Here is a 57,671-nt window from a genome sequence, read left to right on the forward strand (position 1 = left end):
TGCTCCTGCCAGACGGTCGGCGCGGGGGCGGGCGCCGATCCCGCGCGTTCGGCGGCGGGCCGGGCGCCGGTCAGCCGCCGGGCCCAGGCGCCGAGGCCGCCCCGGCGCGCGGCCTTGGGCGCGGCGCCGGAGCCGTCCTGGTCCGGTTCGCCGGGGCGGCCGGCGGGGGCGAACTGCTGCCCGCCGTGGGTCCGCTCGGCACCCGGCTCGTACTGCTCCTGGGGACTGCCGGGATACGGGGTGCCGCGCAGGGGGGTGCCCCGGCGCGCCGGGCTGTCGTACGCGGCGGGCAGCTCCTCCTCGGGCCGTGGGGCGCCGTACGCGGCGGCATACGGGTCCGTGGCGGGCGGTGCCGCGGTGCCGCGGCCGGGTGCCGGGACGCGCGGCGCGTCCTGGTCGGGGGCGGCGGACCTGGCGCCCGGGACGGCGGGGCGCGGTCCGCCACCGGCCTCCGGGGCGCCCGCGTCCTGCTGGGAGACGCGCAACTGGCCCTCGCCGTCGGGAGCGCACGCCAGGGCCGGATCGGGCTGGGCGGGCGCGGCCTGCAGGCGCAGCGCGGACTCGCCGATGCGCAGCAGCGCGCCGGGCGGCAGCGGCACCGGGCGCTCGCCGACCTCGGTGTCCCCGACGGCCGTGCCGTTGGTCGAGTGGAGGTCGGCGACCAGCACCGAGCCGTCCGGCTCGACCGTCACCGCGCAGTGCAGCCGGGAGACGTCCGGGTCGTCGAGGGGCACGTCGGCCTGGGCCGAGCGGCCGACGCGGATGGCGCCGCCCTGGCCGTGCAGGAGGTGGACCCCGCCGGCGTCGGGCCCGGAGACGACCCGCAGCCGGGGCGCGCCGTGCGGCAGGCCGTGCGCGGGGGCGGGGCCGGGGGCGCCCAGCGAGAGCACCGCGCCGTCGATCAGCGGGGGCTCGCCGATCGCCGCGCGCTGCGGGTCCAGGCGCTCGGTGCCCGCGTACAGCACGACGGGGCCGCCCGCGCCGCCGGGGGCACCGCCGCCCTTGCCGCTGCTGCCGCTGCCGGTACCGCCGATGTCCGCTCCGGACCCGGCCACGGCCGTCGCGAGGCCGCTCGCGACCGCGGCGAGCGCCGTCCCGGCGGGGGCCGTGACGAGGACGTCGCAGGCCCGCGTGGGGTGGCCGCTGCGCGGCCCGAGGACGGTCAGCCGGATCTGCATCGCCGTCAACGGTCCCTTCCGCCCGGACCGTTCGGCGGGGGCCCGTGTCCTCCCCCACCGCACCCGGGCACTTCGGCACGTACAAGTCCCAGCGCGCGGGGCTCAGGCGCTCCCGCGCCGCACGCGCGCGACGGAGACCCCGCACCCCCACCGCTTCCGTGCTGGATGCATCCTCGCACCTGCCGCTGACAACACGCCCGCCGACCAGCCATCAGTGATCTTGATTGGTCGGTCCCGGACGGAAAACCGCCTGATCGCGTCCGGTGAACGTCCAATTTTCGATCATCGACGCTCACTGTTCGGCCTGACGTGGACACCGATCCGCGCTCACCGGCAACCATCTGTCCTGAATGCGCGTCTTCCCCCCAAGCCCCGCCCGATCGTCCCGGCGTCCGGCCGGTACGGCGGCACTACAGTGGGGCGACGGGCCGCTGCGACCCACCGGCCCGGCAAGGATCGATCACGACCAGGGAGCGCGCGTGCGGCCGGTAGGCAGCAAGTACCTGCTTGAGGAGCCGCTGGGACGCGGCGCCACGGGCACCGTCTGGCGTGCGCGCCAGAGGGAGACGGCGGGCGCCGAGGCCTCGGTGGCCGGCGAGCCGGGCGAGACGGTCGCGATCAAGGTGCTCAAGGAGGAGCTGGCCCACGACGCGGACGTGGTGATGCGCTTCCTGCGGGAGCGCTCGGTCCTGCTGCGGCTGACCCACCCGAACATCGTCCGCACCCGGGACCTGGTCGTCGAGGGCGATCTGCTCGCCCTGGTCATGGACCTCGTCGACGGCCCGGACCTGCACCGCCACCTGCGCGACAACGGCCCCTTCAGCCCCGTCGCGGCGGCCCTGCTCACCGCCCAGATCGCCGACGCGCTGGCCGCCAGCCACGCCGACGGCGTGGTGCACCGCGACCTGAAGCCCGCCAACGTCCTGCTCAAGGGGACCGGCGAGGGCGACACCGCCGAGCTGCACCCGATGCTCACCGACTTCGGCATCGCCCGCCTCGCGGACTCGCCCGGCCTGACCCGCACCCACGAGTTCGTCGGCACCCCCGCCTACGTGGCGCCCGAATCCGCCGAGGGCCGCCCGCAGACCTCCGCCGTGGACGTCTACGGCGCCGGCATCCTGCTGTACGAGCTGGTCACCGGCCGCCCGCCGTTCGGCGGCGCCAGCGCGCTCGAAGTCCTGCACCGCCACCTCAGCGAGGAGCCGCGCCGCCCCAGCACCGTCCCCGAGCCGCTGTGGACGGTCATCGAGCGCTGCCTGCGCAAGGAGCCGGGCGAGCGGCCGAGCGCCGAGAACCTGGCCCGCGCGCTGCGCACCGTCGCCGCGGGCGTCGGCGTGCACGCCACCCCCGCGCAGGCCGAGGCCGCGCTCGGCGTCGCCGCGCTGCTCGCGCCGGACCCGTCGCCCGCCGCGGTGCCCGGCACCGGAGCGGACGGCTCCGGCGACGCCGACCCGACCCAGGTGCTGCCGTCCACCGGCGGCTACGACCCCGCCGCGGCGACCAGCGTGCTGCCGTCCACCGGCGGCCGGAGCGGCCCGGACGCCGACCCGACGCAGGTGCTCGCCTCCGGCCCCGGCGGCCAGGGCCCGGACCACGGCAACGGCCAGGGCGGCGCCGACCCGACCCGCGCGATGCCTCCCGTGCCGCCCGGCCCGCCCGGCGGTCAGCAGCCCGAGGGGCCGCACCCGTGGGAGTCCCAGATGCGGGCCGCCCGGGACCGCAACGAGCAGACCCAGTACCTGGACCCGGGCGAGGACCCGCTGCGCCGACGTCCGCAGCGGCAGCCCGCGCAGCCGCCGCAGCGCCCCCAGCAGCCGCGGTACCAGGAGCCGTACCAGCAGCAGGCGCCCGCCCCGTACCAGGCGCCGCAGCACCAGCCGCAGCAGGCGCAGCGCCGCCGGCAGCCGCCGCCCCGGAGCTACGAGCCGGAGCCGCCCCGGAGCTACGAGCCGGAGCCGCCCCGGCGCTACGAGCCGGAGCCGCCCCGGCGCTACGAGCCGGAGCCGCCCCGGCGCTACGAGCCGGAGCCGCCCCGGGAGCGGGAGCCCCGGCCGCGCCGCGAACCCAGGCAGCGCAGCGCCAACCCGATGCGCATCCCGGGGCTGGGCTGCCTGAAGGGCTGCCTGTTCGTGCTGCTGATCCTGTTCGTCGGCGGCTGGGCGGTCTGGGAGTTCTCCCCGCTCCAGGAGTGGATCGGCACGACCAAGGGCTACTTCGAGCAGATCGGCGACGTCATCGGCAGCATCCGGGACTTCGTCCAGGGCATCGGCAACTGGGTCAAGTGACGGCGGGGCGCCGGGCCGGATGACGGCTCCGGCGCGCTCCGGGCGGCACTGTGCCCCTCTGCGGCACGCGACCGAGGAGATTTGTCGACTTCCAACGGGCGATTTCCCCCACAGAAGGGGTGCCCCGGGCGATCCTGGGCACGAAACCCCCTGGTACCCGCGTAGCTTTGACGCCACCTTCAGCCCCCTGAGGACGCTCAGCGGGCCCGACACGTCGGAGCAGTCTTGGCACGGAAGATCGGCAGCCGGTACACCGCCCACCAGATCCTTGGTCGCGGCAGCGCCGGCACGGTATGGCTCGGTGACGGACCCGAGGGGGCCGTCGCCATCAAGCTGCTGCGCGAGGACCTCGCCGCCGACCAGGAGCTGGTCGGCCGCTTCGTGCAGGAGCGCGCGGCGCTGCTCGGTCTGGAGCACCCGCACGTCGTCGGCGTGCGCGACCTGGTGGTCGACGGCAACGACCTCGCCCTGGTCATGGACCTCGTCCGGGGCACGGACCTGCGCACGCGCCTGGAGCGCGAGCGCCGGCTCGCCCCGGAGGCCGCCGTCGCCATCGTCGCCGACGTGGCCGACGGCCTCGCCGCCGCCCACAAGGCGGGCATCGTGCACCGCGACGTCAAGCCGGAGAACGTCCTGCTGGACATGCAGGGCCCGCTCGGCCCCGGCGGCGCCCACCCCGCGCTGCTCACCGACTTCGGCATCGCCCGCCTGGTCGACGCGCCGCTGCACACCCGCGCCACCAAGGTGATCGGCACCCCCGACTACCTCGCCCCCGAGATCATCGAGGGCCTGCCGCCGCGCGCGTCCGTCGACGTGTACGCGCTCGCCACGGTCCTGTACGAGCTGCTGGCCGGCTTCACGCCGTTCGGCGGCGGCCACCCCGGCGCGGTGCTGCGCCGCCACGTCACCGAGGCCGTGGCGCCGCTGCCCGGCATCCCGGACGAACTGTGGCAGCTGCTCCTCCAGTGCCTGGCCAAGGCGCCCGCCTCCCGGCTGCGCGCCCCCGAGCTGGCCGCCCGGCTGCGCGAGATCCTGCCGGGCCTGGCGGGCCACCCGCCGCTGGACATCGACGAGCCGGACGACGAAACGTCCCCGCCGCCCGGACCGGAGTCCGAGGAGGCCACCGGCCCGTACGCGTCCGGCGCCGCCGGGACCGGCGCCGGCCCGCACGAGGAGGCCCTCTACCCGCCGGCCGCCCCGGGCGGCTCCCGGCCGCGCGGCGCCGTACCGCTCGTGCACGGCTCCGCCGCCCCCGACTCGAACCGCGAGACGCACACGAGCATGCGCGTCCCCGGCCCGGACGAGCTGGCCGGCGGCGCCCACGGCACGGCCCGCGCCCCGCGCGCCGCGGGTGAGGCCAGGCCCGGGTCGGCCCGGCACCGCGAGGCGGTGCGCCGCCGCCGGGTCAAGCTGGGCCTGGCCGCCGCCGCGGTGGTGGCCGCGGCCGGGCTCGGCGGCTGGTTCGCCTCCCAGCACGGCGACTCCGGCGACGCCCGGCCCGGCGTCCAGCACTCCGGCACGGCGACCCCGCGGCCCGCGCGGTAGGCCGGGCCCCCGCCGCCCGGCCCCGGCCCGTACGCCTGCCGCCGCACCCCGTCCCGCCTGCGATCACGCGCCCGCGTACCGGAAGCGGCGCCAGGGTCGGGACATGGATGCGGCGGCAGCCGTTAGGCTGGGGTGCGTGGCAGTCGTCGATGTATCCGAAGAGCTGAAGTCCCTCTCCTCGACCATGGGGTCGATCGAGGCCGTCCTGGACCTCGACAAGATGAGGGCCGATATCGCTGCGCTTGAGGAGCAGGCCGCGGCGCCGTCCCTGTGGGACGACCCGGAGAGCGCGCAGAAGATCACCAGCCGGCTGTCCTACCTCCAGGGCCAGCTGCGCCGGGCCGAGGAGCTGCGCGGCCGGGTCGACGATCTCGGGGTGCTCTTCGAGCTCGCCGAGGCCGAGGGCGACGACGAGGCCCGCGCCGAGGCGGAGAGCGAGCTGACCGACGTCCGCAAGGCGGTCGACGAGCTGGAGGTCCGTACCCTCCTGTCGGGCGAGTACGACTCCCGCGAGGCCGTCGTCAACATCCGCGCCGAGGCCGGCGGGGTGGACGCCGCCGACTTCGCCGAGAAGCTCCAGCGCATGTACCTGCGCTGGGCCGAGCGGCACGGCTACAAGACCGAGCTGTACGAGACCTCGTACGCCGAAGAGGCTGGCATCAAGTCGACCACCTTCGCCGTCCAGGTGCCGTACGCCTACGGCACCCTCTCCGTCGAGCAGGGCACCCACCGCCTCGTGCGCATCTCGCCCTTCGACAACCAGGGCCGCCGCCAGACGTCCTTCGCGGGCGTCGAGGTGCTGCCGGTGGTCGAGCAGACCGACCACATCGACATCGACGAGTCCGACCTGCGGGTGGACGTGTACCGCTCCTCCGGCCCCGGCGGCCAGGGCGTCAACACGACCGACTCCGCGGTGCGCCTGACGCACATTCCGACCGGCATCGTCGTCTCCTGCCAGAACGAGCGTTCGCAGATTCAGAACAAGGCGACCGCGATGAACGTCCTCCAGGCGAAGCTGCTCGAACGCCGCCGCCAGGAGGAGCAGGCCAAGATGGACGCGCTCAAGGGCGACGGCGGCAATTCCTGGGGCAACCAGATGCGTTCGTACGTCCTGCACCCGTACCAGATGGTCAAGGACCTGCGTACCGAGTTCGAGGTCGGCAATCCGCAGGCCGTGCTCGACGGTGACATCGACGGCTTCCTGGAGGCGGGCATCCGCTGGCGCAAGCAGCAGGAGCAGGGGAAGTAAACCGCGGCGAAAGCCGTGTGCCCATTCGGTGAAAACAACTGCCGCTTTTCGAGCGGCAGTTGTTTTTTGTTCCCGTGCGGCCGTGTGGCGGTTTGGTCACAGTCATACGTCCATGGACCCCGCAACTCCCCGCAATTCGGTCATCGCACCTTTATTTGACCTTGACGATGATGTGAGAACTGGGAAGGGTGGTACGCGGCATGCGTATGTCTGGGGCGTGCGTGTGAACGGGGATCTGAGTGCAACGGCCGCCGGGCGGTGCTGCGACTCGTGTACCCGGGTCGGCCGCTGCCCCACACAGCGATGCTCCATCGACGAGTACAGCTACTGGGGGTAGCAGGCACATGACGAAAAAGACGCGGCTGCGCGTTGCGCGCATTGCGGCCGCCGGGGTGATCGCGGCCGGTGCGTCGCTCACCGCGGCCGGCGCCGCCTCGGCGGTCGGCACCGGGCAGACGGCGGGCTCCGAGGGCTCGGGCGGCCTGTTCGGCGCCATCGACGGTCTCCTCACCGGTGGTGGCGAGTCCGGCGGTGAGTCCGGCGGCAGCACCGGCGGCGAGACCACCAACGGCGGCCTGATCGGCGGCGAGCAGTCCGGTGGCTCCCAGTCCGGCGGTACGCAGTCCGGTGGTACGCAGTCGGGCGGCACGGAGTCCGGCGGTACGCAGTCCGGTGGTACGCAGTCGGGCGGCACCCAGTCCGGTGGTACCCAGTCGGGCGGTACGGAGACCGGCGGCACCCAGTCGGGCGGTACCCAGTCCGGTGGCCAGTCCGGTTCGCAGACCGGTGGTTCGCAGTCCGGCGGCAGCCAGTCCGGCGGTCAGTCCGGTTCGCAGACCGGTGGTTCGCAGTCCGGTGGCCAGTCCGGTGGCCAGTCCGGTTCGCAGACCGGCGGTTCGCAGTCGGGCGGTTCGCAGACCGGCGGCAGCCAGTCCGGCGGCCAGTCGGGCGGCCACAGCGGCGGCCAGACCGGCGGCTCCGGCGGTTCGGACGACACCACCGGCGGCGGCTCCAGCGGCAGCACCGGCGGCAGCGACGACGGCACCGGCACCGGCACGGACAACGCCGGCAGCAAGCCGATCGACCAGCCGGGCGAGGGCAACGAGCAGATCGTCAACACGCCCGGCCAGCCGCAGCAGCAGGCCAAGGGTGGCGAGCTGGCGGAGACCGGTGCCTCCGGCACCACCTTCCTGCTCGTCGGCGCGGCGACGATGATCGCCGGTGGCATCGGCTTCCGCCTGATGCCGCGCCTGATCAACAAGAACGGCGGCGGCGCGGCCGCGGCCTGACACCAGGCCCCGCCCCGCACCCGGGGCAGCGCATGAGAGGGCCCGGAGCGCATACCGCGCTCCGGGCCCCTTCGGCGTTCTCACGTCATCGATGCGCCCCGTGCCCGCGCGCCGTCCCAGCCGGAGCGAGGCTCCGTACGCGGTGCGTCACCGGCCCTGCCTCACGCGGCCTGGTGCACCAGCAGGGTCAGGGCGATGAGCGCCACCAGCAGCGCCACCAGCGCCGCGGGCGTCACCTGGCCGAACAGCCCGTTCTCCGGCAGCCGTTCCCTGCTGGCCCGGCACACGGGGCAGCGGCCCTCGTTCACAGGGGCCGCGCAGTTGGCGCACACCAGCCGGTCGTACGTCATGCGACCTCCTCCTCAACCGCTGCAACGCGCGGGCGACCACGATGGTTCCCTTACCACTGTGCCAGCTCGACGGCGGAACGGCGCGCCCCGGTCGCCTTCCGGCCTTTTCGGCGACACCCGCCGGGTCCGCAGGCCCAAATGTGCTCGTTTTGTCCCCGTAGATGCCGTGAATAAACGCACCAACCCCGAACGGCGACTGCGCCTTCGCGCGAGACTCGCGTATGGTCACGCTCACCGACGGGAGCCACGACAGGGGCATCCCGTGCCGCTACCCAGGTCGACCGTGGTGCATCAGTGATCCGATTCGACAACGTCTCCAAGACCTACCCGAAGCAGAACCGCCCCGCCCTCAGGGATGTCTCCCTGGAGATCGAGCGCGGCGAGTTCGTCTTCCTGGTGGGCTCCTCGGGCTCCGGCAAGTCCACCTTCCTGCGCCTGCTCCTGCGCGAGGAGCGCGCCAGCCATGGCGCCGTGCACGTACTGGGCAAGGACCTCGCGAAGCTCTCCAACTGGAAGGTGCCGCAGATGCGGCGCCAGGTGGGCACCGTCTTCCAGGACTTCCGGCTGCTCCCCAACAAGACGGTGGGACAGAACGTCGCCTTCGCCCTCGAAGTCATCGGCAAGCCGCGCGGCCAGATCCGCAAGACGGTCCCCGAGGTCCTCGACCTCGTCGGCCTCGGCGGCAAGGAGGACCGGATGCCGGGCGAGCTGTCCGGCGGTGAGCAGCAGCGCGTCGCCATCGCGCGGGCGTTCGTCAACCGTCCGCTGCTGCTCATCGCGGACGAGCCCACCGGCAACCTCGACCCGCAGACCTCGGTCGGCATCATGAAGCTGCTGGACCGGATCAACCGGACCGGTACGACGGTGGTCATGGCCACCCACGACCAGCAGATCGTCGACCAGATGCGCAAGCGGGTCATGGAACTCGAAAAGGGCCGGCTCGTGCGCGACCAGTCGCGCGGCGTGTACGGCTACCAGCACTAAGCGTGTACGGCCCCCAGCACTGAAAGGACGCCATGCGCGCCCAGTTCGTCCTGTCGGAGATCGGCGTCGGTCTCCGCCGGAATCTCACGATGACCTTCGCGGTCATCGTCTCCGTCGCCCTCTCGCTCGGCCTGTTCGGCGCCTCGCTGCTGATGCGCGACCAGGTCAGCACGATGAAGGGCTATTGGTACGACAAGGTCAACGTCTCCATCTTCTTCTGCAACAAGAACGACACCGAGACCGGCGCCAACTGCGCCAAGGGTGCCGCCACCCAGCAGCAGAAGAACGACATCAAGGCCGAGCTGGACCGCCTGCCGATCGTGCAGAGCGTGACGCACGAGTCCAGCGACGAGGCGTTCAAGCACTACAAGGAGCAGTTCGGCGACACGCCCATCGCCGGTCTGGTCACCCCGGACCAGTTCCAGGAGTCCTTCCGGGTCAAGCTGAAGGACCCGACGAAGTACGAAGTGATCAAGTCGGCGTTCTCCGAGCGGCCGGGCGTGCAGGAGGTGCAGGACCAGCGGGACACCGTCGAGCCGCTGTTCAACCTGCTCAACGGCATGAACATCGCCGCGCTGGTGGTGATGGCGCTGATGCTGGTGGTGGCGCTGATGCTGATCGTCAACACCGTACGGGTGTCCGCGTTCAGCCGGCGGCGGGAAACCGGGATCATGCGCCTGGTAGGCGCCTCCAGCTTCTACATCCAGATGCCGTTCATCCTGGAGGCGGCCATCGCGGGCCTGCTGGGCGCGGTGTTCGCCTGCGTGCTGATCGTCGGCGGCAAGTGGGTGCTGATCAACAACTGGCTGGCCGCGCGCATCCAGGTCATCAACTTCATTGGCTGGGATTCGGTCGTGGCGGTGCTGCCGCTGGTGCTGCTGATCGGCTTGTTGATGCCGGCGCTCGCCGCGTTCTTCGCGCTCCGCAAGTACCTCAAGGTGTGACGTATGCCAAGGGCGCCGTACGGTCAACTCCCCGTACGGCGCTTCTTTCTGGCCTACACTCACCGGCATGACGGGCCCGTGTTTGTTCGTCCGGCCCCGCCGCGGCCGCCGCGGGGCGGCCCTGACGTTGGTCTTCGTGAGCGTGCTGGCCACCGGTGCCGCGGCGGGCACCTGGGAGGAGCGCGGACAGCGGACGGACGAACGGCGCATATCCGGACGCGTGGCCGCCGAGGCCGAGCGCGTCCACCGGCAGCAGCGTGCGGACCGGCACGCCGCCGGGCCGCCCGCGGCCGGTGCCGGCGCGGCGGGCGAGGCGGTCGGCCGCAGCGGTGACCGCTGGTCGACGGTGTTCTCGGCCCGCGAGTACGAGGACTTCCAGCAGGAGCTGGACGGCGCGTACGTCGGCGTGGGCCTGTGGCTGCGGCAGGCGGCGGACGGCCGCGTACTGGTCTCCCGGGTACGGCCCGGAGGACCTGCCGCGGCGGCCGGCATCCGGGCCGGCGACGAGCTGCGCGCGGTGGACGGCGTGGCCTCGCGGGGCAGCCAGGTCACCGAGGTCGTGGCGCGGCTGCGCGGCGACGCCGGGCCGGCCGCGGACGGGCCCCGGCCGGGCGCCGGGAGTGGCGTCGCGCTGGAGCTGCGGCGCGGTACGCGGCAATGGACCGAAACCCTGCGCCGGGCCCGGCTGCGCGCCCAGAACGTGGTCACCGACCGCCCCGACGGCCCGGACGGGCCCACCCGCATCAAGGTCGGCGCCTTCACCAGCGGCACCGGCGAGGAGATCCGCCGGGCGGTGCGGTCGGCCTCCCCGCGCGGTGGCGTGCTGCTGGACCTGCGCGGCAACACCGGCGGCCTGGTGCACGAGGCGGTCACCGCCGCCTCCGCCTTCCTGGACGGCGGCCTGGTCGCCACGTACGACGTCCACGGCAGCCAGCGCGCCCTGTACGCGCGGGGCGGCGGCAACACCCGGGTCCCCCTCGTGGTGCTGGTGGACGGCGGCACGATGAGCGCCGGCGAGCTGCTCGCCGGGGCGCTCCAGGACCGCGGCCGTGCGGTCCTGGTCGGCACCCCCACCTTCGGCAAGGGCTCGGTGCAGCTGCCCAGCGAACTGCCGGACGGCTCGGTGGCCGAGCTGACCGTCGGCCATTACCGCACCCCTTCGGGCCGGACGGTGGACGACCGCGGCATCACCCCCGACCTGATCGCCGAGGACGGCGCCCAGGCCCGGGCCCGTACGGTATTGAGTGGCCTCGGAGGCGGTGCTTAGTGCGAAAATGGCGCCACTATGGCTAAGGCGAACAAGAAGAAGGACAAGAAGGACGACGGGACGGGCCGCAAGCTCATCGCGCAGCACAAGAAGGCGCGGCACGACTACCTCATCCTGGACACGTACGAATGCGGGCTGGTGCTGACCGGCACGGAGGTCAAGTCGCTGCGGCAGGGCCGGGCGTCCCTGGTGGACGGCTTCGTGCAGATCGACCGCGGTGAGGCGTGGCTGCACAACGTGCACATCCCGGAGTACGCCCAGGGCACCTGGACCAACCACAGCGCGCGGCGCAAGCGCAAGCTGCTGCTGCACCGCCTGGAGATCGACAAGCTGGAGTCGAAGTCGCAGGAGACCAGCCACACGATCGTGCCGCTGTCGCTGTACTTCAAGAACGGCCGCGCGAAGGTCGAGATCGCGCTCGCCAAGGGCAAGAAGGAGTACGACAAGCGGCAGACGCTGCGTGAGCAGCAGGACCGCCGCGAGGCGCAGCGGGCGATCTCGGCGGCCAAGCGGCGCGAGCGGGCCTGACCCGGCTGCCCGGAGCCGCGGGAATACGCTGGCATCGTCGCACGTTGGTCACGTACGATGGGCAACGCACCGCACGACGGTGCGGGCACCACCTTGAAAAAACAACATGGGGATGATCGGTTTCGACAGCGGATGTCGAGGCAGGGGAAGCGAGCCGAGGAAGCGGCAATGATCTCGTAAACCCTATGTCGCAAAAAATAATCGCCAACACCAAGCGCGATTCCTTCGCCCTCGCTGCCTAAGTAGCGACCTGCGAAGTGTCAGCCCGGGGCTGTTCCCGACCCGGATCCTGGCATCAGCTAGGGAACTAAACTTCTAGGACCGGTCACGGGTCCTGGGAGGAAATCACACAGTGACTGAGCCCGTCGGAGACTTGTCCGCGAGATCTCCGGGGCCGAGAAAATCGCAGCGGACTGCGCTCGGAGAAGCCCTGTTTCCGCACCGTTGGACGCGGGTTCGATTCCCGCCATCTCCACTCGACGGAGAACCGGAGGCCCCGGCCCCCGGACCCGTCACCCCATGTGAGGCGAAGGCCCCGCTGCCCCGGCAGCGGGGCCTTCGCCGTTCCGCGTTCATGCCGGACGCCGGGCGGCCCGTACGGCGTGCGCGGTGCCGGCCGCCGCCAGCGCCAGGGCGGCGGCGCAGGCGGGCACGCCGTACTCCGCCGCGGTGCCCGCCGGCAGGTGCTGGACGGCCCAGCCGCCCGCCGCCGAGCCCGCCGCGATGCCGGTCAGCAGCGCCGTGACGGCCAGCGTCATGCCCTCGTTCAGGCGGCCCGCCGGCACCCGGGACTGGATCAGCCCCATGCCGGTGACCATGGTCGGCGCGGTGGCCATCCCGGCGAGCAGCAGGGCCGCCCCCAGGAGGAGCCCGCCGCCCGCGCCCGCGGCCGAGAAGGGCAGCCACATCAGCACGGCCATCGCGGCGACGCACCGCACGAAGCGGCGGTCCGCCGGCCCGGCCGGGCGCAGCACCCCGTACAAGAGGCCCGCCGCGCAGGAGCCCGCCGCCTGGAGGGCGAGCAGCGCGCCCGCCACGGCCCGCTGGCCGTGCGCGTCCGTGAAGCCGATCGTGACGACCTCCAGCGAGCCGAAGACCGCCCCGGTGGCGAGGAAGGTCAGCAGCAGGGGCAGCAGCGCGGTGACGAGTTGCCCGGCGCCGTGGCGGGCGGACGCGGGGGCGACCGGTGGTTCCGTACGGCGCTGGGCGGCGAACAGCAGCACCCCGGTCAGCAGCAGGACCGCGCCGGTCAGCGTGCCGGCCTCCGGGAACAGCGTGGTGCACAGGAAGGCCGCCAGCACCGGCCCGAGCATGAAGCACACCTCGTCGGCCGCCTGCTCGAAGGAGTTGGCGGTGTGCAACGCGCGCGGGTCCTCCCGCAGGAGGTGGGCCCAGCGCGCGCGGGCCATGCCGCCGGTGTTCGGTGTGGTCGCGGTACAGGCGTACGCGGCGAACAGTGTCCAGGACGGCGCGCCCAGGTGGACGCAGAGGACCAGGGCCAGTGAGCCGAGGACGGCCAGTGCCGTCGCGGGTACGGCGATCCTGGCCTGCCCGTACCGGTCGACCAGCCGTGCCGTCCACGGCCCGGCCACCGCCGTCGCCGCCAGCCCGGTCGCGGTGACCGCCCCGGCCAGCGCGTACGAGCCGCGTGACCCGGCGATCATCAGGATCGCGCTGACGCTGAACATGCCCATGGGCAGCCGGGCGAGCAGGTTGGCGGCGGTGAAGGCGCGGGCGCCGGGGACGGTGAAGATCCGTCCGTACGGGCCGGCCACGCGCCGGAGCACACCGGGGGAGCGGCGCCGCGGACGGCGGGCGGGGCGGACGGGCGGGGCGGTCACGGGCCGGGCGGCGAGGAAGAGGATCACCCGACCACGGTCGCCCCGCGGCCCGTTGCCCGTCCAACACCTGATCCGCGCGCATTCACGCACTTCCGTTGTCAATCGCGGTGAGGGGGCCGGACCCCGCACATGCCGGTGGCACGATGTGGCCGTGCCCCGAGACCTCGACCCGCGCCTGCTCCGCGCCTTCACCGCGGCCGCCGACGAACTGCACTTCACCCGTGCCGCCGCCCGGCTCTACGTCGCCCAGCAGGCGCTGAGCCGCGACATCAGGCGGCTGGAGCGGGAGTTGGGCACGGACCTGTTCGACCGGACGACGCGCCGGGTCGCCCTCACCGAGGACGGCGCCCGGCTGCTCCCGTACGCGCGCCGGGTGCTGGCCGCCCACGACGACCTGGCCGCCGCCTTCCACGCGCCCGAGGACCGCCCCCTGCTGGTCGATGTCGGCGTCCCCATCGGCACGGCGCACACCGTCCTGGAGGAGGCCCGCCGCCGGGCCCCGGACTGCGAACTCGTCGCACGCTTCCACAGCGGCCTGACCGGCGCGGCGGCCGAACTCGCCGCCGGGCGCCTGGACGTCTCCTTCGGGCGCTTCGCCGGGCTGCCCGCGGCCGTCCGGTCCCGGCTGGCCCACCAGCCCGTACGGTACGAGCCGATGGCCGTCCTGCTGGACGCCGGGCACTCCCTGGCCGCCTACCCCGCAGTCCCCCTGGCCGCGCTCGCGGGCGAGACCCTCTACGCCGGGGCCGGGAACCCGCGCACCGCCGAGTGGACCGACCTCGCGGCCCGTCTGTTCGCCGGGCGGGGCATCGCGATGGCGGAGCCGTTCCCGGAGATCGACGGGGCGGCGGAGTTCCTGCGGGTGGTCCGCAAACAGGGCTGGTCGGTGCTGGCCGGCGTGGAGTTCATCGAGGTGCCGGGGATGGTGCTGCGGCCGGTCACCGACCCGGTGCCGCTCTCGCCGATATCCCTGGTGTGGCGGCGCGGCCTGCGCCACCCGGCCCTGGACGCGCTGCGCGCGGCCTGCCGGGACCTGGCCGCCGGGCGCGGCTGGCTGCGGTGGCCGGACGGCCCGGTGTGGCTGCCCGAGGAGGACGCCGCGGTGATGGCACAGCCCGGTTGATGGCCGAATTTTTGCCGTATAAGCAACCTATAAGCGCGGGAACCCCTCCCTACCGACGGCAGGAAACACAGCCGGAGTTTTTTTGGGGGTCCCGTGCGAAAGCGCCCGCTGATCGTGGTGGTCCTGGCCGTGCTCGTCCTGGGCGGCGGCCTGGTCGCCTGCGACGAACCGCGTGTCGACGCACTGCACGCGAGCTGCACGACCAAGGACCTGACGTGGAAGGTCACGGTGCTGAAGAAGAAGGCCCGCAGCATGCACCGGGAAGGGCGGCTCTCGGCGGTCAACACCGCCGCGCGCGAATGCGTCTTCCGCGGCTATCCGGACTTCGTGGTGCACGTCGGGAAGGGCCCCGAGGCGGACGGCGTGGGGCAGGGCCGGGCGCGCCCGGTGAGCCTGCCCAGCGGGAAGGGCCTGGTGGTCGATCTGCGCTACCGGGACGCCGAGGCGGGACACCCCGATCCCGCCGACTGTCTGGTCAGCAACGGCCGCGCCGTGGTGGCGGCCCCCCGCGACAACCGCGGGACCGAGGTGCAGGTCCGGGACGAGAAGGGCCGGGAGTCCCGTATGGACGTGTGCGACGACGTCATCCGCATGGCTCCGCCGCGGGCGGCGGCCGGCTGACCGGCCAGCGGACCCGTACCGGCCGGACACCGGCGCTCAGCGCGGGACGCACAACAGCGGCTGGAAGAAGCGGGTGTCGTCCGGCTCGCCGACGGGACGGCCGTCCACCGCGACCCAGGCATGGGCCCGGAACGGCTCCGTCCGCACCCCGGTGCACCACTGCGGCCACCTGCCGTGCAGCCGGCACAACAGGACGGTGGCCACCGAGCGTTGCAGGCAGCCGTTGCCCGCGCAGCGCACGCTGACCGTGACGACGGCGTGCCGGGCGCGGGCGGCCTGCGGCTCGGTGGCGGGGCGGGCGCCGCGCCGCACGAGCTCCAGGACACGGCGGATCGTGCGCGGGGAGCGGGTCGTCAGGACGCGGGCCACGGCCACGCAGCCGAGGGCTGCACAGCGCTCCGCGAAGGACAGCCGCGCGCGGTCGCCGAGGGCGACCGGGACGCTCACGAGGTCACCAGCTTCGCCGACTTGAGCGACTCCAGCAGGGCGACGGCGTCCGCGGCCACCCGGTCGGCCGCCGAGGGATGGCGGCTGCGCAGCTCGTCGGCGGCCGACGCGCAGGTGCCGCCCGCCAGGAGGTGTTCCAGGACGAACGCGCCGGTGTTGTTCATCTGCCAGTAGCGGCCCGTACGGGCGTTGAGCAGCACCATCCCTCCGGGGGTGCGCACACTGCTGACGTGAGGGGCGAGGGCGAACGCCATCGGGCTCAGGCTCCTTCCGTGGCGGGAACGGTGGGGCGGACCGGGACGGGGGGCTGCGCCTCCTGGAGGGAGCGCAGCCAGTACTCGGCCGCCAGGGTGGGGTCGAGGGGCTGCAGGAAGTGGGAGTGCGGCTGGAGCGAGGTGAGGGCCGTGCGCAGCACCTCGGGCCGGATCAGGCCCAGCCCGGCCAGCCGGGAGTCGTCGCAGAGCGCGGACAGGGCCCGGCGGTGCCGGCGCAGGCCCGCGTAGACCTCGGCGCTGTGCTCGCCCTTGGTGCCCCGGGCCCGGACCGCATCCGGCAGGATTCCGCGCACGGCCGCGCTGAGCAGGGGCTTGTACGAGCCGACCGCGACCTGGTCCACGAGGCGGACGGTCAGCGCCGCCTCGATGACGTTGTCGTCCAGGAACGGGGCCTCGAAGGCGACGCCGTGCCGGGCGGTCAGCGCGTCCGCGCCGCGCACGATCTCCCCGGCGCGGGCGGCGGCCCGCAGCGTCTCGTGCTGGGAGCGCAGCGGCGCGAACGGCTCGGGCTGCCCGGCGGCGGCCTCGCGCACCAGGCGGCGGACCGTGGCCACCGCGTCCGGATGCGCCCACGCCGGCATGCTCGGCACGACTTCCCAGTCGGCGCCGCTGTCGCCGGTCCGGACGCCGGGCACGATCCGGTCGGCGCAGGACTCCAGCCACTGGGGGTACGGGGCGCCGCCGAACAGCGTGCGCAGCGTGTCGACGAGCGTCCAGCGGCCGAGGCGGCGGGCCGCGGACGCGCGCCGGGCCGCGGAGCGGAAGTCCGTACGGGCGAGGGAGTTCAGCGCCACCGGGCGGGGGGAGAACAGCTCGTCGCCGCCGACGCCGACCAGGTGGATCCGGGAGCCGCGCGCGGCGACGATCCGGGCCTGGTGGGCGAGCCGGGCGCTCTCCCGGATCACGGCGAGCGGGCCGGCCGGGTCGGCGTGCGCGGGGGGCGGCGGGGTGTACCAGGTGGGCGCGTCGGTGTAGGGCAGCGCCAGGTGTTCGGCCCCCTGGAGCAGGGCCGCGCCGCGGTCGCTCCACACGTTGTCGTCGTTGGACTCGTCGCGGCAGACCCAGGCCGTGGTGATCAGCCGGGTGTCGTCGCGGGCGGCGAGGAAGCACAGGCTGGTCGAGTCCATGCCGCCGGAGAGGTCGGCGCTGAGCGTCGGGTGACGGGTGCGGGCCCGCACCGCCTCGGTCAGCGCGTCCCGTACCACCTCGGCGGCGTCCTCCAGCCACAGGTCGGGCCGCGGGGGGTGCCACCAGCGCGCGGTGCCGTGCCGGCCGTCCGGGCCCAGCGTCAGGCAGTGGCCGGGCGGCAGGGCGTGCACCGCGCGCCACGCCGGGCGGCGGGCGAGCGGGAACGGCGGGAACGGGGTGAGCAGCCGCAGCGCCAGGGTGTCCGCGTCGACCGAGCCGAGGCCCGGCGCGCCGGTGGGCAGGCCGACGGCCGCCGCGTCGCGGGCCAGTGCGGCCAGGTCCTGCGGGCGGTTGCCCGCGACCGTGACGCCGTTGATGCCCGCGTGGTGGACCTGCCGGATCGTCGAGAGGCTGCCCTGGCACCGGAGCCGGGGGCCCATGGCGGCCAGCAGGAAGAAGCTGCCGGGCAGTTCGCGGACCCGGCTGTCCAGGTCGTCCAGGCAGCGCAGCCGGCGCAGCAGCCGGTCCAGGGTGCCGGCGTCGGCCGAGGTCGTGCCGAACAGCAGCAGCCGGTCCGGCCCGGCCTCGGCGGCCACCACCTCGTCATCGGCCCAGTGCCCCATGATCCAGGGGCGCCCGGAGGGGTGGCGCACCGTCCGCACGGTGGGGTCGCGCCGCAGGCACAGGCACAGCGGATCGGTCGCGGGATGGTCGGGGAAGACGACGAAATCCACGATGACTTACCACCCCTGGCGTGCGGTGCGGGCGTGTGGCGGCCGGCCGGCCCGGGGCCGGCGGGGGAGCGGGCGGGCGGGACCGGGTGCGGCGTACCGGTGCTCCGCGGGGCGGCTGGGCCCGCGGGGGCGCCGGGTGGCCGCGCGGTCACACCGGTGGGGGCGGCCCCTGCCGGGACGGACGGTGCGCGCCCGGGCAGGGACCGCCGGACTGGGGGCCGGTACGCGGCGCCCTCGGACCGGAGGTGCGGGGAGGGACGGGCGGAAGGCGTCGGCGGGCCCCGCAGGTGTCACCAGAAGGTGCTGTGGAGACCGCCCCAGCTGTCGGCCAGTTCTCCGGTGAAGCCGAGCGTGCGCTCGGCGAAGTCACCGGCCTCGGCCAGCTCCGGTGGCTCGTACGCGACCGTCTCGTTCGGTTCCGGTGCTTCCCGCATCGGTCGTCCCTTCTCGTGGCGATGCCGCAAGGCGTGAACACATAGCGTGCTCAAGCGATTACGCAGCGCTTTCGGGGAAGATGCTGCCAGCGTCCCTGCCCGCTGCCATTGCCCCTAACGAGTGATGTAGGGGGCGCACGGGGTGCATTGGCGTAACCTCCGGCGGTTGTGCGCCACCGGCGTGCGGTTGGCTCACCGCACGCTCCCGGGCGCGGTGAGAGCAAGGTTTCGCGCCGGTCACGCACCGCCACAGAGGGGAAACGCGCGCTCCCTAGCGTCGCGGTACGGCGACATCCGGGAGCTGGGAGGCGCGATGACAGCCACAGGAACGGCCGCGGGCGGACCCCCGCCCGGTACCCCCGCGCGGGGAGCGGGCCGCTGGATCGAACGGTGGGACCCGGAGGACGAGACCTTCTGGGCGGCGCACGGGCGGCGGATCGCCCGGCGCAACCTCGTGCTCTCCATCGTCTGCGAGCACATCGGGTTCTCCGTGTGGAGCCTGTGGTCGGTCCTGGTGCTGTTCCTCGGGCCGGAGTACGGGATCGACGCGGCCGGGAAGTTCTTCCTGGTGGCGGTGCCGACGCTGGTGGGAGCGGTGCTGCGGGTGCCGTACACCTTCGCGGTGGCGCGGTTCGGCGGGCGGAACTGGACGGTGATCAGTGTGGCGCTGCTGCTGGTCCCCACCGCCGCCGCGGTGTTCGCGCTGCGGCCCGGCACCCCGTACCCCGTCTTCCTGCTGGTCGCGGCGCTGGCCGGGGTCGGCGGCGGGAACTTCGCCTCGTCCATGACGAACATCAACTCCTTCTACCCGCTGCGGAAGAAGGGCTGGGCGCTCGGTCTGAACGCGGGCGGCGGCAACCTCGGCGTACCCGTCGTCCAGCTGCTCGGCCTGCTCGTCATCGCCACGGCCGGCGCGGCGCACCCGCGGCTGCTGCTCGCCGGCTACCTGCCGCTGATCGTGGCCGCCGCGGTGCTCGCCGCGCTCTTCATGGACAACCTGCGGCCGGTGCGCAACGACACCGGCGCCGCCCGGGACGCCGCCCGCGACCCGCACACCTGGATCGTCTCGCTGCTCTACCTCGGCACGTTCGGGTCCTTCATCGGCTACGGCTTCGCCTTCGGCCTGGTCCTCCAGACCCAGTTCGACCGCACGCCCCTCCAGGCGGCCTCGCTGACCTTCATCGGGCCGCTGCTCGGCTCGCTGGTGCGGCCGGTGGGCGGCCGGCTGGCGGACCGTTGGGGCGGGGCCCGGATCACCCTGGTGAACTTCGTGGCGATGGCCGCGGCGACCGGCGTGGTGATCCTGGCGTCCGCGCGGCACTCGCTGCCCGTCTTCCTCGCCGGCTTCGTCGCCCTGTTCGTGCTGTCCGGCCTCGGCAACGGGTCCACGTACAAGATGATCCCGGGCATCTTCCACGCCAAGGCGCTGGCGAAGGGGCTGACGGGGCAGGCGGCGGCGGCCCACGGGCGGCGGCTGTCCGGTGCGGCGATGGGCCTGATCGGCGCGGTCGGCGCGCTCGGCGGCCTGGGCATCAACCTCGCCTTCCGCCAGGCGTTCCAGACGGCGGGGACGGGCACGCCGGCGTTCGTGGCCTTCCTCGGCTGTTACGCGCTGTGCTCCGCGGTGACCTGGGCCGTATACCTGAGGCGTACGACGCCCGCCGGGCCGGTGCCGGCACCTGAGGCGTCCGCGCCCGCGCTCGCGGAAGTGTGACGCGTGGGGCGGCAGGTGCGCACGGCGGTCCGTAACAGCTGGGAAATACTGCGGGAGCGAGCCTGTCACCAGCGGTTGGCAGGCTCGGACCCCCACCGGTGCCCGGCGGCACCGGAGTCAGGACAAGCCAGGGACGGACCATGCACGAGGGCGAGCACGACGAGCGGCGGGACGACGCCGTACAGGACGGCGGTGCGCGGGGCGACGGCGGGCGGGACGGTGGCGCCCGGGACGAGGCGCGGCAGCACGGCGGCCCGGCGCGCGCCGGGGCGGCCGGACCAGCGGATGTACGGCCCCTGGACGGGTTCACGGTCGGGGTGACCGCCGCCCGCCGGGCCGAGGAGCTGGGCGCCCTGCTCGAACGCCGCGGCGCCCAGGTCGTGCACGCGCCCGCGCTGCGCATCGTGCCGCTGCCGGACGACGCGGAACTGCTCGCCGTCACCAAGGATCTGATCGACCGGGCGCCCGACGTGGTGATCGCGACCACCGCGATCGGCTTCCGCGGCTGGATCGAGGCCGCGGAGGGCTGGGGGCTCGGCGCGGCGCTGCTCGGCCGGCTCGGCACGGTGCGGCTGCTGGCCCGCGGCCCCAAGGTCAAGGGCGCCATCCGGGCGGCCGGGCTGGCGGAGGCGTGGTCGCCGGCGTCCGAGTCGCTGGCGGAGGTGCTGGACCGGCTCCTGGAGGACGGCGTACGCGGGCTGCGGATCGCCGTCCAGCTGCACGGCGAACCGCTGCCCGGCTTCGTCGAGTCGCTGCGGGCGGGCGGCGCCGAGGTGGTCGGCGTCCCGGTCTACCGGTGGATGCCGCCCGCCGACCTCGGCCCCGTCGACCGGCTGCTGGACGCGGCGGTCAGCCGCGGCGTGGACGCCATCACGTTCACCAGCGCGCCGGCCGCCGCCTCGCTGCTGCGCCGGGCCGAGGAGCGCGGCATGCGGGACGAGCTGCTGCACGCGCTGCGGCACGACGTGCTGCCGGCCTGTGTCGGACCGGTCACCGCGCTGCCGCTCGAAGCCCACGAGGTGACCACGTACCAGCCCGAACGCTTCCGGATCGGCCCGCTCGTCCAGCTCCTGTGCCAGGAACTGCCGCACCGCGCCCGGCCCTTGACGATCGCCGGGCGGCGGGTGGAGCTGCGCGGGCAGGCCGTCCTGGTGGACGGTGACCTGCGGCCCGTACCCCCGGCGGGCATGGCGCTGCTGCGGGCCCTGGCCCGCCGGCCCGGCTGGGTGGTCTCCCGCGCCGACCTGCTGCGCGCGCTGCCGGGTGCCGGGCGCGACGAGCATGCGGTGGAGACGGCGATGGCCCGGCTGCGCAGCGCGCTGGGAGCGCCGAAGCTCATCCAGACGGTGGTCAAGCGGGGGTACCGGCTGGCGCTGGACCCGCAGGTGGGGGCCAAGTACGGCGACGCGTGACGTACGCATGGCGGGCTCGTGGTGTACGCGTACGGCGGTACCCCGGGCCCGGCCGCCGTCACTCCGGGTTCGTCACCCGGATCTTGGACTGGCCGTGCGGCCGGGTCTCCCAGTCCTCCATGAACCGGGCCTCCAGGCCGTGCTTGCGGGCCAGCGCCAGCAGCGTCTCGGTGCGGTAGTAGAAGTCCTCGCGCAGCACCTGGTGCTCGGTGCCCTCCGTACGGTCGAAGGTGAAGTCGAAGAACCCGCCCGGCGCCAGGATGCGGCCGACGTGCCGGAAGCTCTGGTCGATGACGGACAGCGGCGAGTGGGAGAAGACGCTGTGCGCGTGCACCACGTCGAAGTGCGCGTCCGGCAGGAAGTCGAACGTCAGGTCCTGGCTGATCGTCAGGTGCGGCAGCTTGTCCTGCAGACCGTAGGTGACCAGGGTCCGCTTGGCGGCGATGAGGATGTCGGGGGAGATGTCGATGCCGTAGTAGTTGCCGCTGTCGAGGTGGGCGATGAAGCGCCAGCCCGCCCGCAGGTTGCCGCAGCCGATGTCCAGCATCCGCATGTCCGGCCGCAGGCCGTGCTCCATCAGATAGGTGAACTGCATCTCGCCCAGCGCGAGCCACCGTTCGTGGCTGCGGCTGCCGACCGCCGCCTCCGGGTTGCGGCTGGTGTCGGAGGCCATCACGGCGCGGTAGTACGCGATGTGGTCGGGGTGCTTGATGCGCAGCCAGCTGTCCCGGGCGGTGCGCTTGAGGTACGGCGCGATGCGGGCGGGGTTGTTGACCGCGTAACGGACCTTGTGGGTAAGGCTGGAGCGGTTCTTGAGCAGGGTCTTGGCCGACATGTCCCGGACTATACAACAGCTGTATACATGCGTTGTATAGGCGCTCCGCCGTGCCGTGCGCGGCGGTGCCGAGGGTTCCGGCCCCGGGCCGCGCCGGGCACTCTGATAGGGCAAGCGTTGTCTCCTGGAGAGTGACGGGCACATGGCGGCGCCTTTTGATCTGCGGTTCGACTGCGGGCGGATCTGCCTGGACCTGATGGCCACGACCGGCCGGTCCGCCGAACGCCTGGCCGGTCCCGAACACTTGGCGGCCTGGCTGGTGGGATCGGGCGTCGTCCCCGGCGGTGCCCAGCTCGGCGCCGTGGACCGCGGCTGGGTCGTGCGCTTCCGGGTGCTGCGCGAACTGCTGCACCGCGTCGTCCACGACGAACTGCGCGGCCGGGCCGCCGACGCGGACCTGCGCCTGCTCAACGCGGCGGCCGCCGCAGCGGTGCCGCCCGCCCGCGCCGTACGCGCCGACGACGGCGCCCTGGTCCGGGCGTTCGACGGCCCGCCGGACTGCGCCGGGCTGCTGGCGGCCGTCGCGCGGGACGCGATAGGGATGCTGACCGACGCGGTGGCGCGCGGCCAGCTGCGGCAGTGCGAGGGCGAGCGCTGCTCCCTGGTCTACCTGGACACCTCGCGCGGCCGGCGGCGCCGGTGGTGCTCCAGCGAGGTGTGCGGGAACCGCGAACGGGTGGCGCGGCACCGGCGGCGCGCCACCGGCCGGTCGGGCGGCGCGGCGGTGGACGGGGCACCCGTCGCGGGCATCCGCTGAGTACCGCCCGTACGCGTAACACGCCTGGGCGCGCCGGGAATTCGTCCGAGGGGCCCTGAGTCGGCACCCGTCCGTACCCGTACTGCTGGCTGAAAGGGGCGTCATCCCGCCCGGAATCCGAGATGGGGAGGCCGGCCATGCCCAGGCCCAGCCGCGGACGGCAGGACGAGGAGACCGGCGGTGCGGACGGTGCAGGCGGTGCCGACGATGACGACAGTGACACCGGCGACGCGCGTACGCACTGATACGCATGCGCAGCGAATGTCCGATCCGCGCTATCGACCCGGGAGTTGGCGTGCGCAAGGATGCCGTCGTGGCAGACAGTACGGCGCCGGACGAGGAGCTGATGCGGGCCCTCTACCAGGAGCACGCGGGCCCGCTGCTCGCCTTCGTGCTGCGCCTGGTGGCCGGCGACCGGCACCGGGCGGAGGACGTGGTGCAGGAGACCCTGCTGCGGGCCTGGCGCAACGCCGACCGGCTCCAGCACGCGACCGGCTCCATCCGCCCCTGGCTGGTGACCGTCGCCCGGCGGATCGTCATCGACGGCCACCGCAGCCGCCAGGCCCGGCCCCAGGAGGTCGACGCCGCCCCCTTGGAATCGATGCCGGCCGCCGACGAGATCGACCGGGCCCTGCGCCTGATGACGATCACCGAAGCGCTCGGCGACCTCAGCACCGCCCACCGGGAGGCCCTGATCGAGACCTATTTCAAGGGACGCACCGTCAGCGAGGCGGCCGAGGTGCTGCGCGTGCCGGCCGGGACCGTCCGGTCCCGTGTCTTCTACGCGCTGCGCTCCCTGAAGCTCTCGCTTGAAGAACGAGGAGTGACGGCGTGATGCGGCCCACCGAGCCCGTGGAACACACCGACGTCGGCGCCTACGCGCTGGGCGTCCTGGACGCCGCCGAGGCGGCCCGCTTCGAGGAGCACCTGGCCGACTGCGACCGGTGCGCCGCCGAACTCGACGGCCTGATGGGCCTGCCGCCCCTGCTCGCCGACGCCAAGGAGGCCGCGCCCGACCCGGCGGCGGTCGCCGCGGTCCCCGGACCGGGCGTCCTGGAGGGCCTGCTGGCCCAGGCCGGCGCGGCACGCCGGACCCGGCGCCGGCGCCGCCTGTGCCTGGTCGCCGCCGCCGCGGTGCTGGTCGCCGGCGGACCGCTCGCCACGTACGCGCTGACCTCGCAGGACACCGACGAGGGCGCCGGGCACCCGGCGAGTTACGCCCGCACGATGTACGAGCACGGCGAGAAGGCCGGCACGGTCGACCCGGTGACCAAGGTCGCCGCCAGCGTCTCGATGGAACGCAAGCCCTGGGGCACCCACGTCGCCCTCAAGCTGGCCAACGTCAAGGGCCCGATGACCTGCGACCTGGTCGCGGTCGGCAAGAGCGGTGCCGAGCAGACCGTGACGACCTGGGCGGTGCCCCCGGGCGGCTACGGCCTCGAGGACGGCGCCGCCAAGTGGAACAAGGAACCCCTCTACACGCACGGCGGCTCGGCCATGAACCGCTCCCACATCGACCGCTTCGAGGTCCGCACGCTGGACGGCAGGCGGCTGGCCGAGATCAAGGTCTGACGACCGGCCGCCGGCCGTCCGGAGAGATCCGGACCCCGGTCGGCACCCACCCCTCCTCGTATCGGGGCGCACCCCTGCCCGTAACCGAACGGAGCCGCTGATTCCGCCCGGGCCGCCCGCCCGTGCTGCCCGGTTTGCTCCCGTCCGGTGGCGATTTCGTCCTTTGGGCCAGGTGCGCCCGGTGCCCGGTTCGCGTACGGTTGACGGCTGCCCTACGCACAGAAGAAGGGGGCCTGGGTGGCCGCGCAGAATGCCACGCACGCGCCGGACTCCGTCGACGACGCACTGCCGGACAGCACACGCGACCGCGAGATCGCGTCCGAACAGGAGCACCTCGACCGCGTCTACCAGCGTCTTGAGGAGAAGATCCACGAGGCCGAGTTCCTCATGGACGACGCCGCCAAACGCGGCCAGGTCGGCACGCCCGGCGCACTCGCCGAGCGGGACGCCCAGGTCTTCCAGGCCGGCGCCCACCTGAACCGGCTCAACTCCGAGTACGAGGACTTCCTCTTCGGCCGGATCGACCTGCTCCTGGGCAAGGACGGCAAGAAGGGCCCGGACGGCGCGTACACCTCGGTCGAGCCCGCCGACGGCGCCGTCACCGACGGCCGCGCGGAGATCGCCGAAACGCTGCACATCGGCCGCCTCGGCGTCCTGGACGCCGACTACAGCCCGCTGGTCATCGACTGGCGCGCCCCGGCCGCCGCCCCCTTCTACCGGGCCACCCCGGTCGCCCCCGGCCGGGTCGTACGCCGCCGGGTCATCCGCTCCAAGGGCCGCCGCGTCCTGGGCGTCGAGGACGACCTGATGCGCCCGGAGATCACCGCGACGCTGAACGGCGCGGAGCTGCCCGCGGTCGGCGACGGCGCGCTGATGGCCGCGCTGGGCCGGGCCCGCAGCCACACGATGCGCGACATCGTCGCCTCCATCCAGGCCGAGCAGGACATGGTCATCCGGGCCCCCGCCGCCTCCGTCACCGAGGTCGAGGGCGGCCCCGGCACCGGCAAGACCGCGGTGGCGCTGCACCGCGCCGCCTACCTCCTCTACCAGGACCGCCGCCGCTACGCGGGCGGCATCCTCATCGTCTCCCCGACCCCGCTGCTCGTCGCGTACACCGAAGGCGTCCTGCCGTCCCTCGGCGAGGAGGGCCAGGTCGCCATCCGCGCGCTGGGCTCCCTGGTGGACGGTGCCGAGGCCACCGCCTACGATTCCCCGGCCGTGGCCCGTATCAAGGGCTCCAGCCGGATGCAGAAACTGCTGCGCAAGGCGGCGCGCGGGGCCCTGGAGATGGCCGGTGCGGCGTCCGCGGGGGCCGCCGCCTCCGCGCCGGCCGGCGGCCAGCTCGCCTTCGGCGAGGAGGACGAGGAGCCGGCGGCCCCCGTCGGCCCGCCGGACCGGCTGCGGGTGGTCGTCTTCGGCGCCCGTATCGAACTGGACTCCGAAGCGCTGCACCGCATCCGGCAGTCCGCCCTCGGCGGCACCGCGCCGGTCAACCTGCTGCGCCCGCGCGCCCGCCGCCTCATCCTGGACGCCCTCTGGAGCAAGTCCGGCGCGGCCAAGCGCTACACGGACCCCGAGCTGGCCGCCGAAGCGCGCCAGGCGTTCGACGAGGACATCACCACCGAACCGGATTTCCAGGAGTTCCTGGACGCCTGGTGGCCGGAGCTGACCCCGCGCGGCGTCCTGGCCGCCATGGCCGACGAACGCCGGCTCGGCCGCTGGGCGCGCCGGGTGCTCAACCAGCGCGAGGTGCGCAGGCTGGCCCGCTCCCTCGGCCGGCTCGGCGCCGACGGGCAGGGGCCGCTGTCGGTGCACGACGTGGCGCTGCTGGACGAGCTCCAGCTGATCCTCGGCGCGCCGCCGCGGCCCGCCAGGCCGCGCGAGGCCGACCCGCTGGACCAGCTCACCGGTCTGGAGGAGCTGAGCACGTACGCCGACCGGATGTCGGGTGGCGGCCGCGGCAGACGCGAGCGCCTGGAGGAGGAGCGGACGGACTACGCCCACGTCATCGTCGACGAGGCGCAGGACCTGACGCCCATGCAGTGGCGGATGGTCGGCCGCCGCGGCCGGCACGCGACCTGGACGGTGGTCGGCGACCCGGCGCAGTCGTCCTGGTCCGACCCGGACGAGGCCGCCGTCGCCCGCGACGAGGCGCTGGGCACCCGTCCCCGCCGCCGCTTCACCCTCACCGTCAACTACCGCAACCCGGCCGAGGTCGCGGAGCTGGCGGCGCGGGTGCTGGCGCTGGCGATGCCGGGCATGACGGCGCCGGAGGCGGTCCGCTCCACGGGCCTGACGCCGCGCTTCGTGGTCGCCGACGAGGGCGACCTGGCCGGTTCCGTACGGGCCGCGGCCCAGCGGCTGCTGGACGAGGTGGACGGCACGGTCGGCGTCGTGGTGGCGATGGACCGGCGAGCGGAGGCCCGCCGCTGGCTGGCGGGGCTGGGCGACCGGGTGGTGGCGCTGGGCTCGCTGGAGGCCAAGGGCCTGGAGTACGACGCGACGCTGGTGGTCTCGCCCGCCGAGATCGCCGACGAGTCGCCGGCCGGGCTGCGGGTGCTGTACGTGGCGCTGACCCGGGCCACCCAGCAGCTGACCGTCCTGTCCGGCGCGCGGGACGAACCGGATGAGCACGGGGTTCCGGACCTGCTCAGGGACTGACACACCGGGGCGGCCGGGGCGTGCGCCGGAAGGGACGCGCCCGGCGGGAAAAGAAGGTTCCGGGACGGGATTCGCTTCGAGGGTTGGTTTGTTAGCCTTGGTGGTGGCACCGGCCCGATCCAAGCCCCCGGGCCCAACCATAGTCGCTGCGAGCGACCACTTGCCGCGAGGCGAGCATGGCGGGTCGGTGTCACTGAAGCACCCCGACGGGCGCCTTCCGAGCACATCGGAAGGCGCCCGTCGCCGTTCGCGCGCTGTTCATCCGCGGTTGGCGGTCAGGTCTTCCGTCCGACCGCAACCTCTCGTATGGTGGAAAAGTCTTTCCGGAGGAGCCGTCTGGTTGCGGTGCTGGTTACCGTGTACCGGCTGGTAGGTGGGACGATCGGTCCTCGCGCTCCGGCCCGGTCCCGCCGCGGACCCCGGAGCGGCGCGCAGAGAGAAACAAGGGAAAGCAGAGGAAGTCGGCCATGGCAACGGCGCCCAGCGTCTCGTATTCGATGACGGTGCGGCTGGAGGTTCCCGCGAGCGGTACGGCGGTCAGCCAGCTCACCACGGCCGTGGAGTCCTCCGGCGGCTCCGTCACCGGCCTCGATGTGACCGCCTCCGGCCACGAAAAGCTCCGCATCGACGTCACCATCGCCGCGACCTCCACCGCCCACGCGGACGAGATCGTCGAGAAGCTCCGCGGCATCGAGGGCGTCTCGCTCGGCAAGGTCTCCGACCGTACGTTCCTGATGCACCTCGGCGGCAAGATCGAGATGCAGTCCAAGCACCCCATCCGCAGCCGTGACGACCTGTCCATGGTCTACACCCCCGGCGTCGCCCGGGTCTGCCAGGCCATCGCCAACAACCCCGACGACGCCCGCCGCCTGACCATCAAGCGCAACAGCGTCGCGGTCGTCACCGACGGCTCCGCCGTCCTGGGCCTGGGCAACATCGGCCCCAAGGCCGCGCTGCCCGTCATGGAGGGCAAGGCGGCCCTGTTCAAGCGCTTCGCCGGCATCGACGCCTGGCCGCTGTGCCTGGACACCCAGGACACCGACGCCATCGTGGAGATCGTCAAGGCCATCGCCCCGGGCTTCGCGGGCATCAACCTGGAGGACATCTCCGCGCCCCGCTGCTTCGAGATCGAGGCCCGGCTGCGCGAGGCCCTGGACATCCCGGTCTTCCACGACGACCAGCACGGCACCGCCATCGTGGTGCTCGCCGCGCTGACCAACGCGCTGCGCGTGGTGGGCAAGAAGACCGAAGACGTACGGGTCGTCATGTCCGGCGCCGGGGCGGCCGGCACCGCCATCCTCAAGCTGCTGATCGCGGCCGGCGTCCGGCACGCCGTCGTCGCCGACATCCACGGCGTGGTGCACGCGGGCCGCAAGGACCTGGTCGACGCCGACCCCGACTCGCCGCTGCGCTGGATCGCCGACAACACCAACCCGGAGGGCGAGACCGGCACCCTGAAGGAGGCCATCGTCGGCGCCGACGTCTTCATCGGCGTCTCCGCGCCGAACGTCCTCGACGGCGACGACGTGGCCAAGATGGCCAAGGGTGCGATCGTGTTCGCACTCGCCAACCCCGACCCCGAGGTGGACCCCGCGATCGCGCGGCAGACCGCCTCCGTCGTGGCCACCGGCCGCTCCGACTTCCCGAACCAGATCAACAACGTGCTGGTCTTCCCGGGCGTCTTCCGCGGCCTGCTGGACGCCCAGTCCCGTACGGTGAACACGGACATGATGCTGGCCGCGGCCGGCGCGCTGGCCGACGTCGTCCTGGATGACGAGCGCAACGCGAACTACATCATCCCCAGCGTCTTCAACGAGAAGGTCGCGGGCGCGGTGGCCGGTGCGGTGAAGGAGGCCGCGAAGGCCGCCGGGGAGGCTGTGACGGCCGCCACGACGGCCTGACGTCCGGCGCGTCGCGTGACACCGGGCCCGCGGGGCCCCCATAGGGTGGCGGGCAGCAAACGGCCGCCGCCCTGCGGGGCCGGCCCGGTGAGGCACGGTGCGGGACGTCACCACTATGAGGCAGTGGCGCTTTTCGTGTGACCCTCCTGGGTGCCGGATTGGCTTTACCGCCGCAGGTGGGGGCAGGATGCGTACCCGGGCGCGAGGGTCTGTCAGCAGACCCGGGTCCGGGCACCGTCCAAGGGCCCTGGCAGCATCGGCTTCGATCTCACGCCTCATTGGCAAGAAGAACACGGGAGTACAAACATGAACCGCAGTGAGCTGGTGGCCGCTCTGGCCGACCGCGCCGAGGTGACCCGCAAGGACGCCGACGCCGTTCTGGCCGCGCTCGCCGAGACCGTCGGCGAGGTCGTCGCCAAGGGCGACGAGAAGGTCACCATCCCCGGCTTCCTGACCTTCGAGCGCACCCACCGTGCCGCTCGCACCGCGCGCAACCCGCAGACCGGCGACCCGATCCAGATCCCGGCCGGCTACAGCGTGAAGGTCTCCGCGGGCTCCAAGCTCAAGGAAGCCGCCAAGGGCAAGTAAGCCGCCGGGGGCCCGACGGCCCCGGTGATCAAAGGCGTGCGGGCGGCCGTCCCCTCGGGGGACGGCCGCCCTTTGCGCGTCCGGAGCCCGGGGCGGGCCCCAGAAGGGCCGGAAACGGGGCCTGTGGGGCCCTTGTGCCGCCTGTTGCTCTACAGGCCCGTAGAGACCGTTCAGGGCCCACGGGGGGGCGGAGGGTGGGCCGTATGGGGGACGGATGGATATGGGGGGCGGGTACGGGACGCCTCTGGCCGGGGCGTCCGGGGGTACGGGGATGGGGACGAGCGGCCTGTGCCCGGGACGGCCGGACTTCTCCGTGGCCGGGAACGTGGCCGCTTGCGCTTCTCCGTAATCCGGGAACGTCGGCCGCCCGCGCCGCCCTGAACCGCGGCGGTTCCGCGCCCCGTCGCACCCGCAATCCACCGACGCCCGGGCGGCCGACCGGCCCCGCCCACAAGGCCCCCATTCAACAATTCACGCAAGCAAACAAGCGGCCATCCGGGTGCCTGCGCGTACGCAGCGGAAGGGGCGGCCACCCACCCGGGTGGCCGCCCCTTCCGCCGTCAGCTGTCTCGCGCTGCCCGCGCGCCGGTCAGGCGCTCGCCGCCCCGTTCGGCAGCTCCACGTGCGCTCCCAGGCTCACGAGCTTCTCCATGAAGTTCTCGTAGCCGCGGTTGATCAGGTCGATGCCGTGCACGCGGGAGGTGCCCTGCGCCGCGAGGGCGGCGATCAGGTACGAGAAGCCGCCGCGCAGGTCCGGGATGACCAGGTCGGCGCCCTGGAGCTTGGTCGGCCCGGACACCACCGCCGAGTGCAGGAAGTTGCGCTGCCCGAAGCGGCAGGCGCTGCCGCCCAGGCACTCCCGGTAGAGCTGGATGTGCGCGCCCATCTGGTTGAGCGCCGAGGTGAAGCCGAGCCGGGACTCGTACACCGTCTCGTGGACGATGGACAGGCCGGACGCCTGCGTCAGGGCGACCACCAGCGGCTGCTGCCAGTCGGTCTGGAAACCGGGGTGCACGTCGGTCTCCAGGGCGATGGCGTCCAGCGAGCCGCCCGGGTGCCAGAAGCGGATGCCCTCGTCGTCGATCTCGAAGGCGCCGCCGACCTTCCGGTAGGTGTTCAGGAAGGTCATCATCGAGCGCTGCTGCGCGCCGCGCACGTAGATGTTGCCCTCGGTGGCCAGCGCCGCGGACGCCCAGGAGGCCGCCTCCAGGCGGTCCGGGAGGGCGCGGTGGTTGTAGCCGCCGAGCTTGTCGACGCCGGTGATCCGGATCGTCCGGTCGGTGTCCATGGAGATGATCGCGCCCATCTTCTGGAGTACGCAGATCAGGTCCTCGATCTCCGGCTCCACGGCCGCGTTCGACAGCTCGGTGACGCCCTCCGCCAGGACGGCGGTCAGCAGCACCTGCTCGGTCGAGCCGACGGACGGGTACGGCAGGCGGATCTTGCAGCCGCGCAGCCGCTGCGGGGCCTCCAGGTACTGGCCGTCCGCCCGCTTCTCGATGGTCGCGCCGAACTGGCGCAGCACGTCGAAGTGGAAGTCGACCGGCCGGCCGCCGATGTCGCAGCCGCCCAGGCCCGGGATGAAGGCGTGGCCGAGGCGGTGCAGCAGCGGGCCGCAGAAGAGGATCGGGATGCGCGAGGACCCGGCGTGGGCGTCGATGTCGGCGACATTGGCGCTCTCCACGTGCGACGGGTCGAGGATCAGCTCGCCCGCCTCGTCGCCGGGACGCACCGTGACGCCGTGCAGTTGCAGCAGGCCGCGTACGACGCGTACGTCGCGGATGTCGGGCACATTGCGCAGTCTGCTCGGGCTGCTGCCGAGCAGCGCGGCGACCATGGCCTTGGGCACGAGGTTCTTCGCGCCGCGAACCCGGATCTCGCCCTCCAGCGGGGTGCCGCCGTGGACAAGCAGTACGTCGTCGGTAGAGACGGTCATGGATCTCGCGTTCCTGGAGACGGACAGGGGGCCAAGGGGAAATGGTAAGGGCGGCGGAGGGGTTGCCCGTAGGCCGGAGCGGGCCTGAGGCGTGTAATGGCTTTGTCACAACACCCTGCGCTACCGTCCGCCTTTGTTCTGTAATCGACATTCGGGGCGGTCCGTGCGGGTACGTCCCGGTGTGCCGTCCGTGGTGCGGAACCGTGCGCCGGGGCTGCCGTCGTACGCCCTGCGCTGCTCTCGTGCGGGTCCCGCTGTTGACTCCCCGCCGCGGTGCGAAGTGCGGGATCATGTCTGCATGACCGAGGTGTCCTCGCTCACCGGCCGGCTGCTCGTCGCCACACCGGCGCTCGCCGACCCGAACTTCGACCGCGCGGTGGTGCTCCTGCTCGACCACGACGAGGAGGGGTCCCTCGGCGTGGTCCTCAACCGCCCGACGCCCGTGGGCGTCGGCGACATCCTCGAACCGTGGGCGTCCCTGGCCGGCGAGCCCGGCGTGGTCTTCCAGGGCGGCCCGGTCTCCCTGGACTCGGCCCTCGGCGTGGCCGTGGTGCCGGGCGGCCCGGAAACGCCGGAGAGCGCGTCGACCGGCGACGGACCGCTGGGCTGGCGCCGTGTGCACGGGGCGATCGGCCTGGTCGACCTGGAAGCGCCCCCGGAACTGCTCTCCACGGTGCTCGGCAGCCTGCGCATCTTCGCCGGGTACGCGGGCTGGGGCCCCGGCCAGCTGGAGGACGAGCTGGTCGAGGGCGCCTGGTACGTCGTCGAGTCCGAACCGGGCGACGTGTCCTCCCCGGACCCGGAACAACTCTGGCGGGCGGTACTACGACGCCAGCGAAACGAATTGGCGATGGTGGCGACGTATCCGGACGACCCGTCCTTGAACTGAGGCATCGGGGGGCGCGCGGGCCGGGTTTCGCCCCGGGGCCGGAGCCCCGCCCCACGTCCCCTTGGGGGGCCGGCCGTACCGACCACCCGCCCGGCCCCTACTCCCGCCCTTCCCCACCCATCCCGAAGAACCGTTCCGCCAGGGGGTGGGCGCCGCGGGTGGGCAGGACCAGGCGGACGGTCACCGGCGGGGCGTTCTTCAGGCGTACGAAACGGATGCCCGGGTGGGTGTGCCGCTCGGCCACCGCCTGCGGCGCCACGCCCACCCCGTGTCCGGCGGCGACCGCCTCCAGCCACTCGTCGAAGTTGTCCGCGGTGCAGGCGAGTCGCGGGCGGCGGTCCGCGGGCCACAGTTCGGGGCGGGTGCTGCCGGTGACGGTGTTGACCACGAGCGGGTGGTCCGCCAGCTCGCCCCAGTCCAGAACGCGGCGGCGCGCCAGGGGCGTGGCAGCGCCGAGCCGGCCGACGGCGGCGACCCGCGGCTCGTACAGCAGCACCCGAGTACGGACATCCGCGTCCGGCGGGGCGTCCCCGCGCAGCACCGCGACGTCCGACTCGCCGGTGTCCAGCCCGGCCAGCGGCGTGTCCCGGCGCACCAACCGCACCCCGGCCCCGGTCGCCGCCTCGAACGCCGCGGTCAGCTCGGCGCAGGCGGCGGGCAGCAGCGAGGTGAAACCGAGCCGCAGCACGGGCTGCCCACCGGGCGCACGCAGCGCGGCGGCCAGCCGGGGCAGCAGCGGCGCCAGCTCGGCGTAGAGCCGCCGGCCGTCCTCGGTCAGCTCGACGCGCCGGGTGGTCCGGTCCAGCAGCCGGGTGGCAAGGGTCTCCTCCAGGGCCCGTACGGTCCTGGTCAGCGCGGGCTGCCCGACCCGCAGCCGATCTGCGGCGTACGTGAAACTGCGCTCCTCGGCGACGGCCATGAAGGCCCGCAAATGCCGGAGTTCGACCCCATCGAGCCCATCAGCACCACGCGGCCCGGCCGGCACCGGCCCCGCCCCCACCGTCTCGTCCACGCCGTCTCTCCACCTCTCCACCGTCCGCCGGAACGGTTCCGCACCCGCCCGCGCTCATCCACGCCCGCTTCCGCCGGGCAAGCATGCCTCTGTACGGGCCACCTTTGCGCGGGCCACCTTCCCGAACATCCGGAGGACGCGTGCACTTCCCGACCGGTCGGGCCGGTTGTTCAGCCCAGCCCCTTCTCGATGGCTACAAAATGTCCGCGTCGTAAACGGCCCCAGGGCGTCGCGCTCCCACTGCGGCTGTGCATCACGATGCGAAGTGCTCTGGGCGCGCCGCTCCATGAGTGTGCGCCCGGCGTCTTCCATTCATTCTTCGCGAGCATGAATCACCCCTCCATCGCATTTCCCCCACCATCCGGAGACTGCCTACGTTTCCCGCCGACGGACGTGAACCGGAGAACAGAGGAGTTGACGGCGGTGCGCAAGGTCTGGCTGCTGGCGTTGGGGGCGTTCGCCCTGGGGCTGGATGCTTATGTGATGGCGGGGTTGCTGCCCGTCGTCGCCGGTGATCTCGGGACCTCGGTGTCGCTGGTGGGGCAGATGGTGACGGTGTTCACGCTGTCGTACGCGATTGCCGCGCCGTTGGTCGCGGGGGTGCTGGCGGGGGTGCGGCCGCGGGCGGTCATCCTGGTCGCGCTGGCCGTCTTCACCGTGGGCAACGCGGTCACCGCCCTTGCCCCCGCGCTGGGGGCGCTGCTCGCCGCCCGGGTCGTCGCGGGGGCCGGGGCGGGGGTGTACGCAGCGTTGTCCACGGCCGCCGCCTCGGCGCTGGTGCCGGCCGAGCGGCGCGGGCGGGCGCTGGCGCTGGTCATGGGCGGGATGAGCACCGGCACGGTGCTCGGTGTGCCGGTGGGGGTGCTGCTGGCCGGGCACGCGGGCTGGCGGTCCACGATGTGGCTGGTCACGGGGCTGGGGGCGGCCGCTCTGGTGGGGCTGGCGACGCTGCTGCCGTCGGTGCCCGCCGATCCGCCGGTGCCGGCGCGGGCCCGGCTGGCCGCCGTTACCGACCGGGAGGTGGCGCCGATCGTGGGCGTCTCGTTCCTGGCCGCTGTGGCGAGTCTGGGGCTCTATACGTATCTGGCGCCGGTCCTCGGCTCCGCGGGCGGCGTGGGGGAGGTCGCCCCGTATCTCTGGGCGTGGGGGATCGGCGGCGTGCTGGGCAGCATGGTGGCCGGTCCGCTGGTGGACCGTACGGGGAAGGCCGGGGCCCTGGTCGGCGGGGTGCTGGTGACGGTCGCCGCCGCGCAGGCCCTGCTGCCGCTGCTGGCCTCCGCCGCGCTGCCGGGCGCGGCGGCGGTGCTGGTGCTGTGGGGCGCGGCGGGCTGGGCGCTCCAGGTGCCGCAGCAGCACCGGCTGCTCGCCCTGCGCGACGACCGCGGCACGGTCGCCCTCGCGCTGAACAACTCCGCCCTCTACCTGGGCAGCGCGGTCGGCTCCGCGCTGGGCGGGCTGGCCCTCGCGGCGGGGGCCGAGGGGTACGCGCTGCCCTGGGCCGCGGCCGGTGTCGCGGCCCTCGGGCTCGTCCTCCACCTGTGGGCGGGCCGCCGCTCCCGGCCCGCCGCGCGCGTCGGTACCCTTGGCGGTTATGAGCACTCTTGAGCCCGAGCGCGGGGCAGGTACGGGGACCCTCGTAGAGCCGACGCCGCAGACGTCGCACGGCGACGGCGACCACGAGCGCTACGCCCACTACGTCCAGAAGGACAAGATCATGGCGAGCGCGCTCGACGGCACCCCCGTCGTCGCCCTCTGCGGCAAGGTCTGGGTCCCGGGCCGCGACCCGAAGAAGTACCCGGTCTGCCCCATGTGCAAGGAGATCTACGAGTCCATGGGCGCCGGCGGCGACAAGGACAAGGGCGGTAAGGACGGCGGCAAGAAGTAGCCCCCGCGGAGCCGGTGCCCCTGCGGCGCCGCCCCCCGTCCGCCCTGCGCGTGTCCGGCCCGTTCCCGTACGAGGAGCGGGCCGTACGCGTCCGGTGCCGCGCAGCACCGAGGCCCGGTCCCCGTGCGGGGGCCGGGCCTCGGTCGTTCGGTGCCGGGCGGGTCAGGAGTTCCAGGGGGTGAGGTTGAAGATGTCGCCGCTCTCGGCGTTGGCGATGCACTGGTTCGGATAGGTCTTCTTGTAGAAGGTCGTCTTGCCGCGCCATGTGCCGTGGGCCACGACCGTGACCGGCTGGTAGATCTTCGGGCAGGCGCGGGGCTCCCGCGCGACGCGGGCGTAGTCGCCGTCGGCGATGGCCAGCTTGAGACAGGCCCCGGCCGGGTCCGGGTGGCTGCCGCCGACCGGGAAGCACCGCAGGTAGGCGGCGGCGAGGACGGGTCCGGAGGGGTCGGTGCCCTCGTGGATGGCGATGTGCTGGCGGCCGCCGGTCTCCGGCTGGGCGTCGTGCGCGGCGGCCGGGGCGGCCGCGAGGGGCAGCAGCCCCAGGGCGGCGACGGCCAGCAGGGCGGTGCGTACGGGTCGAGCGCGCATGTATTCGGTCGGTCCTTTGCGTGTCGTGCGGCTGGGGCTGCTGCCAGCGGCTGCTGCCGGGGACCGGGCTCTCGCGGGGCGTCCGGTGCTGCTTCTGGTAGCAGAGGAGGGACATCTGATTCATAGATAGACGTACTGGGACGAATTGCTGGCGATTGTGGGCCAGTGGTGGCGTGTCGCCCGTTCCGCTGCCTGATCGGCTCTTGTGGGGGAGCGTCGGCGCGCTTAGCCTCCTGAGGATTGTGCATGGCGAAACGCCCGTTGCGCATGCTGCAACGTTCCTTTCAGGGGGTCCCCAATGCAGCTCTCCGCCCGAACAGCCGCCCGCACGGCGGCACTTGTCCTGGCCGTCGTCACCGCCGCCGGCTGCGCCCCGTCCACCTCGGGCGGCGGCGCCAAGGAGGACGCCAAGACCGGCACCCTGCGGGTCTGGCTCTTCCAGGAGGTCAACAACAAGCCGAAGGAAGCGGTCGTCCGCAAGGCGGTGGCCGACTTCAAGGCCGCACACCAGGGCACCGACGTCCAGGTCGACTACATCCCGGTCGATACCCGGGCCCAGCGCATCAAGGCCGCCTTCAACGACCCCAAGAGCGCCCCCGACGTGATCGAGTACGGCAACACCGACACCGCCGGATACGTCGAGGACGGCGGACTGGCCGATGTCAGCCGCGAGTTCGGTGCCTGGAAGGACGCCAAGGACACCGACCCGACGGCCAAGGAGTCGGTGACCGTGGACGGCAAGGTCTACGGCGCGCCGCTGTTCGTCGGCGTACGGGCGCTGTACTACCGCACCGACGTCTTCAAGGACCTGGGCATCGCCGTCCCCGCCACCCAGGACGAGGTGGCCGCCGCCGCCCGCACGATCCGCAAGGAGCGGCCCGAGCTGTACGGCATCGCCGTCGGCGGCGCGTACACCTACGGCGCGCTGCCCTTCCTCTGGGCGCACGGCGGCGAGCTGGCCACCGGCAAGGGCGACGCGTACACCGCCGCGGTGGACAGCCCGAAGGCGCAGGCCGGCATCAAGGCGTACGCGGACCTCTTCGGCGACGCCAACTGCCCGGCCGCCAAGTGCGCGGAGATGGGCGGCAACGACACCGTCGCGGCCTTCGCCGCGGGCAAGGCGGGCATGGCGATCGGCGGCGACTTCAGCCACCAGGCCATGGAGGACGGCAAGGTCAAGGGCAAGTACGCGGTCGTACCGCTGCCCGGCACCGCCAAGGGGACGATCGCACCGGCCTTCGCGGGCGGCAACAACGTCGGTGTCCTCAAGAGCAGTTCGCACCGGACGCTGGCCGTGGACCTGATGAAGCAGCTGGCCGGCAAGGACACCCAGCGGCGGCTGTTCGACGCGATGGGCTTCCTGCCGACGTACACCGACGTACGGGCCGAGGCGGCGAAGAAGCAGCCGTTCGTCCGGCCCTTCGTGCAGACGCTGGACGCGGGCGCCAAGTTCGTGCCGGTCTCCCCGGCCTGGGCCACCATCGACTCCTCGCTCGTGCTGCCGACGATGTACCAGGAGATCGTCAGCGGCCGGAAGGACGTCGCCGCGGCGTCCGCCGACGCGGCCGAGAAGATGGACGAGGCGTTCAAGAAGTGACGCTCACGGTCAAGGACACACGCGCCGGGGGCGGCCGTACGCCGCTCACCGGCGCCCGCCGCGTACGGCCGCCGTCCCGCCGCGGGAGCCGCTGGACGCCCTGGCTCTACCTCGCCCCCGCGCTGGCCGTCCTGGGCGGGCTGCTCGTCTACCCGATCTACCAGCTCGGCCTGATCTCGTTCCTCGAATACACCCAGGCCCAGGTCAGCGGCGGCGAACCGACCAGCTTCCGGGGGCTGGCCAACTACGCCGAACTGTTCGGGGACGGCCGGTTCTGGCAGGTACTGCTGGCCACGGTGGTGTTCGCCGCGGCCTGCGTGCTGTGCACCCTGGCGGTCGGCTGCTCGTGCGCCGTCCTGCTCACCCGGATCCGGGCGGTGCCGCGCCTGGCCCTGATGCTGGCCGCGCTCGGCGCCTGGGCCACCCCCGCCATCACCGGCTCCACCGTCTGGGTCTTCCTCTTCGACCCGGACTTCGGGCCGGTCAACCGGGTGCTGGGGCTCGGCGACTTCTCCTGGACCTACGGGCGCTACAGCGCCTTCGCACTGGTCCTGCTGGAGGTCGTGTGGTGCTCGTTCCCGTTCGTGATGGTCACCGTCTACGCGGGCATCCGGGCCATCCCGGCCGAGGTGCTGGAGGCCGCGGCCCTGGACGGCGCGTCCCAGTGGCGGACCTGGCGCTCGGTCACTGCGCCGATGCTCCGGCCGATCCTCGTCGTCGTCACCATCCAGTCGGTCATCTGGGATTTCAAGGTCTTCACCCAGATCTACGTGATGACCAACGGCGGCGGCATCGCCGGGCAGAACCTCGTGCTGAACGTGTACGCCTACCAGAAGGCGTTCGCCTCGTCCCAGTACAGCCTGGGCTCGGCCATCGGCATCGTGATGCTGCTGATCCTGCTCGGCGTCACGCTCGTCTACCTGCGCCTGCTGCGCCGACAGGGGGAGGAACTGTGAGTACGGTCCGTACGCCGAGCCGTACACCGAGCCGTGCGCGGCTGATCCGGCGGCCCGGACGGTCGGCCGCCGAGGCGGGCGCGCTGCTGCTCGCCGCGGCCGTGGCCTTCCCCCTCTACTGGATGGTGCTGTCCGCCTTCAAACCGGCGGGCGAGGTGCAGTCCACCGAGCCGCTGCCCTGGACCCTGCACCCCTCGCTCGACGCCTTCCGGCGGGTCTTCCAGCAGCAGGACTTCGGGCGCTACTTCCTCAACAGCCTGTTCGTGGCGGGCGTCGTCGTCATCGCCTCCGCGCTGATCGCCTTCCTGGCGGCCACGGCCGTCACCCGCTTCCGCTTCCGGTTCCGCACGACGCTGCTGATCATGTTCCTGGTCGCGCAGATGGTCCCGGTCGAGGCGCTGACCATCCCGCTCTTCTTCCTGATGCGGGACGTCGGCGACGCCGTGCCCGGCATCGGCCTGAACACCCTCGGCTCACTGATCCTGCCGCACCTCGCCTTCTCCCTGCCCTTCGCGATCTGGATGCTGCGCGGCTTCGTCAAGGCCGTACCCGAGGCGCTGGAGGAGGCCGCCTGCCTGGACGGCGCGTCGCGCGGCCGCTTCCTGTGGCAGATCCTCTTCCCGCTGGTCTTCCCCGGGCTCGTCGCCACCAGCGTCTTCTCCTTCATCAGCACCTGGAACGACTTCCTCTTCGCCAAGTCCTTCATCATCAGCGCGACGGAGAACTCCACGCTCCCGATGGCCCTGCTGGTCTTCTTCAAGCCGGACGAGAACGACTGGGGCGGCATCATGGCGGCGTCGACCGTGATGACCGTGCCCGTGCTGGTGTTCTTCGTGCTCGTGCAGCGCAGGCTGGTGTCGGGCCTCGGCGGCGCGGTGAAGGACTGACGGGCCCCGGCACCACTTCCCCCCTGCTCACCACCCACCACCTCTCCTGGAACGGAAGGGTCATGACATGGACGACGCAGTTACGCCGGACGGCGCCCGGACGGAGACCGGCCTGATACCGCTGCCCCGCGACACCCGGCCGGCGGACGGCGCGTTCCGCCCCGGCCCGGGCACCGTGCTGGACGCGGGCCCCGGCACGGAGACCACCGCCGCCTGGCTGCGCGCCACCGTCGGCGCCGCGACCGGCTGGCCGCTGCCGCCCGGCACCGCCGGAGACGGACGGGACGGCGGCGTCATCCGCCTGCGCGTCGACGCGGACACCGCCGACGCGCTCGGCCCCGAGGGCTACCGCCTGACCGTCGGCCGCACCGGCGTCACCCTCCTCGGCGGCGGCGCCGCGGGCACGTTCTGGGGCGCCCAGACACTGCGGCAGCTGCTCGGCCCCGACGCCCACCGCCGCGCGCCCCTGCGCCCCGGCGACGACTGGTCCGTACCGGCCGTACGCATCGAGGACGCGCCCCGCTTCGCCTGGCGCGGCATGATGCTCGACGTCGCCCGCCACTTCCTGCCCAAGGACGGCGTGCTGCGCTACCTCGACCTGCTCGCCGCACACAAGCTCAACGTGCTGCACCTCCACCTCACCGACGACCAGGGCTGGCGGATCGAGATCGAGCGCTACCCGCGGCTGACCGGGACCGGCGCCTGGCGGGAGCGCACCAAGCTCGGCCACCGGGCCTCACCCCTGTGGGATGAGCGCCCGCACGGCGGCTACTACACCCAGGACGACATCCGCGAGATCGTCGCCTACGCCGCCGCGCGGCATATCTCCGTCGTCCCGGAGATCGACATCCCGGGCCACTCGCAGGCCGCCATCGCGGCGTATCCGGAACTGGGCAACACCGACGTCATCGACACCAACTCCCTCAAGGTCTGGGACACGTGGGGCGTCAATCCGAATGTACTGGCCCCCACTGACAACGCCCTGCGTTTCTACGAAGGGGTCCTGGAGGAGGTGCTCGCCCTCTTCCCCTCCCGCTTCGTGCACATCGGCGGCGACGAGTGCCCCAAGGACCAGTGGCGCGCGTCGCCGTACGCCCAGGCCCGTATCAAGGAGCTCGGCGTGGGCGACGAGGACGGCCTGCAGAGCTGGTTCATCCGGCACTTCGACGGCTGGCTGGCCGACCGCGGCCGCCGGCTCATCGGCTGGGACGAGATCCTGGAGGGCGGCCTGGCGCCGGGCGCCGCGGTGTCCTCCTGGCGCGGCTACGCGGGCGGCATCGCCGCCGCGCAGGCGGGCCACGACGTCGTGATGTGCCCCGAACAGCAGGTCTACCTGGACCACCGGCAGCACGCCGACCCCGACGAGCCGGTACCGATCGGCTACGTACGGACCCTGGAGGACGTCTACCGCTTCGAGCCGGTGCCGCCCAAGCTGACCCCGGAACAGGCCGCCCACGTGCTGGGCACCCAGGCCAACGTGTGGACCGAGGTCATGGAGACCCGGCAGCGCCTCGACTACCAGGTCTTCCCGCGGCTGGCCGCCGTCGCCGAGGTCGCCTGGTCCGAACTGCCGCCGCCCGCGGACCGCGACCACGCCGGCTTCACCCGCCGGATGGCCGCCCACTACCCGCGCCTGGACGCCCTCGGCGTCGACTACCGGCCACCCGGCGGCCCCCTCCCGTGGCAGCGGCGCCCCGGGTTGCTCGGACGCCCGATCGAGGGGTCGCCCCCAAACGTGTGAGCCGGGGCGGATGCGGGCGGCCGGAGCGGCCGGTTGCTGGGACGGTGGTTGCCGCGCAACGCACGCAAGGCGGTCCAGGCGTTGGCGGTCCAGGCGATGGCAGTCAAGGTGATGTATGTCCGGTAAGTCGCACGAGGCGCCTCCGGGCGCGCCCGCCCGCGCGCCCCGCACCGCCCGGCCGCCGGTGCCCGGACGCGCGGCGGAGCCCCTCTCCGGTTCGCGCCCCGGACCTCCCGTACGTCCCGAACACCGGCCCTGTCCCGCCTTCGAGGCGCCCGCTGCCGCGCTGGTGCGCCTCGAAGACGGGCCCTAGCGCCGCGGGCCTGCAAAGATGTGCCAGAGTTGCCACGTCCGGACCGTGAGCACGTACCGTACGGCGGAGCGGAACAGCCGGGACACCGGGGAAGGGGCAGCTGGGTTGACCACGCACGCACCGCAGGCTTCGCATTCGGTGGCGTTGCCGGCCTCGCTCGACGAGGCCGTGGCGGCGCTCGCCACCATGCCCGCCGCCGTGCCCGTCGCGGGCGGTACGGACCTGATGGCCGCCGTCAACTCCGGGCTGCTGCGGCCCGCGGGCCTGGTGGGCCTCGGCCGGATCAGCGAGATCCGCGGCTGGCAGTACCAGGACGGCCACGCCCTGCTCGGCGCCGGCCTGACCCTCGCGCGGATGGGCCGCCCCGACTTCGCCGCGCTCATCCCGGGCCTGGCCGCCGCCGCCCGCGCCGCCGGCCCCCCGCAGGTCCGCAACGCGGGCACCCTCGGCGGCAACATCGTCACCTCCGCGCCCACCGGCGACACCCTGCCGGTGCTCGCCGCCCTCGAAGCCGACCTGGTCGTCGCCGGACCCGGCGGCGCCCGCCGCGAGATCCCGGTCAGCCACCTGCTGGCCGGCCGCGAGATGCTGCGCCCCGGCGAACTCGTCGGCTACGTACGGGTGCCGCTGCTGCACGCCCCGCAGACCTTCCTGAAGGCCACCGGCCGCACCGGCCCCGGGCGCGCGACCGCCTCGGTGGCCCTCGTCCTCGACCCCGCGCGGCGCGGCGTGCGCTGCGCGGTCGGCGCGGTGGCCGCCATGCCGCTGCGCCCCCTGGAGGCCGAGCAGTGGGTGGCCTCGATCATCGACTGGGACGGCGAACGGAAGCTGGTCCCCGAGGCGCTGGCCGCCTTCGGCGACTACGTGGCCGCCGCCTGCATCCCCGATCCGCCCCCGCCGCTGGACGGCACCGAGCCGCAGACCCTGCCGCCCGCCGCACTGCACCTGCGCCGTACGGTGGCGGCCCTGGCCCGCCGAGCACTTGGGAGGGCGCTCTCGTGAGCGACGCCGACCGCCCCGACCGCCCCGAGGGGCGCAACAGCCCCGAGGACACCCAGCCGCTGCGCGTGGTGCGGCCGCAGGACCGGCAACGCTGGGAGCCGCTGCCCCAGGGCAACGAGTACGAGCAGGAGGCCACCGCCTTCGTCCAGCTCCCGGACGGCTTCACCAGCGGCCCGTACCCGGGCGGTTACGGCTACCCCGCCTACCCGGACGCCCACCAGGACCCCGGCGCGCCGGAGCACGGCGGCGCGCCCGGCCACGGCGACCACGGCGGGTACGGCGCCGACCCGCTCGCCGCGCCCGGCCACGGCTACACCCCGCCGTCCTCCTTCGCGCCGCCGCCGACCCCGGGCCCGGCGACCGACCCGGCGGCCACCGGCCAGTGGACGATGCCGTTCGCGGACGCCCCGGCCACCGGGCTGCCCGTGCACGGGATGCCTGACCCCGGCCCGCACGGCCACTACGCCGACGGCGGCCAGGACGCCGCGCCGCACGGGGTCTGGCCGGTCGCGGGCGCGGACGGCGGCAGCGGCACCACCGGCCAGTGGGCCATCCCCACCGCCCCGGACGAGATGCTGGAGGAGTCCGGCGAGTACCTGCTCGGCGACGACCGCAACCCGGCCTCCGGGTACGGCGGTGCGTACGGGCACGTCGAGCACGGGCACGGGCCCGCCGACCCGGCCGCGACCGGGCAGTGGCACTTCACCACGGACCAGCACCCGGGCACCGGGCACCTGCCGTACGACCGGCCCGCACACCAGCCGCACCGGCCCGCGGACCAGGTGACGCCCGGCTACGACCCCGTCCACGGCGTGCCCGTGGCCGGTGAAGGGCCCGGCGACGGCGGCACGTTGGGCGGCGCGGGCAACTGGTCGCTGCCCGCCGACGCGCTGGCGCAGTGGCCCCCGCGCCCGACGCCGCACGAGGCACCGCAACCGCGGCACGCGGAGCCGGCGGCGCCTGCCGAGGCGTCTGTCGAGGCGTCTGCCGAGACGCCTGCCGATGTGCACGTGGCTGCCGGTGCAGGCGAGATCCGTACGGAAGAGGCCCGTACGGAAGAGGCCCGTACGGAAGAGGCCCGTACGGACACGAGCGCCGACGCCGCTCCGGCGCCGCGGCCGGACGAGGCGGCCGAGCCTGCTGTGACGGCAGAGGCCGCCGTGCCGGTCGAATCCGCTGCGGCGGCAGAGGCCGCAGTGCCGGTCGAGACCACTGCAGCGGCCGAGTCCACCGTGGCCACAGAGGCCGGTGAGCCCGCAGGGCCTGGCGAGCCCGCGGAGTCCGGCGATCTCGCAGAGTCCGGCGAGCCCGCTGCGCCCGCCGAATCCCCCGCCCCCGACGCCGCGTCCGGACCGGCCGAGGACGGCACCGAGACGGCCGCCGAGGCCCCCGCGGCAGCCTCTGACGCCCCGGCGGCCCCGGAACCCGCCGCGGCCCCGGACGCACCCGCCGACGCGGCCGTGACGGCCGGTGAGCCCGCCCCCGGACCCGCCGCGCCCGAAGCGGAGGCGCCTGCCGACGCGGAAGCACGTCCCGAAGTCGACGCACCCGCAGAGGCGGAAGCACCCGCCGACCCGGCCGAACCCACGGACCGGCCGGCCCCCGCCGCCCACCCCGCCCCCGCGGCGGCCGATACACCCGGACCGGCCGATACACCCGGACCGGCCGATACACCCGGACCGGCCACGGACCCGGCCGCTCCGGACCCGGCCGCCCAGGACCCCGAGCCCGCCCCCCTGCACCCCGACCCCCCTTACGACGAACACCCGCACACCTCCTACGTGCTGACCGTCAACGGCACCGACCGCCCGGTCACCGACGCCTGGATCGGCGAGTCGCTGCTGTACGTGCTGCGCGAGCGCCTCGGCCTCGCCGGGGCCAAGGACGGCTGCTCGCAGGGCGAGTGCGGGGCCTGTTCCGTACAGGTCGACGGGCGGCTGGTGGCGTCCTGCCTGGTGCCCGCCGCGACCACGGCGGGCAGCGAGATCCGTACGGTCGAGGGCCTGGCGCAGCACGGCACGCCCTCCGACGTGCAGTGCGCCCTGGCCGAGTCCGGCGCCGTGCAGTGCGGCTTCTGCATCCCCGGCATGGCCATGACCGTCCATGACCTGCTGGAGGGCAACCACGCCCCCACCGAGCTGGAGACCCGGCAGGCGCTCTGCGGCAACCTCTGCCGCTGCTCGGGCTACCGGGGCGTGCTCGACGCGGTCAACGAGGTCGTCCGGAACCGGGCCGCGGCGGCGGCTGCCGCCGAGGAGGCCGCGGCCGCCGCTCCCGAGGAGCCCGGCACCCCCGGCACCCCCCGCATCCCCCACCAGGCCGGCCCCGCCGACCCGCAGGGCCCCGCTTCCCACGGCCACCACCCCCACGGGCCGCACCCCCACGGCCCGGGCGCAGATCCGCAGTCCGGAGGCTCCGCATGACCGGCACACCCGAGGGCGGCGCCGTCACCGCCACCCCCGCCGCGGGCGTTCCCCTCCCCGCCGAGCCGCCGCCGCACGGCCTCGGCGTCTCCCTGCCGTCCGCGGACGCGCCCGCCAAGACGGAGGGCGTCTTCCCGTACGCCTCCGACCTGTGGGCCGAGGGCCTGCTGTGGGCGGCGGTGCTGCGCTCCCCGCACGCGAGCGCCCGCATCCTGTCGCTGGACACCGGACCGGCCGCCGAGATGCCGGGCGTACGGGCCGTCGTCACGCACGCGGACGTACCGGGCGACGCCGGGCACGGCCGGGGCACGCCCGACCGCCCGGTCTTCGCCCACGACGTGGTCCGCCACCACGGCGAGCCGATCGCCGCGGTCGCCGCCGACCACCCCGACACGGCGCGGCTGGCCGCGGCGGCCATCGCCGTCGAGTACGAGGTCCTGGAGCCGGTCACCGACCCGCAACTGGCCTTCGAGGCCGAGCCGCTGCACCCGGACGGCAACCTGATCCGGCACATCCCGCTGCACTTCGGCGACCCGGAGGTGGTGGGCGAGACCATCGTCGAGGGCCTGTACCGCATCGGCCGCCAGGACCCGGCGCCGATCGGCGCCGAGGCCGGGCTCGCGGTGCCGCGCCCGGACGGCGGCGTGGAGATCTACACCGCCTCCACCGACCCGCACGCCGACCGCGACCTGGCCGCCGCCTGCTTCGGGCTGGAACCGGAACGGGTGCGCGTGGTCGTCACCGGCGTCCCCGGGGCCACCGCGGACCGTGAGGACCCGGGCATGCAGCTCTCCCTCGGGCTGCTGGCGCTGCGCACCGGCTGCCCGGTCAAGCTGGCCGCCACCCGCGAGGAGTCCTTCCTCGGGCACGCCCACCGCCACCCCACCCTGCTGCGCTACCGCCACCACGCGGACGCCGAGGGCAAGCTGGTCAAGGTCGAGGCGCAGATCCTGATGGACGCGGGCGCGTACGCGGACACCTCCGCCGAGGCGCTCGCCGCCGCCGTCTCCTTCGCCTGCGGCCCGTACGTCGTCCCGCACGCCTTCATCGAGGGCTGGGCGGTCCGCACGAACAACCCGCCGTCCGGGCACCTGCGCGGCGAGGGCGCGATGCAGGTCTGCGCCGCGTACGAGGGCCAGATGGACAAGCTGGCCGCCAAGCTCGGCATGGACCCGGCCGAGCTGCGGCTGCGCAACGTGATGGCCACCGGCGACCTGCTGCCCACCGGCCAGACCGTCACCTGCCCGGCGCCGGTCGCCGAACTGCTGCGTGCCGTCAAGGACGAGCCGCTGCCCGAACTCCCCAAGGACACCCCGGAGGAGGACTGGCTGCTGCCCGGCGGCCTGGAGGGCGCGGGCGAGCCTTCGGCGGTGCGCCGCGGCGTCGGCTACGCGCTCGGCATGGTCCACATGCTCGGCGCGGAGGGCGCCGACGAGGTCTCCACCGCCACGGTCAAGGTCAGCGGCTCGGTCGCCACCGTGCTGTGCGCCGCCGTGGAGACCGGCTCCGGCTTCTCGACGCTGGCCCGGCAGATCGTCCAGGAGACGCTGGGCATCGACGAGGTGCACGTGGCCGGCGTCGACACCGACCAGCCGCCCGCCGGGCGGGCCTGCCACGGCCGCCACACCTGGGTCTCCGGCGGCGCCGTCGAACGCGCCGCCAAGATGGTGCGCACCCAGCTCCTCCAGCCGCTGGCCCACAAGTTCGGCATGTCCACCGAACTCCTCCAGATCACCGACGGCAAGATCACGTCGTACGACGGCGTCCTCAGCACCACCGTCGCCGAGGCCCTGGACGGCAAGGAACTGTGGGCCACCGCGCAGTGCCGCCCGCACCCGACCGAGCCCCTGGACGAGACCGGCCAAGGCGACGCCTTCGTGGGCCTGGCCTTCTGCGCGATCCGCTGCGTCGCGGACGTGGACATCGAACTCGGCACCATCCGCGTCGTGGAGATGACCGTCGCCCAGGACGTCGGCCGGGTCCTCAACCCGCGCCAGCTCCGCGCCCGTATCGAGGCCGGTGTCACCCAGGGCCTCGGCGCGGCCCTGATGGAGAACCTGCGCACCACCCGCGGCCGGATCCGCCACCCCGACCTCACCGGCTACTCGCTGCCCACCGCCCTCGACGCCCCCGACATCCGCATCGTCAAACTCGTCGAGGAACGCGACGTGGTGGCCCCCTTCGGCGCCAAACCGGCCAGCGCCGTCCCGGTCGTCACCTCCCCGGCCGCCGTGGCCTCCGCCGTCCGCGCCGCCACCGGCCGCCCCATAGGCCGCCTCCCGATCCGCCCCCAGGCGGCGGTGGCGCAGCACTAGCGCCCCATACGCGCGTGCAGGCGGCCCCGTACCGTACGGGGCCGCCTGCACGCGCGAGCGAGGCCGTGATCGGATTCGAACCGACGTAACCGGATTTGCAGTCCGGCCCCTCAACCACTCGGGCACACGGCCGGGATGAGGTGATGTCCTGAGACTAGGCCGGGGGGCCGAGGGAGGGGCAAGGGTTCCGGCGGGGGTGCCATGAGGTTGCAACGCGGCGTTCACGCGTGCGGTTCGGCGCCGCGTTCCGTCCTAGTCCCAGCGGCCGAGAAGATCCCCGCCTTGCGACAGGGGCGCACCGTGCCGACGCCTCTTACGCTGGCCGCATGACTGCCGTGGACCCGCGCGACGCCGCCGAAGTGCCCCACCCCGCAAGCCCGCTGACCGCGCCGCCCGCCGAAGGGGTGCTCGGGCGGACGTACCGTGCGCTGACGCTCGGGATCATCTCCGTCGTGTCGCTCATCGCCTTCGAGGCGAGTGCCGTGAACACCGCCATGCCCGCGGTCGGTCACGCGCTGGACGGCATCGAGCTGTACGCGTTCGCCTTCTCCGCGTACTTCACGGCCAGCCTGTTCGCGATGGCGCTGTCGGGGGAGTGGTGCGACCGGAGTGGTCCGCTCGCGCCGCTGTTCACCGGGATCGCCACCTTCGGCGCGGGCCTGGTGGTCGCGGGATCGGCGCAGGAGATGTGGCTGTTCGTGGTGGGGCGCGGGGTGCAGGGGACCGGGGGCGGGCTGGTCATCGTGGCGCTGTACGTGGTGGTGGGGCGCGCCTATCCGGAGGCGCTGCGGCCCGCCGTGCTGGCGGCCTTCTCGGCGGCCTGGGTGCTGCCGGTGATCGTCGGGCCGCTCGTCGCCGGGACGGTCACCGAGCACCTGGGGTGGCGCTGGGTCTTCCTGTCCATACCCGTCCTCGTCCTGCTGCCGCTGACGGTGATGCTGCCCGCACTGCGCAAGCTGCCGCCCCGGAAGGGGGACGAGCGGATGGACCGGCGCCGCATTCTGCTCGCCCTGGCGGTGGCCGCGGGTGCCGGGCTGCTCCAGTACGCGGCCCAGCGGCGCGACTGGGTCGCAGCGCTGCCCGCAGCCGTCGGGTTCGCGCTGCTGGCGCCGGCGGTCGTCCGGCTGCTGCCCAGGGGGACGTTCCGGGCCGCCCGCGGGCTGCCCTCCGTGGTGCTCATCCGGGGCCTGGCCGCGGGTTCGCTGCTCGCCGCCGAGAGCTTCATCCCGTTGATGCTCGTCACCGAGCGCGGTCTGTCCACCACGCTGGCCGGGCTCTCGCTGACCGGCGGCGGCCTCACCTGGGCCCTGGGCTCGTACACCCAGAGCCGGCCGCGCCTGGAGCCGTACCGGGAGCGGATCATGGGCATCGGACTGCTGCTGATGACGGCGGCGATCCTGGCCGTGCCGCTGGTGCTGATCGACGGCGTGCCCGTCTGGATCGTGGCGGTGGCGTGGGTGGTGGCCGGGTTCGGCATCGGGCTGAACATTTCGAGTGGGAGCGTGCTGCTGCTGAAGCTGTCCCGGCCGGAGGACGCGGGCAGCAATTCGGCCTCGCTCCAGGTGTCCGACGCCCTCGGGAACATCACCTTCGTCGGGCTGAGCGGCCTGCTGTTCAGCGCCTTCGGCGGCGGCTCGGTCGCCGGGCACGCCACGCCGGACGTGACCAACGCCGCATCCGGACAGCCCGCCGCCTTCACCGCGGTGTTCGTCACCATGGCGGCGGTGGCCCTCACCGGATCGTGGGTGGCCACACGCCTGCGGCCCGCCCGCGACGGGCTCGCGCCGGCCGTCGCGGGTGGCGGGAAGACGGCACCGGTGCCCGGCCCGCGCACGCCGGCCGCTCCCGCGGAGCGTTAGGCTGACGCGGTTGCCGATCGCCGAGCCAGCCCGACGGAGACCGTGACTACCACCACCAGCGCCACCAACAACCACCACCTGTCCCCGGCCTTCCCGGGCCGGGCGCCGTGGGGTACCGCGAACAAGCTGCGCGCCTGGCAGCAGGCCGCGATGGACAAGTACATCCAGACGCAGCCGCGCGACTTCCTCGCGGTCGCGACCCCCGGCGCGGGCAAGACCACCTTCGCGCTCACCCTCGCCTCCTGGCTGCTGCACCACCACGTGGTGCAGCAGGTGACCGTGGTCGCCCCCACCGAGCACCTGAAGAAGCAGTGGGCGGAGGCCGCCGCCCGGATAGGCATCAAGCTGGACCCGGAGTACAGCGCGGGTCCGCTCGGCAGGGAGTACCACGGCATCGCGATCACGTACGCGGGTGTCGGCGTACGCCCGATGCTGCACCGCAACCGCATCGAGCAGCGCAAGACGCTGGTCATCCTCGACGAGATCCACCACGCCGGCGACTCCAAGTCGTGGGGCGAGGCGTGCCTGGAGGCGTTCGAGCCCGCCACCCGGCGGCTCGCGCTGACCGGTACGCCGTTCCGCTCCGACACCAACCCGATCCCCTTCGTCACCTACGAGGAGGGCGACGACGGCATCCGGCGCAGCGCCGCCGACTACACGTACGGCTACGGCAACGCGCTCGGCGACGGCGTCGTGCGCCCGGTGATCTTCCTGTCGTACAGCGGCAGCATGCGCTGGCGCACCAAGGCCGGCGACGAGATCGCGGCCCGGCTCGGCGAGCCGATGACCAAGGACGCGGTGTCCCAGGCGTGGCGCACCGCGCTGGACCCGCGCGGCGACTGGATGCCGAAGGTCCTCAAGGCCGCCGACCAGCGGCTGACGGAGGTCCGCAAGGCCATACCGGACGCCGGAGCGCTGGTGATCGCCTCCGACCAGGAGCAGGCGCGCGCGTACGCCAAGCTGATCCGCGAGATAACGGGCGAGGGCGCCACCCTCGTGCTGTCCGACGACAGCGGCGCCTCGCAGCGCATCGACGACTTCTCGCACTCCGACGACCGGTGGATGGTCGCGGTCCGCATGGTGTCCGAGGGCGTGGACGTACCCCGGCTGGCGGTCGGCGTGTACGCGACGACCATCTCCACCCCGCTGTTCTTCGCCCAGGCGGTCGGCCGCTTCGTACGGTCCCGCAAGCGCGGCGAGACCGCCTCCGTCTTCCTGCCCACCGTGCCCTCGCTGCTGTCCTTCGCCAACGAGATGGAGGTCGAGCGCGACCACGTCCTGGACAAGCCGAAGAAGGACGGCGACGAGGACCCGTACGCCGAGTCCGAGAAGGAGATGGACGAGGCCAACAAGCAGCAGGACGAGGACACCGGCGAGCAGGAGCAGTTCTCCTTCGAGGCGCTGGAGTCCGAGGCGGTCTTCGACCGGGTGCTCTACGACGGCGCCGAGTTCGGCATGCAGGCGCACGCGGGCAGCGAGGAGGAGCAGGACTACCTCGGCATCCCCGGGCTGCTGGAGCCGGACCAGGTGCAGATGCTGCTCCAGAAGCGGCAGGCCCGGCAGATAGCGCACAGCAAGAAGAAGCCGGCCGAGGAGGCCGATCTGCTGGAGCTGCCCGCCGAGCGGCGCCCGGTGGTCACGCACAAGGAGCTGCTGGAGCTGCGCAAGCAGCTGAACACCCTGGTCGGCGCGTACGTCCACCAGAGCGGCAAGCCGCACGGCGTGATCCACACCGAGCTGCGCCGGGTGTGCGGCGGTCCGCCGAGCGCGGAGGCCACGGCCGGGCAGCTCAACGAGCGGATCAAGAAGGTACGGGAGTGGGCCACCCGCATGAAGTGAGGTGACGGGCCGGGCACCGCCCGGGCCGCCGCCGTCCGGCGGGGCAGCGCACGGTCGCCGTGTGCTCCCCCGCCGTCGTGTCCGGGGCCGGGTGCGCCGCGGCCGGGGGATGCCCTGTTGTGCCCCAGGCCGAAAGGCCGTGCGCCCGCGACACCCCGCCGCACGCGAAGGATCTTCAGGGACAAACCGGTCACCGGAGACCGGATTCTGGACGGACTCTTCCGCTCACCGGACCGGCTCGCTACTGTCCCGGTCACGCACACGCCCCGTGGCAGCGCCGCCGCGGAGCGCAGCCGGTGCCATGCGGCCGGCGGCCTCTTTGCGCGCGCTGCCCCGGGACCGGCAGCGCATAGCGCGCCATGAGCCGCCACTCACCCGAGGAGGGGGCGTCGTGACCGCGGAGACCTCCCAGACGCTCGACCGAGGACTGCGCGTCCTCAAATTGCTCGCCGACACCGACCACGGCCTGACCGTCACCGAGCTGTCCACCAAGCTGGGGGTCAACCGGACCGTGGTCTACCGCCTGCTCGCCACGCTGGAGCAGCACGCCCTGGTGCGCCGTGACATCGGCGGCCGGGCCCGGGTGGGCCTCGGCGTGCTGCGCCTGGGCCGCCAGGTGCACCCCCTGGTGCGCGAGGCGGCGCTGCCCGCGCTGCGCGCGCTGGCCGAGGACATCGGGGCCACCGCCCACCTCACGCTCGTGGACGGCACCGAGGCGCTGGCCGTGGCCGTCGTCGAGCCGTCCTGGACCGACTACCACGTGGCCTACCGCGCGGGCTTCCGCCACCCGCTGGACCGGGGCGCGGCCGGGCGGGCGATACTCAAGGCCCGGCAGGGCCGTACCGAGGACGCCGGACTGGCCCTGACCCACGGCGAGTTGGAGGCGGGTGCGAGCGGCGCGGCGGCCCCGCTGCTCGGGGTGAGCGGCATCGAGGGCAGCGTCGGCGTGGTGATGCTCGCCGACACGGTGCCGGAGCGGGTCGGGCCCCGGGTGGTCGAGGCGGCCCGCGAGGTGTCCGAAGCGCTGCGGTGAGCCGGGCCCGGCGGGCGTGGCGGGGAGCCGGCGGGGCGTGGCGCCGGCGGGCGCACCGGGCGCCGCCCCGTGGTGACCGGCCCGGGGCAGAGGTCATCTAGGGTGGCGGGGTGTCTTCTCGCACTCGCGCCCTCGGGATCTGCACCGCCCTCGTCCTCGCGCTCCTCGCCACCGCGGCCTTCGCGCCGCTGCCGTTCTCGGTCGCCTTCCCCGGCGACACGGCGGACGTGCTCGGCAAGCACAAGGGCAAACAGGTGATCACGATCAGCGGTGCGCCGACCCGCGAGACCAGTGGCCAGCTGCGGATGGTGGCGATCGTGGCGACCGGCCCGGACGCCCCGGTGCGGCTGCCGGACGTCGTCAAGGGCTGGTTCCGTACGGACCAGGCCGTGATGCCGGTCGACGCGGTCTACCCGGTCGGCGACACCGCCGAGCAGGCCGTGGAGCACAACCTGAAGGACATGCGGTCCTCCCAGGACGTCGCCACCCGGGCCGCCCTGAACTACCTGCACAAGAGCGACAAGGACGTGCGGGTCAAGCTGGACCTGGGCACGATCGGCGGGCCCAGTGCGGGCCTGCTGTTCTCGCTGGGCATCATCGACAAGCTGGCCGGGGACGGCCGGGGCGGCGACCTGACCGGCGGGCAGAAGATCGCGGGCACCGGCACCATCACCGCGGACGGCAAGGTCGGCGCGGTCGGCGGGGTGTCCCTGAAGACGCAGGCCGCGGGCCGGGACGGGGCCAAGGTCTTCCTCGTGCCGCAGGCGGAGTGCAAGGACGCGCAGGCCGAGCTGCCGGAGGGGATGCGGCTGATCCCCGTCAGCACGCTCTCCGGCACGGTGGACGCGCTCAAGGCGCTGAAGTCCGGCGGTACGGTCCCCAGCTGCTGAGCGACGGTACGCGGAAGCCGGCGCCTCAGCCGCCGTCCTTGATGAAGCCCTTCTCGGTCATCCAGTCCTTGGCGACCTCGTGCGGGTCCTGCCCCTCCACGTCCACCTTGGCGTTCAGGCTCTGTGCGACGGCGTTGTCCAGCGCGGCGGTGACCGGCGCGAGGAGGGCCGCGATCTGCGGGTACTTCTTCATCGTCGCCGCGTTCATCTCGGGTGCCGCGTTGTAGTTGGGGAAGAAGTGCTTGTCGTCCTTGAGGGTGCGCAGGCCCATCGCCTTGATCCGGCCGTCGGTCGTGTAGACCTCGCCGAAGGTGCAGGCCCGGCCCTCCGCCGCCTGCGTGTAGACGACGCCGCTGGTCATCTTCTTGATGTTGCCGGCCGGGATCTTCATGCCGTACGCCTTGGCCATGCCCGGCAGGCCGTCGTTGCGGGCGGAGAACTCGGCCTCCGCGCAGAGGGTGACCGCACTCGGGTTCTTCCGGGACAGCTCGGCGACGTCCGAGAGCGTCTCGACGCCCAGCCGCTTGTGCTGCTCGGCGTTGAGCGCCAGCGCGTAGGTGTTGTTCAGCTTCGACTGCGGCAGCCACTCCAGTCCGTTGGCCCGGTCGCCGTCGCGGACCGCCTCCCACTGCTTCCGCGGGTCGGCGATGGGCCGCTCGTGGCCGAGGTGGGTGATCCAGCCGGTGCCGGTGTACTCGTACATCCCGTCCGCCGTCCCGGACTTGACCGCCTCGCGGGCGCCGATCGTGCCCTGGATGTTGGTCTTGTCCACGACCGTGGCGCCGGCCGCCTTGAAGGCCAGGCCCATGATCTGGCCCAGGATGATGTTCTCGGTGAACTCCTTCGACGTCACGGTCAGCTCGGCGCCCTTGAGCGGCAGCCCCCGGCCGATCGTGCCGGGCCGCACGTCGTCGCTCATCGGACTGCCGCTGACCAGGCCGCAGCCGCTCAGCCCGGCCGCGGCCAGCAGCAGGCACCCGGCCGCGGCCGGTACCGTACGGCGCCATCGCCGCGCTCCGGTCATCCTTCCCCCACCTCCAGTCCGCGCGGACGCAGCAGCAGTTCCACCAGGGACGCCAGCCAGTCCACGAACAGCGCCAGCACCACCGTCAGGACGGAACCGAGCACCAGCACCGGCATGCGCTGGGTGATGATGCCCGCCGAGATCAGGTCGCCGAGCCCGCCGCCCCCGCCGAAGGTGGCCAGCGTCGCGGTGCCCACGTTCAGGACGAGCGCGTTGCGCACCCCCGCCAGGATCAGCGGTACGGCCAGTGGCAGCTCGACCTTCCCCAGCACGCCGGCCGCCGACATGCCGATGCCGCGGGCGGCCTCGGTCAGCGTCGGGTCGATGGCCCGCAGGCCCGCGATGGTGTTGGCCAGCACCGGCAGCACGGCGTACAGGACCATGCCGATGACGGCGGCCTCGGGGCCGATGCCGATCCAGATGACCAGCAGCACCAGCAGGCCCAGGGCGGGCACCGCCTGCCCGAGGTTGGCCACCGCCACCGCGACCGGCGCCGCCCGGCGCAGCCTGGCGCGGGTCAGCGCGATCCCCAGCGGCAGCGCGATGATCAATACGAAGAAGGTCGACACGGCGGTCAGCTGCACGTGCTCGCGCAGCGCCAGCCACACCTTGCCGCCGTCCACCGCCTGGTGCGCGATCGAGTCCAGCCGCGCGCCGCGGAACCACAGCCAGGTGGCGAGCAGCACCGCCGCCAGCACGGCGGGCAGCATGACCGTCTTCTTCCAGGTGATCCGGCGCGGCGGCCGGGCGGACGCCGCCGCGGGCCCCCGGTCCGGCCCCGGCCCGGCCACGGCCTCGGCCTCCGCCGGCAGGACCGGCCCGCGCCCCTCGTCCGCCGTCCCGTCGCGGAAGCGCACCCCGCGTACCTCGTGCTCGCCCGCCGGCCGCTCGTCCCGCGGCCGGTCCCCGTCCCGGCGGCTCACGCCTTGACCCCGTGCGCGCCGCCCGCCGGATCCACACCCTCCTGGGCCAGCCGCGTCTGCCGGGCGCGCTGCTCCTCCAGTGCGTGCCGGTGCTCGACGGCGTCCAGCCGGTCCGCCTCCAGCAGCTCGTGGACGTTGTTCATCAGCGTCTCCATGTCCACGACGCCGAGGTAGGCGCCGCGCCGCCCGGTCACCGCGACCCGGCCCGCGTTGTCGGTCAGCACCGCCTCCAGCGCGTCGCGCAGCGTCGCGTCACGGGTGACCGTGTCGTGCACGAGCGTGCCGACGCGGGCCAGCGAGCCCTTGGCGCGCATCAGATCGCCGCGGCGCAGCCACTTGTACGGGCGCCGGTGCCGGTCCAGCAGCAGGATCTCGTTGGTGGTGCCGGAACGCAGCAGGTCGAAGATCGACTGGAGCGGGTCCTCCACGGACGCGGTGGGGAAGTCGACCACGCCCACGTCCCGTACCCGGGTGAGGTTGAGGCGCTTGAGGGCCGCGCCCGCGCCCACGAAGCCGGAGACGAAGTCGTCGGCGGGGTTGGTGAGGATGGCCTCGGGGGTGTCGAACTGCGCGATGTGCGAGCGTTCGCGCAGCACCGCGATGCGGTCGCCCAGCTTGATGGCCTCGTCGAAGTCGTGGGTGACGAAGACGATCGTCTTGCGCAGTTCGTGCTGGAGCCGGATCAGCTCGTCCTGGAGGTGGTCGCGGGTGATCGGGTCCACCGCGCCGAACGGCTCGTCCATGAGCAGGACGGGCGGGTCGGCGGCCAGCGCCCGCGCCACGCCGACGCGCTGCTGCTGCCCGCCGGACAGCTGCCGCGGGTAGCGGCCGTGGAACTCGCGCGGGTCCAGGCCGACCAGGTCGAGCATCTCCTCGACCCGGCTGTTCACCCTGGCCTTCGGCCAGCCCACCATCTTGGGCACGAGCGCGATGTTCTGCGCCACGGTCATGTGCGGGAACAGGCCGGACGACTGGATCGCGTAGCCGACCTTGCGGCGCAGCCGGACCGGGTCGATGCCGGTCACGTCCTCGTCGCCGATCCGGATCCGTCCGGAGGTGGGCTCGATCAGCCGGTTGATCATCTTCAGGGTGGTGGACTTGCCGCACCCCGAGGGCCCGACGAGGATCACCGTCTCACCCGGCTTGATCTCCATGCTGACCTCGTCGACCGCGGGCGCGGGGCTGCCCGGATACCGCTTGGTCAGGTGCTCCAGCGCGATGCCGGCGCCGGATGCGGATGCGGTGGTCTCAGGCACGGATCCCCCTGGAGATGGTCAGGCGTCCGATCAGGATGTACGCGGCGTCGAAGAGCAGGGCCAGGACGACGATCCCGAGCGTCCCGGACAGCACCTGGTTGAGCGCGTTGGCGCTGCCCAGGGACGAGATGCCGCGGAAGATCTCGTTGCCCAGGCCGGGGCCGGAGGCGTAGGCGGCGATGGCCGCGATGCCCATCAGCATCTGGGTGGAGACCCGGATGCCGGTCAGGATCGGCGGCCAGGCCAGCGGCAGTTCGACCCGCAGCAGCCGGGCCGTACGGGACATCCCGATGCCCTTGGCGGCGTCGATCAGCGCGGGATCGACGCCGCGCAGGCCGACGACGGCGTTGCGGACCACCGGCAGCAGCCCGTACAGCGTCAGCGCGATGACGGTGGGGGCCACGCCGAGGCCGACGACCGGCACCAGCAGGCCGATCAGGGCCAGCGAGGGCACCGTCAGGATCGTCGCGGTGGTGGCGGTGGCCAGGTTCCCGGCCCATTCGCTGCGGTAGGTGGCGACGCCGAGCAGCACCCCGAGCACGGTGGCCAGCACCATGCACTGGAAGACGGCGCTGGCGTGCTGAAACGTATCCGTCAGCAGCTGGGCGTGCCGGTTGCCGACGTACTCCCAGAAGCTCACACGCGCTCTCCTCGGTCAGTCCCCCGCGGCTTGTTTGACCAGCGGGATGATGCGCAACGGAACCGGGTTCTCCATGACGATCGCGGTGGAAGCCCGCATGATGCCATCAAAACCCACAACACGGTCGATCACCCGTTGCAGATCGGCGTTGGACCGGGCAACGAGTCTGCACAGCATGTCCCCATGTCCCGTCGTTGTATGCAGCTCCAGCACTTCCGGTACGGACGCCAAGTGCGCCCGGACGTCCGCCCCTTGGCCTTGTTTGATCTCCAGCGTGGCGAACGCGGTCACCGGGTAGCCCAGCGCCGCGGGGTCCACGTCGGGCCCGAACCCCCGGATCACTCCGTTCGACTGAAGCCGGTCCAAACGCGCCTGCGCCGTCCCGCGCGCCACCCCGAGCCGGCGCGACGCCTCCAGCACGCCGATCCGCGGTTCCTCGGCGAGCAGCTCCAGCAGCTTGCCGTCCAAATGATCGATCGCCATGGCCGTTGCCTCCGAAATTGGTGGTCATCATGTACGAATCGTCCGGTGAATGCTGCGTCCCGCTGTGCATATTGCCCAATGAATGCGCAAACTATTGCGCATCTTGTGGCCCAGGGAGAGCCTGCCGCCATGACTCAGACCACGGACCACACCACCCCCACCAGTGCTCGGCAGGCCGATCCCTTCCCGGTCAAGGGGATGGACGCGGTCGTCTTCGCCGTCGGCAACGCCAAGCAGGCAGCGCACTACTACGCCACCGCCTTCGGCATGAAGCGCGTCGCCTACTCCGGACCGGAGAACGGCAGCCGCGAGACCGCCAGTTACGTGCTCGAATCCGGCAGCGCCCGCTTCGTCTTCACCTCCGTCATCAAGCCGACGACCGACTGGGGCCGCTTCCTGGCCGATCACGTCGCCGCGCACGGCGACGGCGTCATCGACCTCGCCATAGAGGTGCCGGACGCGCGCGCCGCCTACGCCTACGCCCTGGAGCACGGCGCCACCGGCATCGAGGAACC

The 57,671-nt window shown here is 73.5% G+C and carries 49 protein-coding genes, 1 tRNA gene and 1 other RNA gene (2 of these 51 cut by a window edge); 34 read left to right on the forward strand and 17 right to left on the reverse strand.

Annotated elements, in window-relative coordinates; genetic code table 11:
- Positions 1-1,178: the 5' end (the start) of an FtsK/SpoIIIE domain-containing protein gene (locus ACH4FX_RS35245; protein ID WP_398485534.1), read on the reverse strand. Its footprint begins 2,143 nt before the window's first position; 1,178 of the gene's 3,321 nt are visible here — the first part of the coding sequence; it begins with the start codon at positions 1,176-1,178; its stop codon lies off the left edge, out of view.
- 479 nt (positions 1,179-1,657) lie between these two features.
- Here ACH4FX_RS35245 and ACH4FX_RS35250 point away from each other — a divergent pair, with 479 nt between their 5' ends.
- From ACH4FX_RS35250 to ACH4FX_RS35265, 4 genes are all read left to right on the forward strand, one after another.
- Positions 1,658-3,463, forward strand: a complete 1,806-nt coding sequence (locus ACH4FX_RS35250; protein WP_398485535.1) for a serine/threonine-protein kinase — start codon at positions 1,658-1,660, stop codon at positions 3,461-3,463.
- A 225-nt stretch (positions 3,464-3,688) separates the two neighbouring features.
- Positions 3,689-5,008, forward strand: coding sequence for a serine/threonine-protein kinase (locus tag ACH4FX_RS35255; protein WP_398485536.1), 1,320 nt, complete (start codon positions 3,689-3,691; stop codon positions 5,006-5,008).
- A gap of 136 nt (positions 5,009-5,144) precedes the next feature.
- A complete protein-coding gene (prfB, locus tag ACH4FX_RS35260; protein ID WP_398485537.1) occupies positions 5,145-6,257 on the forward strand; it encodes a peptide chain release factor 2 in 1,113 nt (370 codons plus the stop codon).
- Positions 6,258-6,601: 344 nt separating this feature from the next.
- Positions 6,602-7,546 (forward strand): hypothetical protein, encoded by a 945-nt coding sequence (locus ACH4FX_RS35265; RefSeq protein ID WP_398485538.1) that lies wholly within the window; start codon positions 6,602-6,604, stop codon positions 7,544-7,546.
- Positions 7,547-7,707: 161 nt separating this feature from the next.
- Here the strand turns inward: ACH4FX_RS35265 and ACH4FX_RS35270 are convergent, their stop codons facing one another.
- On the reverse strand, positions 7,708-7,896 hold the full coding sequence (locus tag ACH4FX_RS35270; RefSeq protein ID WP_398485539.1) for a hypothetical protein: 189 nt from the start codon (positions 7,894-7,896) through the stop codon (positions 7,708-7,710).
- Positions 7,897-8,190: 294 nt separating this feature from the next.
- Between ACH4FX_RS35270 and ftsE the strand changes: the two genes are divergently transcribed.
- From ftsE to ssrA, 5 genes are all read left to right on the forward strand, one after another.
- Entirely contained in the window at positions 8,191-8,880 is a 690-nt protein-coding gene (ftsE, locus tag ACH4FX_RS35275; protein ID WP_003986514.1) for a cell division ATP-binding protein FtsE, read from the forward strand.
- 32 nt (positions 8,881-8,912) lie between these two features.
- Positions 8,913-9,824 (forward strand): permease-like cell division protein FtsX, encoded by a 912-nt coding sequence (gene ftsX, locus ACH4FX_RS35280; RefSeq protein ID WP_398485540.1) that lies wholly within the window; start codon positions 8,913-8,915, stop codon positions 9,822-9,824.
- A 67-nt stretch (positions 9,825-9,891) separates the two neighbouring features.
- The gene (locus ACH4FX_RS35285) at positions 9,892-11,091 is read left to right on the forward strand and encodes a S41 family peptidase (RefSeq protein WP_398485541.1); all 1,200 of its coding nucleotides are present in this window, start codon (positions 9,892-9,894) and stop codon (positions 11,089-11,091) included.
- Between the two features lie 18 nt (positions 11,092-11,109).
- Positions 11,110-11,619 carry an SsrA-binding protein SmpB gene (gene smpB, locus ACH4FX_RS35290; RefSeq protein WP_150238225.1) on the forward strand — a complete coding sequence of 170 codons (510 nt, stop codon included), beginning with the start codon at positions 11,110-11,112 and terminating at the stop codon, positions 11,617-11,619.
- 108 nt (positions 11,620-11,727) lie between these two features.
- Positions 11,728-12,097, forward strand: a transfer-messenger RNA (tmRNA) gene (ssrA, locus tag ACH4FX_RS35295).
- A 94-nt stretch (positions 12,098-12,191) separates the two neighbouring features.
- Here ssrA and ACH4FX_RS35300 read toward each other — a convergent pair.
- Positions 12,192-13,487, reverse strand: a complete 1,296-nt coding sequence (locus tag ACH4FX_RS35300) for an MFS transporter (RefSeq protein ID WP_398485542.1) — start codon at positions 13,485-13,487, stop codon at positions 12,192-12,194.
- A gap of 124 nt (positions 13,488-13,611) precedes the next feature.
- Between ACH4FX_RS35300 and ACH4FX_RS35305 the strand changes: the two genes are divergently transcribed.
- Both ACH4FX_RS35305 and ACH4FX_RS35310 read left to right on the forward strand, forming a co-directional pair.
- A complete protein-coding gene (locus ACH4FX_RS35305; RefSeq protein WP_398485543.1) occupies positions 13,612-14,583 on the forward strand; it encodes a LysR family transcriptional regulator in 972 nt (323 codons plus the stop codon).
- A gap of 93 nt (positions 14,584-14,676) precedes the next feature.
- Complete coding sequence (locus ACH4FX_RS35310; RefSeq protein WP_398485544.1) at positions 14,677-15,204, forward strand: DUF4232 domain-containing protein; 528 nt, start codon at positions 14,677-14,679, stop codon at positions 15,202-15,204.
- Positions 15,205-15,240: 36 nt separating this feature from the next.
- Here the strand turns inward: ACH4FX_RS35310 and ACH4FX_RS35315 are convergent, their stop codons facing one another.
- The 4 genes from ACH4FX_RS35315 to ACH4FX_RS35330 form a co-directional block, all read right to left on the reverse strand.
- Positions 15,241-15,651, reverse strand: a complete 411-nt coding sequence (locus ACH4FX_RS35315; RefSeq protein ID WP_398485545.1) for a lasso peptide biosynthesis B2 protein — start codon at positions 15,649-15,651, stop codon at positions 15,241-15,243.
- A complete protein-coding gene (locus ACH4FX_RS35320) occupies positions 15,648-15,905 on the reverse strand; it encodes a lasso peptide biosynthesis PqqD family chaperone (protein ID WP_398485546.1) in 258 nt (85 codons plus the stop codon). Before ACH4FX_RS35320 ends, ACH4FX_RS35315 begins: the two co-directional genes overlap by 4 nt.
- A gap of 5 nt (positions 15,906-15,910) precedes the next feature.
- Positions 15,911-17,788 carry an asparagine synthase-related protein gene (locus tag ACH4FX_RS35325; RefSeq protein WP_398485547.1) on the reverse strand — a complete coding sequence of 626 codons (1,878 nt, stop codon included), beginning with the start codon at positions 17,786-17,788 and terminating at the stop codon, positions 15,911-15,913.
- Between the two features lie 290 nt (positions 17,789-18,078).
- Positions 18,079-18,222, reverse strand: a complete 144-nt coding sequence (locus ACH4FX_RS35330) for a lasso RiPP family leader peptide-containing protein (RefSeq protein WP_398485548.1) — start codon at positions 18,220-18,222, stop codon at positions 18,079-18,081.
- Positions 18,223-18,535: 313 nt separating this feature from the next.
- On the opposite strand from ACH4FX_RS35330, the gene ACH4FX_RS35335 reads away from it, so the two are divergent.
- Both ACH4FX_RS35335 and ACH4FX_RS35340 read left to right on the forward strand, forming a co-directional pair.
- Positions 18,536-19,936 (forward strand): nitrate/nitrite transporter, encoded by a 1,401-nt coding sequence (locus ACH4FX_RS35335; RefSeq protein ID WP_398485549.1) that lies wholly within the window; start codon positions 18,536-18,538, stop codon positions 19,934-19,936.
- A gap of 140 nt (positions 19,937-20,076) precedes the next feature.
- Positions 20,077-21,348 carry a uroporphyrinogen-III synthase gene (locus tag ACH4FX_RS35340; protein ID WP_398485550.1) on the forward strand — a complete coding sequence of 424 codons (1,272 nt, stop codon included), beginning with the start codon at positions 20,077-20,079 and terminating at the stop codon, positions 21,346-21,348.
- A gap of 58 nt (positions 21,349-21,406) precedes the next feature.
- Here ACH4FX_RS35340 and ACH4FX_RS35345 read toward each other — a convergent pair whose 3' ends face one another.
- Positions 21,407-22,183, reverse strand: coding sequence for a class I SAM-dependent methyltransferase (locus ACH4FX_RS35345; RefSeq protein WP_398485551.1), 777 nt, complete (start codon positions 22,181-22,183; stop codon positions 21,407-21,409).
- Positions 22,184-22,325: 142 nt separating this feature from the next.
- Here ACH4FX_RS35345 and ACH4FX_RS35350 point away from each other — a divergent pair, with 142 nt between their 5' ends.
- The 6 genes from ACH4FX_RS35350 to ACH4FX_RS35375 all read left to right on the forward strand — a co-directional run bounded on the left by ACH4FX_RS35350 (position 22,326) and on the right by ACH4FX_RS35375 (position 29,662).
- Complete coding sequence (locus ACH4FX_RS35350; RefSeq protein WP_398485552.1) at positions 22,326-22,940, forward strand: CGNR zinc finger domain-containing protein; 615 nt, start codon at positions 22,326-22,328, stop codon at positions 22,938-22,940.
- Positions 22,941-23,190: 250 nt separating this feature from the next.
- Positions 23,191-23,775 carry a sigma-70 family RNA polymerase sigma factor gene (locus ACH4FX_RS35355; protein WP_398485553.1) on the forward strand — a complete coding sequence of 195 codons (585 nt, stop codon included), beginning with the start codon at positions 23,191-23,193 and terminating at the stop codon, positions 23,773-23,775.
- Positions 23,775-24,512 carry a zf-HC2 domain-containing protein gene (locus tag ACH4FX_RS35360; protein ID WP_398485554.1) on the forward strand — a complete coding sequence of 246 codons (738 nt, stop codon included), beginning with the start codon at positions 23,775-23,777 and terminating at the stop codon, positions 24,510-24,512. Before ACH4FX_RS35355 ends, ACH4FX_RS35360 begins: the two co-directional genes overlap by 1 nt.
- A gap of 237 nt (positions 24,513-24,749) precedes the next feature.
- Positions 24,750-27,173 carry a HelD family protein gene (locus tag ACH4FX_RS35365; protein WP_398485555.1) on the forward strand — a complete coding sequence of 808 codons (2,424 nt, stop codon included), beginning with the start codon at positions 24,750-24,752 and terminating at the stop codon, positions 27,171-27,173.
- A gap of 467 nt (positions 27,174-27,640) precedes the next feature.
- Positions 27,641-29,074 carry an NAD-dependent malic enzyme gene (locus ACH4FX_RS35370; RefSeq protein WP_398485556.1) on the forward strand — a complete coding sequence of 478 codons (1,434 nt, stop codon included), beginning with the start codon at positions 27,641-27,643 and terminating at the stop codon, positions 29,072-29,074.
- 306 nt (positions 29,075-29,380) lie between these two features.
- Positions 29,381-29,662, forward strand: a complete 282-nt coding sequence (locus tag ACH4FX_RS35375) for an HU family DNA-binding protein (protein ID WP_004571953.1) — start codon at positions 29,381-29,383, stop codon at positions 29,660-29,662.
- 589 nt (positions 29,663-30,251) lie between these two features.
- Here ACH4FX_RS35375 and murA read toward each other — a convergent pair.
- Positions 30,252-31,598, reverse strand: a complete 1,347-nt coding sequence (murA, locus tag ACH4FX_RS35380) for a UDP-N-acetylglucosamine 1-carboxyvinyltransferase (protein ID WP_398485557.1) — start codon at positions 31,596-31,598, stop codon at positions 30,252-30,254.
- 298 nt (positions 31,599-31,896) lie between these two features.
- Here murA and ACH4FX_RS35385 point away from each other — a divergent pair, with 298 nt between their 5' ends.
- A complete protein-coding gene (locus tag ACH4FX_RS35385; RefSeq protein WP_398485558.1) occupies positions 31,897-32,487 on the forward strand; it encodes a YqgE/AlgH family protein in 591 nt (196 codons plus the stop codon).
- A gap of 97 nt (positions 32,488-32,584) precedes the next feature.
- Here the strand turns inward: ACH4FX_RS35385 and ACH4FX_RS35390 are convergent, their stop codons facing one another.
- Positions 32,585-33,499: a LysR family transcriptional regulator gene (locus ACH4FX_RS35390; RefSeq protein WP_398485559.1), complete on the reverse strand. Its 915-nt coding sequence runs from the start codon at positions 33,497-33,499 to the stop codon at positions 32,585-32,587.
- 393 nt (positions 33,500-33,892) lie between these two features.
- Here ACH4FX_RS35390 and ACH4FX_RS35395 point away from each other — a divergent pair, with 393 nt between their 5' ends.
- Positions 33,893-35,104, forward strand: coding sequence for an MFS transporter (locus ACH4FX_RS35395; RefSeq protein ID WP_398485560.1), 1,212 nt, complete (start codon positions 33,893-33,895; stop codon positions 35,102-35,104).
- Complete coding sequence (locus tag ACH4FX_RS35400) at positions 35,091-35,384, forward strand: DUF3039 domain-containing protein (protein WP_030184509.1); 294 nt, start codon at positions 35,091-35,093, stop codon at positions 35,382-35,384. The genes ACH4FX_RS35395 and ACH4FX_RS35400 overlap by 14 nt, the downstream gene beginning before the upstream one ends.
- Before the next feature lie 162 nt (positions 35,385-35,546).
- On the opposite strand, the gene ACH4FX_RS35405 is transcribed toward ACH4FX_RS35400, so the two are convergent.
- A complete protein-coding gene (locus ACH4FX_RS35405) occupies positions 35,547-35,975 on the reverse strand; it encodes an SSI family serine proteinase inhibitor (RefSeq protein WP_398485561.1) in 429 nt (142 codons plus the stop codon).
- Positions 35,976-36,273: 298 nt separating this feature from the next.
- Here ACH4FX_RS35405 and ACH4FX_RS35410 point away from each other — a divergent pair, with 298 nt between their 5' ends.
- From ACH4FX_RS35410 to ACH4FX_RS35440, 7 genes are all read left to right on the forward strand, one after another.
- On the forward strand, positions 36,274-37,572 hold the full coding sequence (locus ACH4FX_RS35410; RefSeq protein ID WP_398485562.1) for an extracellular solute-binding protein: 1,299 nt from the start codon (positions 36,274-36,276) through the stop codon (positions 37,570-37,572).
- Positions 37,569-38,528 (forward strand): carbohydrate ABC transporter permease, encoded by a 960-nt coding sequence (locus tag ACH4FX_RS35415; protein WP_398485563.1) that lies wholly within the window; start codon positions 37,569-37,571, stop codon positions 38,526-38,528. The genes ACH4FX_RS35410 and ACH4FX_RS35415 overlap by 4 nt, the downstream gene beginning before the upstream one ends.
- Positions 38,525-39,415: a carbohydrate ABC transporter permease gene (locus tag ACH4FX_RS35420; protein WP_398485564.1), complete on the forward strand. Its 891-nt coding sequence runs from the start codon at positions 38,525-38,527 to the stop codon at positions 39,413-39,415. The genes ACH4FX_RS35415 and ACH4FX_RS35420 overlap by 4 nt, the downstream gene beginning before the upstream one ends.
- Positions 39,416-39,482: 67 nt before the next feature.
- Entirely contained in the window at positions 39,483-41,156 is a 1,674-nt protein-coding gene (locus tag ACH4FX_RS35425) for a beta-N-acetylhexosaminidase (protein ID WP_398485565.1), read from the forward strand.
- 418 nt (positions 41,157-41,574) lie between these two features.
- A complete protein-coding gene (locus ACH4FX_RS35430; RefSeq protein ID WP_398485566.1) occupies positions 41,575-42,471 on the forward strand; it encodes an FAD binding domain-containing protein in 897 nt (298 codons plus the stop codon).
- The gene (locus tag ACH4FX_RS35435; RefSeq protein WP_398485567.1) at positions 42,468-44,894 is read left to right on the forward strand and encodes a 2Fe-2S iron-sulfur cluster-binding protein; all 2,427 of its coding nucleotides are present in this window, start codon (positions 42,468-42,470) and stop codon (positions 44,892-44,894) included. Before ACH4FX_RS35430 ends, ACH4FX_RS35435 begins: the two co-directional genes overlap by 4 nt.
- A complete protein-coding gene (locus tag ACH4FX_RS35440; RefSeq protein ID WP_398485568.1) occupies positions 44,891-47,209 on the forward strand; it encodes a xanthine dehydrogenase family protein molybdopterin-binding subunit in 2,319 nt (772 codons plus the stop codon). The genes ACH4FX_RS35435 and ACH4FX_RS35440 overlap by 4 nt, the downstream gene beginning before the upstream one ends.
- A 60-nt stretch (positions 47,210-47,269) precedes the next feature.
- Here ACH4FX_RS35440 and ACH4FX_RS35445 read toward each other — a convergent pair.
- Positions 47,270-47,341, reverse strand: a tRNA-Cys gene (locus ACH4FX_RS35445).
- A 194-nt stretch (positions 47,342-47,535) separates the two neighbouring features.
- Here ACH4FX_RS35445 and ACH4FX_RS35450 point away from each other — a divergent pair.
- The 4 genes from ACH4FX_RS35450 (at position 47,536) to ACH4FX_RS35465 (ending at position 52,830) form a co-directional block, all read left to right on the forward strand.
- On the forward strand, positions 47,536-49,068 hold the full coding sequence (locus ACH4FX_RS35450) for an MFS transporter (RefSeq protein WP_398485569.1): 1,533 nt from the start codon (positions 47,536-47,538) through the stop codon (positions 49,066-49,068).
- Between the two features lie 42 nt (positions 49,069-49,110).
- On the forward strand, positions 49,111-50,907 hold the full coding sequence (locus tag ACH4FX_RS35455; protein ID WP_398485570.1) for a DEAD/DEAH box helicase: 1,797 nt from the start codon (positions 49,111-49,113) through the stop codon (positions 50,905-50,907).
- A 391-nt stretch (positions 50,908-51,298) separates the two neighbouring features.
- A complete protein-coding gene (locus tag ACH4FX_RS35460; protein WP_398485571.1) occupies positions 51,299-51,940 on the forward strand; it encodes an IclR family transcriptional regulator in 642 nt (213 codons plus the stop codon).
- A gap of 110 nt (positions 51,941-52,050) precedes the next feature.
- Entirely contained in the window at positions 52,051-52,830 is a 780-nt protein-coding gene (locus tag ACH4FX_RS35465; RefSeq protein WP_398485572.1) for a S16 family serine protease, read from the forward strand.
- 25 nt (positions 52,831-52,855) lie between these two features.
- On the opposite strand, the gene ACH4FX_RS35470 is transcribed toward ACH4FX_RS35465, so the two are convergent.
- The 5 genes from ACH4FX_RS35470 to ACH4FX_RS35490 are packed head-to-tail and all read right to left on the reverse strand — an operon-like array spanning position 52,856 to position 57,156.
- A complete protein-coding gene (locus ACH4FX_RS35470; protein WP_398485573.1) occupies positions 52,856-53,854 on the reverse strand; it encodes a glycine betaine ABC transporter substrate-binding protein in 999 nt (332 codons plus the stop codon).
- Positions 53,851-54,777 (reverse strand): ABC transporter permease, encoded by a 927-nt coding sequence (locus ACH4FX_RS35475; protein WP_398485574.1) that lies wholly within the window; start codon positions 54,775-54,777, stop codon positions 53,851-53,853. The genes ACH4FX_RS35470 and ACH4FX_RS35475 overlap by 4 nt, the downstream gene beginning before the upstream one ends.
- Entirely contained in the window at positions 54,774-56,033 is a 1,260-nt protein-coding gene (locus ACH4FX_RS35480) for an ABC transporter ATP-binding protein (RefSeq protein ID WP_398485575.1), read from the reverse strand. The genes ACH4FX_RS35475 and ACH4FX_RS35480 overlap by 4 nt, the downstream gene beginning before the upstream one ends.
- Positions 56,026-56,673 (reverse strand): ABC transporter permease, encoded by a 648-nt coding sequence (locus ACH4FX_RS35485; protein WP_398485576.1) that lies wholly within the window; start codon positions 56,671-56,673, stop codon positions 56,026-56,028. Before ACH4FX_RS35485 ends, ACH4FX_RS35480 begins: the two co-directional genes overlap by 8 nt.
- Before the next feature lie 15 nt (positions 56,674-56,688).
- Complete coding sequence (locus ACH4FX_RS35490) at positions 56,689-57,156, reverse strand: Lrp/AsnC family transcriptional regulator (protein ID WP_398485577.1); 468 nt, start codon at positions 57,154-57,156, stop codon at positions 56,689-56,691.
- Between the two features lie 129 nt (positions 57,157-57,285).
- Between ACH4FX_RS35490 and hppD the strand changes: the two genes are divergently transcribed.
- Positions 57,286-57,671, forward strand: the 5' portion of a protein-coding gene (gene hppD, locus ACH4FX_RS35495) for a 4-hydroxyphenylpyruvate dioxygenase (protein WP_398485578.1). 760 nt of this gene lie beyond the right edge of the window; the window shows 386 of its 1,146 coding nt (coding positions 1-386); the start codon lies at positions 57,286-57,288; its stop codon lies off the right edge, out of view.

It is taken from the genome of Streptomyces sp. NPDC018019 (genome assembly GCF_044327805.1).
Classification (GTDB): domain Bacteria; phylum Actinomycetota; class Actinomycetes; order Streptomycetales; family Streptomycetaceae; genus Streptomyces.

Coding starts and splice junctions, on each gene's coding strand:
- ACH4FX_RS35265 (WP_398485538.1), top strand. CDS start 6,602: ATGACGAAAAAGACGCGGCTGCGCGTTGCGCGCATTGCGGCCGCCGGG.
- ACH4FX_RS35270 (WP_398485539.1), bottom strand. CDS start 7,896: ATGACGTACGACCGGCTGGTGTGCGCCAACTGCGCGGCCCCTGTGAAC.
- ftsX (WP_398485540.1), top strand. CDS start 8,913: ATGCGCGCCCAGTTCGTCCTGTCGGAGATCGGCGTCGGTCTCCGCCGG.
- ACH4FX_RS35285 (WP_398485541.1), top strand. CDS start 9,892: ATGACGGGCCCGTGTTTGTTCGTCCGGCCCCGCCGCGGCCGCCGCGGG.
- smpB (WP_150238225.1), top strand. CDS start 11,110: ATGGCTAAGGCGAACAAGAAGAAGGACAAGAAGGACGACGGGACGGGC.
- ACH4FX_RS35320 (WP_398485546.1), bottom strand. CDS start 15,905: ATGGCGTTCGCCCTCGCCCCTCACGTCAGCAGTGTGCGCACCCCCGGA.
- ACH4FX_RS35330 (WP_398485548.1), bottom strand. CDS start 18,222: ATGCGGGAAGCACCGGAACCGAACGAGACGGTCGCGTACGAGCCACCG.
- ACH4FX_RS35335 (WP_398485549.1), top strand. CDS start 18,536: ATGACAGCCACAGGAACGGCCGCGGGCGGACCCCCGCCCGGTACCCCC.
- ACH4FX_RS35340 (WP_398485550.1), top strand. CDS start 20,077: ATGCACGAGGGCGAGCACGACGAGCGGCGGGACGACGCCGTACAGGAC.
- ACH4FX_RS35345 (WP_398485551.1), bottom strand. CDS start 22,183: ATGTCGGCCAAGACCCTGCTCAAGAACCGCTCCAGCCTTACCCACAAG.
- ACH4FX_RS35350 (WP_398485552.1), top strand. CDS start 22,326: ATGGCGGCGCCTTTTGATCTGCGGTTCGACTGCGGGCGGATCTGCCTG.
- ACH4FX_RS35355 (WP_398485553.1), top strand. CDS start 23,191: ATGCGCAGCGAATGTCCGATCCGCGCTATCGACCCGGGAGTTGGCGTG.
- ACH4FX_RS35360 (WP_398485554.1), top strand. CDS start 23,775: ATGCGGCCCACCGAGCCCGTGGAACACACCGACGTCGGCGCCTACGCG.
- ACH4FX_RS35370 (WP_398485556.1), top strand. CDS start 27,641: ATGGCAACGGCGCCCAGCGTCTCGTATTCGATGACGGTGCGGCTGGAG.
- ACH4FX_RS35375 (WP_004571953.1), top strand. CDS start 29,381: ATGAACCGCAGTGAGCTGGTGGCCGCTCTGGCCGACCGCGCCGAGGTG.
- murA (WP_398485557.1), bottom strand. CDS start 31,598: ATGACCGTCTCTACCGACGACGTACTGCTTGTCCACGGCGGCACCCCG.
- ACH4FX_RS35385 (WP_398485558.1), top strand. CDS start 31,897: ATGACCGAGGTGTCCTCGCTCACCGGCCGGCTGCTCGTCGCCACACCG.
- ACH4FX_RS35400 (WP_030184509.1), top strand. CDS start 35,091: ATGAGCACTCTTGAGCCCGAGCGCGGGGCAGGTACGGGGACCCTCGTA.
- ACH4FX_RS35405 (WP_398485561.1), bottom strand. CDS start 35,975: ATGCGCGCTCGACCCGTACGCACCGCCCTGCTGGCCGTCGCCGCCCTG.
- ACH4FX_RS35410 (WP_398485562.1), top strand. CDS start 36,274: ATGCAGCTCTCCGCCCGAACAGCCGCCCGCACGGCGGCACTTGTCCTG.
- ACH4FX_RS35425 (WP_398485565.1), top strand. CDS start 39,483: ATGGACGACGCAGTTACGCCGGACGGCGCCCGGACGGAGACCGGCCTG.
- ACH4FX_RS35440 (WP_398485568.1), top strand. CDS start 44,891: ATGACCGGCACACCCGAGGGCGGCGCCGTCACCGCCACCCCCGCCGCG.
- ACH4FX_RS35450 (WP_398485569.1), top strand. CDS start 47,536: ATGACTGCCGTGGACCCGCGCGACGCCGCCGAAGTGCCCCACCCCGCA.
- ACH4FX_RS35470 (WP_398485573.1), bottom strand. CDS start 53,854: ATGACCGGAGCGCGGCGATGGCGCCGTACGGTACCGGCCGCGGCCGGG.
- ACH4FX_RS35490 (WP_398485577.1), bottom strand. CDS start 57,156: ATGGCGATCGATCATTTGGACGGCAAGCTGCTGGAGCTGCTCGCCGAG.